This window comes from Actinophytocola sp. (genome assembly GCF_050699935.1).
GTDB lineage: Bacteria > Actinomycetota > Actinomycetes > Mycobacteriales > Pseudonocardiaceae > Actinophytocola.
In genome coordinates this window covers 1-56435 of record NZ_JBOHGB010000027.1, presented here as the reverse complement: position 1 = coordinate 56435, position 56435 = coordinate 1, and the positions used below count along the sequence as shown (strand labels likewise).

The following is a 56435-nucleotide window of genomic DNA, read 5'->3' as shown; positions in this document are numbered from 1 at the left end:
ACCTCGACCTCCGTGCTCGGTGCGAGCGCGATCACCCCGAACCGCTTGTCCGGCAGCGCTCCGGTGATCAGGTCGACCGTGAGCTGCCGGTAGCGCGGCTCGAAGATGTGCAGCGGAAGCGGAGTGCCCGGCAACAACACCGTCTGCAGCGGGAAGAGCGGCAACGTCTCGGGCACCGCACCAACCTACGACGCGCCGCCGCCGCGCGCTTGGTTCGGCGGCCGGAAGACCGCGAACGGGTCGGTCACGGCCATGCTCTGGTCGGTGAACCGGAACAGCGCCGCCGGCCGGCCGCCCGCCCGGCCGGGCGGCGCCGTCTCGCCGGTCGGCTCGAGCAGGCCGCGGCGTGCGAGCACCCGCTGAAGGTTGGTCGCGGACACCCGGTAGCCCAGTGCGGCGGAGTACAGCTCGCGCAGTGCCGACACCGTGAAGGTCGGCGGGGCGAGTGCGAAGCCGATGTTCGTGTACGACAGCTTGGCGCGCAGCCGGTCGCGTGCTCGACCGACGATCGACTCGTGGTCGAAAGCCGTGCCCGGCAACGCGTCCAGCGGATGCCACCGGGTGTCGGCCGGCAGGCCCGGGTCCACGTTGGACGGGACCAGCCCGAGGAACGCCGTCGCCACCACCCGCTCACCGGGCACTCGCCGCGGCGCGCTGAACACCGCGAGCTGCTCGACGTGCGACAACTTCCTCACGTCGACCTTCTCGGCCAGCTGGCGCTTGATCGACGACTCCACGTCCTCGGCCGCGCCGAGCCGCCCGCCGGGCAGCGACCAGCGGTGCGCGTGCGGCTCCAGAGCGCGTTGCCAGAGCAGGGCCTGGAGTGAGCCTGCTCGCACCTGGAGCACCGCGGCCAGGACTTCGTGGGCCACCGGCACGGGCGCGGTGGTAGCATCGACCATGTTTTCGATCCTAAGGCGAAAACCTCGGGATGGGAAATCGGCGAGGGTGAGGACCCGAGGGAGGACGACATGGCCGCCACCGAATACCCCCGTACGAGATCGGGCATCGGAGTCGCGGAACGCGAGCCGGCCGACGACCTGACGCCGTACGGCGGCGTCGAGCCGGACGCCGCGTGGCGCGACGAGGTGCGCCGCCTGGCGAGGGAACGCGACGCGGTACTGCTCGCGCACAACTACCAGCTGCCCGAGATCCAGGACATCGCCGACCACACCGGCGACTCCCTGGCACTGAGCCGGGTCGCGGCCGCCAGCGACGCGGCGACGATCGTGTTCTGCGGCGTGCACTTCATGGCCGAGACCGCGAAGATCCTCGGCCCGCACAAGACGGTGCTGATCCCCGACGCGCGAGCCGGCTGCTCGCTCGCCGACTCCATCGACGCCGCCCAGCTGCGCGCGTGGCAGGCCGAGCACCCCGGCGCGGTCGTCGTGTCCTATGTGAACACCACGGCCGAGGTGAAGGCCGAGACCGACATCTGCTGCACGTCGTCCAACGCGGTCGACGTGGTGCGCTCGATCCCCGCCGACCGTGAGGTGCTGTTCCTGCCCGACCAGTTCCTCGGCGCGCACGTCAAGCGCGAGACCGGTCGGGAGAACCTGCACGTGTGGGCCGGCGAGTGCCACGTGCACGCCGCCATCAACGGTCCGGAGCTAGCCGCGCGGGCCGCCGCGAGCCCGGACGCGGACCTGTTCGTGCACCCGGAGTGCGGCTGCGCGACGTCCGCCCTGTACCTGGCGGGGGAGGGCGTGGTGCCGTCGTCGCAGGTGAAGATCCTCTCCACGGGTGGCATGGTCGCCGAGGCCCGCGCGACCAAGGCCCGCTCGGTGCTCGTGGCGACCGAGGTCGGCATGCTGCACCAGCTGCGCCGGGCTGCCCCGGAGATCGACTTCCGCGCGGTGAACGACCGTGCCTCGTGCCGCTACATGAAGATGATCACGCCGGCCGCGCTGCTGCGCTCGCTGCGCGAGGGCCGGGACGAGGTGCACGTGGACCCGGTGGTCGCCGAGCGCGCCCGGGGCGCGGTGCGCCGCATGATCGAGATCGGCAAGCCCGGCGGTGGAGAGTGACCGCCACGAACCCCACCCCACCACGCCCCTCGCACGCACGGACACCGGAGCCCCACCCGCACGCACGGACACCGGAGCCTCGCGCGCGCGTGCGGACACCAGACCCCCACCCGTTCCCGGGGGCCACCCGCCATGCCAGCTTATCGGTTGGACGTGTCGGGGAGGGCACGCAAGATCCACATGTGGATGGCGGGGTCGGTTGTGGACAACCCGACGGGGCGTGCCGGTGGGAGGCGCGGGCTGATCTGGTCGTCGTCGGTACCGGGGTCGCGGGGCTGACCGCGGCGCTGCGAGCGCGCGAGCTCGGCATGAACGTGTTGGTGGTGACCAAGGACGCGGTCGACGGGGGCAACACCCGCTGGGCGCAGGGCGGCGTGGCGGTCGTGCTCGGGGACGTCCCGGGTGACTCGGTGGACCGGCATGTCGCCGACACGCTCGCGGCCGGCGGCGGGCTGTGCGATACCGACGCGACCGCCGCGATCATCGGCGACGGCCCGGCCGCGGTGGGCCGGCTGCGGGACCGGGGGGCGCGGTTCGACCCGGGCGCGGACGGTGGGCCGGCGCGCACCCGGGAGGGCGGGCACACCGCGTTCCGGGTCGTGCACGCGGGCGGCGACGCGACCGGGGTCGAGGTCGAGCGTGCGCTGCTCGCGGCGAGCCGGGACGGCAGGGTGCCGATGCTGGAGCACCACGTCGCGGTGGACACGCTGCGCACGCCGGCGGGCGACGTCGCGGGCCTGCTCGTGCTCGACGGCTCCGGTGTGCCGGGGGTGCTGACGGCGCCGGCCGTGCTACTCGCGACCGGCGGGCTGGGGCAGCTGTACCAGGCGACGACGAACCCCGCGGTGGCGACCGCGGACGGCGTGGCGATAGCTTTGCGCTCCGGGGCGCCGGTGGCGGACCTCGAGTTCGTACAGTTCCACCCGACGGTGCTCTACACCGGCGAGGGTGCGCGCGGGCGGTGCCCGCTGGTCACCGAGGCGGTGCGCGGCGAGGGCGCGGTCCTGGTGGACTCGACCGGCGAACGGGTGACGGCGGGCGTGCACCCGCTGGGCGACCTGGCCCCGCGCGACGTCGTGTCGGCGGCGATCACGCGGCGGCTCGCGTCGCTGGGCGAGGACCACGTGTTCCTGGACGCGACGCACCTGGACGCGCCGACGTTCCAGCGCCGCTTCCCGACCGTGCTGGCCGCGTGCCTCGCGGTCGGCGTCGACCCGTCCCGCACGCCGATCCCGGTCTCGCCCGCGGCGCACTTCTCGTGCGGCGGTGTGGTGACCACTGTGGACGGACGGACCGCGGTGCCCGGGCTGTACGCGGCCGGTGAGGTGGCCCGGACCGGCCTGCACGGCGCGAACCGGCTGGCATCCAACAGCCTGCTGGAGGGACTGGTGGTCGGTACGCGGGCGGCCGAGGCGGTGGCGGCCGACCTGGCGCTGGGCGTGCTTGCCGAGCCACGGCTGGCGGCGTGCCCGCCGGTGCCGGTCGTGCCGGTGGCCGACCGGGACACGCTGCAGCGGGTGATGAGCCGCTACGCCGGCATCGGCCGGGACGCCGAGGGGCTGGCGGTGGTCGGCTCGGTGCTCGACGTGTCCGCTGTGGACCGTCCACTGGCGACTCGCGAGCTCGTGGAGGACGCGGCGCTGACGCTGGCCGCCCGCGCGCTGATCGCCGCCGCGGCCTCGCGGACCGAGTCCCGCGGCTGCCACGTGCGCGACGACTTCCCCGGCGTGGACCCGGAATGGGCGCGCTCGCTCACGGTCCGGCTCACCCCGTCCGGGCAGCCGATGCTGGACCGGCCGGCCGTCCTGACCCGAGGGGCGGCATGACGGACCTGGACATGGACTTGGACATGGACGACGCGCGCCGCGTGGTGTCGGTGGCGCTGGCGGAGGACCTCCGCTACGGCCCGGACGCGACGACGACGGCCACCGTGCCGGCGTCGGCGGTCGCGGTGGCGGAGCTGACCCCGCGGGTGGCCGGCACGCTGGCCGGCGTCCCGGTCGCGCTCGAGGTGTTCTCCGCCGTGCTCGACTCGTACGAGGTGCTCGCGCGGCGCGAGGACGGCGAGCGGCTGGCGGCGGGGGAGCCCGCGCTGGTGCTGCGCGGACCGGTGCGGGGCCTGCTGAGCGCCGAGCGGACCGCGCTGAACCTGCTGTGCCACCTGTCCGGCGTGGCGACGGCGACGTCGGCGTGGGTGGACGCGATCGCCGGCACGGGCGCGGTGGTGCGCGACTCCCGCAAGACGCTGCCGGGCCTGCGGCTGTTGGAGAAGTACGCCGTGCGCTGCGGCGGTGGGGAGAACCACCGGCTGGGCCTGGGCGACGCGGTGCTCATCAAGGACAACCACGTGCACGCCGCGGGCTCGGTGACCGCCGCGCTGCGGGCGGCCCGCGCGCACGCGCCGGACCTGCCGTGCGAGGTCGAGGTCGACACGCTCGGGCAGCTGGACGAGGCGCTCGCGTTCGGCGCGGAGCTGGTCCTGCTGGACAACTTCACCCCCGACGCGTGCGCCGAGGCGGTCCGGCACGCGGCCGGCACCGGCACGAAGCTGGAGGTCTCCGGGGGGCTGAGACTGGCCGACGCCCGCGCGTACGCGGAGACGGGCGTGGACTTCCTCGCGGTGGGCGCCCTGACCCACTCCGCCCCCGCCCTGGACCTGGGCATGGACCTACGCTGACCCGCACGCGGGGTGGCGGATGCCTGGAAGGACGCCTTCCTGTCGCTGCGCGACATGAAGGACGCCTTCCTGGCATTACGGCTCGGAGATCGCGCGCAGGTCGGCCAGGCCGCGCAGCAGGTGCTCGCCCGCGGGGGTCGAGGCCGGGTCCAGCAGCCACTGCATGGACAGCCCGTCGCACACGGCCATCACCCAGCTCGCGACCGCCGTGCACCGCGGGTCCTCCGCGGGCGCGTCCAGCGCGGCGCCGACGAGCTCGGCCACGTGAGCGCGGGTGCGCCGGTACATCCCCGCCAGCTGCTCGCGCAGCACCGGGTCCCGGTCCGCCTGCGCCAGCGCCTCCATGAAGGACACGAGCAACGCGCGGCGGCCGGTCAGCGAGTCCAGCAGGGCCGCCCACGCGAGGTGCGCGCGCTCGATCGGCGACACGTCGGGGTCGGCCATCGCGGCGGTCGTCAGCTGGGTGGCCCACTCCTCGAACACCGACCCCAGCGCGGCGTTGAGCAGGCCGGCCTTCGAGCCGAAGTGGTAGCCGATCGAGGCCAGGTTCGTGCCCGAGGCAGCGACGAGGTCACGCGCGGTGATGTGCGCGTATCCCTTGTCCTCCAGCAACTGCCGCGCCGCGGCGAGCAACTGTTCGCGATGGCCCACGCGCTGACGGTACCTTGTGCCGCCATCTATACGCGCGTATAAACGAGGGCATGGCGACCCTCGAGGCCAAGGACGCGCGGACCCTGCCACCTGGCCCGCGGTCGCCGGCGCTGGTGCAGACGATCCTGTTCCTCGTCGCCAGACGGCAGACGCACCTGCGGCTGCGGCGCCGCTACGGCGAGACGTTCACGACACGGATCGCGGGCGACCGGCTGGTGGTCACGTTGACCCGGCCGGAGCACATCCGCGACGTGTTCGCCGGCTCGCCCACCGTCTTCCACGCCGGCGAGGGCAACGCGATCCTCCAGCCCGTGATGGGCAGGCACTCCCTGCTGATCACCGACGAGGACGAGCACCTGCGCGCCCGCAAGCTGCTCATGCCGGCGTTCAACGGCGCCGCCCTGCGCGGCTACCGCGACCTGATGGCCGAGCTCGCCGCCGACGACGCGCGGGGCTGGCCGGTCGGGCGGCCGTTCCCGGTGCACCCGCGGATGAACGCGGTGACCCTGGAGATCATCCTGCGCGTCGTGTTCGGCATGGGCGAGGGGCCGCGGCTGGCCGAGCTGCGCCCGCGGCTGCGCCGGATCTCCGACATCGGCCCGCTGACCGTGCTGGGCTGGACCTACCCGTGGCTGCGGACGTTCGGCCGGTGGCGGCAGAACTTCGAGAACCTCCGCGCCGTGAACCGCCTGCTGTACGCGGAGATCGCGGACCGCAAGCGGGCCGGTGACCTCGCCGACCGCGGCGACGTGCTGTCCCGGCTGCTGACCGCGGCCGGTGGCGAGCTGTCCGATGTGGAGCTCCGCGACCAGATGATCACCCTGCTGCTCGCCGGCCACGAGACGACGGCGACGGCGCTGGCCTGGTCGTTCCACGAGCTCGCGCGCCGCCCGGACATCCAGCGCCTCGCCCAGCGGGCCGCCGACGACGGCGACGAGGACTACCTGCAGGCGGTGGTGAAGGAGGCCATGCGCAAGCGCCCGGTGATCCAGAACGTGGCGCGCAGGCTGACCGAGCCGACCGAGGTGGCCGGCTACCTCCTGCCGGCCGGCACGATCGTCGGGCCCAGCATCTCGCTGGTCCACCAGGACGCCACCCTGCACGACGACCCGGGCGACTTCCGTCCCGACCGGTTCGTCGGCAAGCAGCCGGAGGCCGGCACGTGGATCCCGTTCGGTGGCGGCGTGCGGCGCTGCATCGGCGCGGGCTTCTCGCAGCAGGAGGCCGCCGTGGTGCTGCGCGAGGTGCTGTCCCGCTACGACCTTCGCCCGGAGCGCGCGAAGCCGGAGTTCCCCAAACCCCGCAACATCACCCTGACCCCGGCCCGCGGCGGCCGGGTCATCGCGACGCCCCGCTGAGTCACCCGGTCCGCGCGCCGGCTCTCCCGGCCACCGCCCGGCCACTCGGCGTGACCTTGCGGCGGGTCAGGAAGCCGAGGATCGCCGCGGTCAGCGCCAGCGTGAGGCCGGTCTGCTCGGTCGTCCAGGTGAGCACGCCGAACCCGACCAGCAGCGCCAGGGTCGCCTGGATCACACCCTGAAAGGCCACCGGCTCGGCCCGCACGTGCTTGACGAACGCGCGGAACGCCGCCCGCGAGTAGTTGCGAGTGCTGTCTGGCATGTGTCCCCCCGTCCTACGAACACCTCTGTAACAGGAGCGTCGCGCGCCGCGACGGATACATGCCGGGCGAAATCGCCACTCAGACCATTGTGGATAGTCGGGGTCAGAGGCGCCGGTTCGCCAGTACCGGGATGGCCTCCCGGGTCTTGTCCACCAGCGGCAGGTCCAGGTCCACCACGAGCACGTCCGGGCCCGCGCCGAGCTGCGCCACGATCTCGCCCGACGGCGACGCCACGGTGCTGTACCCGATGCCCGTCGGGGCCTTCGGGTGCACGTCGGCGTCGGCCACGGCCGGATCGGCCTGGCCACACGCCACCAGCCACGATGTCGAGTCCAGCGCCCGCGCCCGCACCAGGAGCTCCCACTGGTCGCGCTTGCCCGGCCCCGCACCCCACGACGCACCCATCAGCACGACCGTCGCGCCGCGGTCTGCCAGGCGGGTGAACAGCTCCGGGAACCGCACGTCGTAGCAGGTCGCGAGGCCCAGCGTGACGTCGTCGACGGTCACGATCGCCAGTTCCGACCCGGGCGCCACGGTCTTCGACTCGGCGAAGCCGAACGCGTCGAACAGGTGGATCTTGTCGTAGCCGAGGTGCTGGCCAGCGCCGGTCGCGAGCAACGTGTTGAACACCCGCCCGTCCGGCGAGGGCGTGAACATCCCGGCCACCACCAGCATGCCGTGCTCCTCGGCGATCGACGCGACGGCCGACGCCCACGGCCCGTCGACCGGCTCGGCGACCGGCGCCAGCGGCGTGCCGAAGCACGCCATCGTCGCCTCCGGGAACACCGCGACCGACGCGCCGTCCGCGGCCGCCCGGGCCACGGCGTCGCGGAGGCGCGACAGGTTGTCCGACGGCACGGCCGTCGACGTGATCTGGCAAAGCGCGATCCGCACGGGAGCCTCCTGGCCGGTAATCCCTAATCCACCTACGCGAGGATATGTCGCCCGGCTAGGGTCGAGCCTCGTGCCCACCAAGTGTCGCCACCGTCTCGCGCCGGCGCTCGCCGCGTTCGCGCTGCTGGCGACCGGCTGCACCGATGACCCGGTACCCCCGGCATCCGGCGACCCGGACGGCACCTCGCTCGTGCTCGCGGTCGCGGACGAGCCCGTCGAGCTCAACCCCCTCGACGGGTACGCCGAGCACGGCGCCGCGAAGATCTTCGAGGGCCTGGTCGAGCACGACGCCGACGCCACGCTGCGGCCCGCGCTCGCCGCCGAGCTGCCCGAGTCGTCGCCGGACGGTCGCACGTGGACGGTTCGGCTCCGGCCGGACGTCACGTTCACCGACGGCACGACCCTCGAGTCGCGGGACGTCGTCGCCACTTACCGCGCGATGCTCGACCCGGCCCGCCGTTCGCCCGCGCGGCAACGGTTCGCGATGCTCGAGTCGGTGTCCGCACAGGACCCGTCGACCGTCGAGTTCACGCTCACCGCGCCGTACGCGCCGTTCCCCGATCTGCTCGTGCTGGGAATCCTGCCCAGCGAGTCGGCGAGCGGCTCCGACGCCGAGCCGGTCGGCACCGGCCCGTACCGGCTCACCGAGTGGCGGCACGGCTCACGGATGGTGCTGGAGGCGAACAAGGACTACTGGGACGGCCCGCCCGCGATCACCAAGGTCACCGTCCAGTTCATCCCCGACGACGAGGTTCGGGCGGAACGGCTGCGCGACGGCAAGCTCGACGGCGCCGCACTGCCCCCGGCCCTCGCCGCGAAGTTCGACAACGTCGACGGCCTGCGCGTGGTCTCGCACAGCGCGGCCGACGTGCGCGCGGTCGTGCTGCCGACCGACCACCCGGTGACCGGTGACCCGGCCGTCCGGCTCGCGCTCAATCACGCGATGGACCGCGAGCGGATGGTCGCCGACGTGCTGGCCGGCCAGGGCTCGGTGGCGTACACGCCGATGCCGGGCGTGCTCGCGGAGTTCGTCGAACCGGAGGCCACGTACGACTACGACGTCACCCGCGCGCTCGACCAGCTCGAGTCCAGCGGCTGGACCACCGGGGCGGACGGCGTTCGCGCCAAGGGCCGGACGGCGGCCGAGTTCACCCTGCGCCACCTGTCCGGCGACACGGTCGCGTCGGGCCTGGCCGAGGCGTTCGCGACCAACGCGCGGTCGATCGGCATCCAGGTCGACGTCGAAGCTGTGAGCGCCTCGGGTCTCACCGGCCCGGTGATCGTCGGGTTCGGCAACCCGTTCGACCCCGACCTCGCGCTGTACCAGGTGCTGCGGTCGGGCCGGGCCCCCCTCGGCGGGTACGCGAACGAGACCGTGGACTCGGCGCTGGACACCGGCCGCTCGGCGACGGACCCGGCGGAGCGGGCGACGGCGTACCGGCGGCTGCAGCGCGCCTACGTGTCCGCGCCCGGACTGGTGGTGCTGGTGGCGCCGAACCACACGTACGTGATGCGGGAGAGCTGGGACGGCTATGAGCCGGTGGTCGACGGGCGCGGACCGAGCATGAGCTGGGGCGCGTGGTGGAACCTGGAGAAGTGGACACCGCGATGAGTCCAATTCAAAACACTCCTGATCGCCGGCCTCTTGCGCAGACGTGGACCGGTTTTGAATTGGGCTCAGCATGATCGATCTCCACGCCGTGCGGGCGGACACGCCCGCGTGCCACCGGGGTGTGTTCCTGGACAGCGCGGGCTCGTCGCTGCCGCCCGTGCAGGTGCTCGACGAGGTGATCGGCCACCTGCGTCGCGAGGCCGAGGTGGGCGGGTACCGGGCGTTCGACGAGCGGCTGGCGGACCTGGAGGCCGGGTACGGGCTGCTGGCGTCGCTGCTCGGGTGCGAGCCGGACGAGGTGGCGTTCACCGACAGCGCGACGCGGTCTTGGCTGGCGTTGTTCGACGCGGTTCCGCTGGCGGCCGGCGACCGCGTCCTGGTGACCGAGGTGGAGTACGCGGGCAACGCGATCCCGCTGCTGCGCCGGGCGGCCGAGGTCGGCGCGACGGTGTCGCCGGTCCCGTCCTCCCCGGGCGGAGAGGTGGACGTCGCCGCCCTGCGGTCGATGCTGGACGAGCGGGTCAAGCTGGTGTCGCTGGTGCACGTGCCGACGAACGGCGGCCTCGTGAACCCGGTCGCGCCGGTCGTCTCGGCCGCCCACGAGGTCGGCGCGCTCGTTCTGCTCGACGCGTGCCAGTCGGTCGGCCAGGTTCCCCTCGACGCGGCCGCGCTCGGGGTGGACCTGGTCTCGGGCACGGGCCGCAAGTGGCTTCGCGGTCCGCGGGGCACCGGGTTCCTGGTGGTGCGCCGCGACGTGCTGCCGCGGCTGCGTCCTCGGCAGGTCGACATGCGCTCGGGCACGTGGACGTCGCCGGAGGAGTACCGGCTGCGGTCTGATGCGCGGGTGTTCGAGCTGTGGGAGTCGAGCGTCGCCGACCGGCTGGGCCTGCTGGCGGCGGTCCGGTACGCGCTGTCGCTGGGCATGGACGCGATCGCGGCGGCGGTCCGGGAGCGGGCGTCGTACCTGCGGGCCGGCCTGTCGTCGGTCCCGGGCGTGACGGTCCACGACCTGGGCACCGAACGGTGCGGCATCGTCAGCTTCACGGTCGAGGGCCGGACTCCGGCCGAGGTCGAGGCCCACCTGGCATGGCACCAGGTCACGGTGACGGTCTCCGGCGCCACCTCCACCCAGTACGACATGACCCGCCGCGCACTGCCGGAGGTGGTCCGCGCGTCCCCGCACTACTTCGTCTCGCCGGCCCAGCTCGACGAGGCGGTCGCCGCGCTCCGCCCCGGCTGACCGGGCGCCGCGCCGAACAGGCGAACGGCGCCTCCACCCGCACGTGGAGGCGCCGTCCGAGTTCTGTTGAGTCAGCCGGCGTTGGTGAGCAGGATGTCCACCGCGGCGTCGTTGCGGGTCGTCTGCGGGCCGATCTCCTCGTCGGGCGGGTAGAAGCCGTCGATGCCGCCGCCGCTCGGGAACATCTCGAACGTGTAGCTCAGGATCTTGTGCGTGCCCCACGCCCAGTCGTCGATCGAGCCGTCGGTGATGTAGAGGTCGCTCGCCTGCTCGGGGGTGTAGCCGTTCGTCTCCGCCATCTGCTGGCCGATGTCGGCGAAGCGGTCGTACTCCTCCTGGGTCATCCCCTCGGTCACGTCGTCGGTGGTGTGCCCGAACGGCCACAGCACCAGCTCGGAGAACGTGTGGAAGTCGATGTGGGCCTTGAACTGCCGGCCGTCCATGAACGCCTGGACCGCCGCGACCTCGGGAGCCGACGCGGGCGACTCGCCGCGGTAGGTCTCGCCGGACGGGTTGTCGTCCGAGCCGCCGCAGCAGCCCCACTTGTAGGAGAAGTTCCGGTTGAGGTCGGTGCCGACCGAGCCGTCGGAGTTCGGCTGCCGGTTCTTGCGCCAGCCCTGGTATTCGCCGCCGGAGATGTCGAACTCCGCGCCGTCGGGGTTCTGGCTCGGGATCACGAAGATCTCCCGGCTGTCGACGAAGCCGGTGACGGTCTGGTCGGTGCCGTAGCCGTCGGTGAACCGCTGGACGATGTGCAGGCACATCTCGGTCGTCAGGTGCTCCCGGGCGTGCATGTTGCAGGTGAACAGCACCTCCGGCTCGTCCTCGTCGGTCGCGACGTTGTCGCTGATCTTGAGGAACGGGAGGTCGCGGCCCTCGAAGGAGCTGCCGACGCTGCCCTGCTGGGCGATCGCGGCGTGGTCGGTCGCCGCCGCGGCCACCTCGGCGACCATCTCGTCGTAGGTGTGGTAGCCCTCGTCGCCGGACGGGAAGTCGGCGACCGAGGAGTCCTTCGTGGACGGTCCACCGCTGCGCTTCTCCAGCATGGCCTCGACATCGCCGGTGAGCTCGAGCGTGTAGCCCTGGGCCCGCAGCTGCCGCGCCTGTGCCGGGCTGGCGATCAGCTCCATCGGACCGCCGCCGTGGCCCTCGCCGAGCACGTCGACACCCGAGTTGACGACCTGCGTGCGCGTCTGGACGGTGTCCGCGCCGGTCAGCGTGTACAGACCCCGGTCCGGGGCGGGTGGTGCGGCGGTGGGCTCCTGGGCGCCGGCCGACCAGGCCGTGACCACCATCAGGGCAGCGGCCGCGGCGGCCGCTGCCAGGCCGATCGCACGACGTTTGGTGAACATGTCCCCTCCGAGCAAGGTACGACAGTGATCGCCCGAGCGTGCTGCGCGTGTCCGATCGGCGACAACCCGTCATTGGTCGGGGAGTACCACCCGGTAGACGATGACCAGACGAACGTAGTGGGCCGTTCGGCCGCGCCACGGGACGGCATACCCTGGGCATGACCACCCGCGCGACCTGAGGGAAACCGATGCTGAGCCGTACCGACCTGCGTGGTCGAGTCCCGTCCCCGGCAGAGCTGCGTGCCGTGCTGCCGCGCGCCGAGACGGACGTGGACGCCGTGCTGCATCGGGTCCGGCCGATCGTGGCGGACGTGCGCGACCGCGGCGTCGACGCCGTGCTGGAGTACACGGAGCGTTTCGACCAGGTACGGCCGTCGTCCGTCCGCGTGCCGGAGCGCGACCTCAAGGAGGCGCTCGACAACCTCGACGCCGACGTCCGGGCCGCCCTCGAGGAATCCGTCAAGCGGGCCCGCGCGGTGCACGCCGACCAGCGGCGGCACGACGTCACCACCCAGGTCGTGCCCGGCGGCACGGTCACCGAGCGCTGGGTGCCGGTGCGGCGCGTCGGGCTGTACGCCCCGGGTGGCCTCGCGGTCTACCCGTCGAGCGTCGTGATGAACGTCGTCCCCGCGCAGATCGCCGGCGTCGAGTCGCTCGTGGTGTGCTCGCCGCCGCAGGCCGGGTTCGGCGGCCGGCCGCACCCGGCGATCCTGGCGGCGGCCGCGCTGCTCGGCGTCACCGAGGTGTGGGCGGTCGGCGGCGCGCAGGCGGTGGCACTGCTCGCGTACGGCGGCACCGACACCGACGGCGTCGGGCTGGAGCCGGTCGACATGGTCACCGGGCCCGGCAACGTCTACCTCACGGCGGCGAAGCGCCTGCTACGCGGGCTGGTCGGCATCGACTCGGAGGCCGGGCCGACCGAGATCGCGATCCTCGCCGACGGCACCGCCGACCCCGTGCACGTCGCCGCCGACCTGATCAGCCAGGCCGAGCACGACACGCTCGCCGCGAGCGTGCTCGTCACCGACTCCGTCCCGCTTGCCGACGCGGTCGACGCCGAGCTGGCGCGGCAGGTCGAGCGCACCAAGCACACCGAGCGCATCACGATCGCCTTGCGCGGCAAGCAGTCCGGCTGCGTCCTGGTGTCCACCATGGACGACGGGCTGTCGGTCGTGGACGCTTACGCGGCGGAGCACCTGGAGATCCAGACCGCCGACGCGGCCGCGGTGGCCGCCCGGGTGCGTGCCGCGGGCGCGATCTTCGTCGGGCCGCACAGCCCGGTGTCACTCGGCGACTACTGCGCGGGCTCCAACCACGTGCTGCCCACGGGTGGCTGCGCGCGGCACTCGTCCGGCCTGTCGGTACAGACGTTCCTGCGCGGCATCCACGTGGTCGACTACTCGCGAGCGGCGCTGGAGAGCGTGACGCCGCAGGTGGTCGCGCTCGCGAACGCCGAGGACCTGCCCGCGCACGGCCAGGCCGTCACCGCCCGGTTCGGGGGCGGCGAGTGACGCTCGGGGACGGCATCGGGTTGGGCGACCTGCCGCTGCGGGAGGACCTGCGCGGCCGCGGCCCGTACGGCGCGCCGCAGTTGGACGTGCGGGTTCGGCTCAACACCAACGAGAACCCGTACCCGCCGCCGCCCGCGCTGGTCGCCGACGTGGCCGCGGCGGTGTCCGAGGCGGCCGCGACCCTGCACCGCTACCCGGACCGGGACGCGGTGGCGCTGCGCGCCGACCTCGCGACGTACCTGTCCGCGTCGACCGGCGTGGCGCTGTCCGTCGCGAACCTGTGGGCCGCCAACGGGTCCAACGAGGTGCTGCAGCAGATCCTGCAGGCGTTCGGCGGCCCGGGTCGCATCGCGCTCGGCTTCGAGCCGTCGTACTCGATGCACCCGATCATCGCCGCCGGCACCCGCACCGACTGGGTGCCGACCCCGCGCCGGCCGGACTTCACGCTCGACACGGCCGCCGCCGCGTCGGTGCTCACCGCCCGCGCGCCCGACGTCGCGTTCGTGACCAGCCCGAACAACCCCACCGGCGGCTCGATCCCGCTCGACGAGCTGCGCGCGCTGGTGCGCGCCTCGCCGGGCCTGGTCGTCGTCGACGAGGCGTACGCGGAGTTCTCCTCGCGCCCGAGCGCCGTGGGGCTGATCGAGGAGTTCCCGGCGAAGCTGATCGTGTCCCGGACGATGAGCAAGGCGTTCGCCTTCGCGGGTGGTCGGCTGGGCTACCTCGCCGCGGCGCCCGCGGTGGTGGACGCCCTGCAGCTGGTCCGACTGCCGTACCACCTCTCGGTGCTCACGCAGGCTGCCGCGCGGGCCGCGCTGCGCCACGCCGACGACACGCTGCGCTCGGTGCACGCGCTCGCCACGGAGCGCGACCGGGTCATGGACTCGTTGCGGGACCTGGACTTCTCCGTCGTCCCGAGCGACGCCAACTTCGTCCTGTTCGGACGGTTCGGCGACGCGCACACGACCTGGGGGTCCTATTTGGAGCAGGACGTGCTGATCCGGGACGTGGGCGTCCCGGGCCACCTGCGGGTTACCATCGGCACACCGGCCGAGAACGACGCATTCCTGGCCGCCAGTAAGGAGATCGTCAGGTGAACCGCACCGCCCGGGTCGAACGGTCCACGAAGGAGTCGGCGGTCGTCGTCGAGATCGACCTCGACGGCGCCGGCAAGGTGGAGGTGTCCACCGGAGTGCCGTTCTACGACCACATGCTCACCTCGTTCGGCGTGCACGGCGCGCTCGACCTCACCGTCCGCGCGAGCGGTGACGTCGAGGTCGACGCGCACCACACGGTCGAGGACGTGGCGATCGTGCTCGGCGAGGCGGTCGGCAAGGCGCTGGGGGACAAGCAGGGCATCCGCCGCTTCGGCGACGCGTGGATCCCGATGGACGAGACCTTGGCGCACGCGGCGGTCGACGTGTCGGGCCGGCCGTACTGCGTCCACCTCGGCGAGCCGGAGTCGATGGCGGGCTTCACCGTCGGCGGCAACTACCCGACCGTGCTGAACCGGCACGTGTTCGAGTCGCTGGCGTTCCACGCGCGGATCGCGCTGCACCTGCGGGTGCTGCACGGGCGCGATCCGCACCACGTCACCGAGGCGCAGTACAAGGCCGTGGCGCGGGCGCTGCGCGCGGCGGCCGAGGCCGACCCGCGGCTGTCCGGCGTGCCGAGCACCAAGGGCGTGCTCTAGGCTTCGGCGCCATGTCCAGGGAAGTCATCGTGATCGGCCTGCTCGCCGTGGCCGGGTTCTTGATCGGTGGCGTCTACTCCACATGGAAGACCGCCCGGTTCCTTGCGATCGTGCTGGGTCTCGCGGCCCTGGTCGCGATCGGCGGTGCCGTCGTGTGGCTGGTGTCCTAGTGTCGTGAGTCGTTGATTCGGCTGCGGTAGGCGGCGAGGGTGCCGGGTATCTGGTGCTGGTGGAAGCGGGGTGGCGGATCAGCCATTCCTCGACCTTCGGGGGATGTCGAACGCGGCGAACAGGCTGGTGGTGCCATGGCGGATGTCATCCGCTCCGGCGTGGTCGGCATGATCGGCAGAGTCCGCGCGGTCCGATCAGATCCGCGGCACCGCGGACTGTGACATCCCGGTGATCACCCCGAGGCCGCCACTTGGACACCACAATCCGCGCTCACGCAGCCAACGCCTGCGACGGCCTCCACGCCAGCAGAACCCGGTGCTCCTCATCGGAAAGCACCACCGGATCAACCCTCGGGTTCGGCACACCAAACCCACCAACTACCGGCGAACTAACGACTCACGACACTGGTTGCGGAACACTAGTCCCAGCGGTAGAACTGCCGGCCGTCCCGCTTCGCGCCGAGCCGGTCGTAGAAGCGCAGGGCGTCCTCGTTCCACCGGTCGGCGGTCCACTCGACGCGGGAGCAGCCCCGCTCGGCGGCGAGCTCGCGCAGGCCGTGCAGCAGCCGCTCGCCGATGCCGGCGCCGCGATGTCCCGCGGTGACGAACAGGTCCTTCAGGAAGATCGAGGTACGCAGGTCCTTCGCCGGCCAGTGGTAGGTGTAGGTCGCGATCCCGACCGGGATACCGCCGACGCGGGCGACCAGCGCGTGCGCCGCGGGCGGCGTGCCGAACAGCACATCCGCGATCCGGGCGGCACGCGCCGGGAACGGCTCGAACTCGGTGACCCCGTAGAAGTGGTCGAGTTCTTCCAGCAGCGCCACCAGCGCCGACACGTCCGCCCGCACCGGCGGTCCGATCGTCAACATCCTGTGATCCTCGCCCGGCACGCCCCGACCGCGAAAGGGTGACGTGCGACCATGAAACGGTGACCGAACGCAAGCCGGCGGACATGCCGGTCGGGGACTGGGTGGAGCGGCAGATTCGGGCCGCCCAGGAGCGCGGCGCGTTCGACGACCTGCCCGGTGCGGGCAAGCCGCTGCCGCGGCGGTCCGGCGACGTCATGGAGTGGGTCGCGGAGAAGCTCCGTTCGGAGAACGCGGACACGACGGCGCTACTACCGCCGTCGCTGGCGCTGCGCAAGGAGATCGAGGACCTGCCGGAGAGGCTCGCGACGGTGCGCTCGGAGCAGAAGGTGCGCGAGATCGTGGCCGACCTCAACAAGCGGATCCGGGACGAGATCCTGATTCCGCGCGCGGGTCCGCCGCTGCTCGTGCGCCCGGTCGACGTCGAGGACGTGCTGGAGACCTGGCGCGCCTCGCGCCCGACCTAGTGCGCTGTCAAGGTTCGGCACGTTTCTCGACGGCCCGGTTGACCGCTGGCCGCGTCGTCGGACGGCCCGAACACAACCCGGTGTGAGGGCCATCCTCCGCCTTGCCAGCGGCGAACAGGACCCATCGGTAAACGCCTTGACGAAGCACTAGTTGACGCCGCCCTCGGAGGCGGCCCTCAGACGCGGCGCGCCCGGGCCCATCGCGGCCAGCATGTCGTCGTGGTTCATGAGGTGGCAGGACTTCAGCGAGAGGCAGCCGCAGCCGATGCAGGCGGTCAGCCGGTCGCGCAGCCGTTGCATCGCGTCGATGCGGGCGTCCAGCTCACCGCGCCACAGGTTCGACAGGCGCGCCCAGTCGGCCTTCGTGGGCGTGCGGCTCTCGGGGAGGGTGGCGAGCGCCTCATGGATCTCCTCGAGCGAGAGTCCCACCCGCTGCGCGGTCCGGATGAACGCCAGCCGCCGCAGCACCGCCCGGGCGTATTTCCGCTGGTTGCCGGCGGTCCGCTCGGAGGAGATGAGGCCTCGCTCCTCGTAGAACCGCAGCGCGGTGTGCGGCACACCGCTGCGCTTGGCCATCTCACCGATCGTCAGCATGTCCGGCAGTTTCGGCACGTCACCGACCATACCGGTGAATCCTTGACCTAGGTGGAGGTCGTCGTCCTAGACCTCTAGCGAACTCGAAGTCGCACCCTCGGGGCATGACTCGGATGACCCAGAACCTCGCCGGCCTGTTCGAGCGGATGACCGGCGACGAGAAGCACGAATGGGCCGCAGCGTCCACAGTGGATGTTCTGTGGGTCCTGTACGACCGCGTGCTGAACATCGGGCCCGACAACGTCGACGACCCCGACCGGGACCGGTTCCTGCTGTCCAAGGGCCACCGCCCGATGGCGTGCTACGCGGTGCTGGCAGCCAAGGGCTTCATCGACGCCGACAGCCTCGACGACTGGACCATGTTCGGCTCGCCGCTCGGGCAGCACCCCGACCGCGTGCTCGTGCCTGGCGTCGAGATCAGCGCGGGCTCGCTCGGCCACGGCGTCGGGCTCGGCGTGGGAACCGCGCTCGGGCTGCGCGCGCAACGCCGCACCGCGCGCACGGTCGTGCTGGTCGGCGACGGCGAGCTCGACGAGGGCAGCGACCACGAGGCGATCGCTCTGGCCGGCCGGCTTGGGCTCGACCGGCTCACCGCTGTGGTGATCGACAACGGCTCCGCCAGCCACGGCTGGCCGAGCGGTATCGCCCGCCGCTTCGAGATCGAGGGCTGGGCCGCCGAGACCGTCGCCGGCCGCGATCACGCCGCGCTGCGCCGCGCGTTCACCGCCGAGCATCCCCGCCGCCCGTCCGTCGTGGTGGTGACCACCGAGGAGCACTACGAATTGCACGAAACGCGCGGCTGCCGACCGCACCCAAGGGGAACGGGATGCTACCCAGCCACCGGTACGTGCCGAACTGGACGGCATCAACCCCGGTGACCACAAGGGGTCGTGCACGGCTACACGCCGTTCCTCGTCGAGCGGCCGTTCGAGCAGATCAAGCTCCACCTCGGGCACCAGGACGTCGGCGCCGTGCTCGTCAGCATCGGCGGGTCCTACGACGACCCGGTGTGGCGCCGTACGCACCAGGGCCCGGCCGACGTCGCGCTGCTCGACACGTTGCCCGGGTGGACCGTTCACGTGCCCGGCCACCCCGACGAGGTCGAGCCGCTCCTGCGTGACGCCCTCGCCGGTGCCGGCCGGGTCTACCTGCGACTGTCCATCCGGGAGCACGCGGCGGCCTATCCGGTCGTGGCGGCTTCTCCTTGGTGCGCAGGGCGGCGAGGCCGTCGTGCTCGCGGTCGGTCCCACGCTCGACCCCGTGCTCGAGGCGACGTCCGCATTGGACGTGACCGTGCTCTACGCGAACACGGTGCGCCCGTTCGACCACGCCGGCCTGCGCGCCGCGGTCGAGTCCGCCGCCGTGAACGTCGTGCTGGTCGAGCCGTACCTGGCCGGCAGGTCGGCGCACGATGTCGCGACCGCGCTGGCGGACGTGCCGCATCGACTCCGGTCTCCGGGCGTTCGTCGCGACATCGAGGTGCGCGCCTACGGCACCGCCGCCGAGCACGACGCCGTGCGCGGCCTGCACGTCGCCGGCATCGCCGAGTCGGTCCGGTCGGTGCTGACCTGAGCCGATGCCGGCCCACCTCCGTGCCGGGCTCGGCGCGGCGGGGATCGCGCATCTCGTAGCCTGGGGGAGTGGCACGAGTCGTCGTGCTGGACTACGGGTCCGGCAACCTGAGGTCGGCCGAGCGGGCGCTGCGGCGGGTCGGCGCGGACGTCGAGGTGACGTCCGACCGGCGGGCCGCCCTCGAGTGCGACGGGCTGGTGGTGCCCGGCGTCGGTGCGTTCGCGGCGTGCATGGCGGGACTGCGGGAGGTCCGCGGCGACCGGATCATCGACAGGCGGCTCGCCGGCGGGCGGCCGGTGCTCGGAGTGTGCGTGGGCATGCAGATCCTGTTCGAGCGGGGCATCGAGCACGGTGTGGAGACCGAGGGTTGCGGCCAGTGGCCGGGGACGGTGTCTCGTTTGGAGGCCGACGTCGTTCCGCACATGGGCTGGAACACCGTGCGTGCCCCGCAGCGGTCGGTCCTGTTCGACGGCCTGGACGCGGACACGAGGTTCTACTTCGTGCACTCCTACGCCGCCCTGAGGTGGGAGCTGACGCTGGAGCACCCGATGCCCGAACCGCTCGTCACGTGGGCCACGCACGGGTCGGACTTCGTGGCCGCCGCGGAGAACGGCCCGCTCTCGGCGACCCAGTTCCACCCGGAGAAGTCCGGCGACGCTGGTGCGCACCTGCTGACGAACTGGCTCAAGGCGCTCGGCTGACGATCGCCGGGACGGCGGTCGATACGCTGCGGGGGTGACGTTCACGCTGCTTCCTGCTGTCGATGTTCGGGATGGCAAGGCCGTTCGGTTGCTGCAAGGTCGGTCCGGGACCGAGACCGGCTACGGCGACCCCTGGGACGCCGCGCTCGCGTGGCAGAAGGACGGGGCCGAGTGGATTCATCTGGTGGACCTCGACGCCGCCTTCGGGACCGGGGACAACCGGGCCCAGCTGGCGGACATCGTGGGGCGGTTGGACCTCAACGTGGAGCTCTCCGGCGGAATTCGCGACGACGACTCGCTCGCCGCCGCGCTCGCCACCGGGTGTGCGCGGGTGAACCTCGGGACCGCCGCGCTCGAGAACCCGGAGTGGTGCGCCAAGGTCATCGGCGAGTTCGGTGACCGGATCGCCGTCGGCCTGGACGTGCGGATCGGGGACGACGGCGAGCACCGGCTCGCGGCGCGCGGGTGGACGCAGGACGGTGGCCTGCTGTGGGAGGTGCTCGACCGGCTCGAGCGCGACGGGTGCGCCCGCTACGTCGTGACCGACGTGACCAAGGACGGCACGCTCGACGGGCCGAACCTCACGCTGCTGCGGGACGTCTGCGCGAGCTCAAGGGTTCCGGTCGTCGCGTCAGGCGGCGTGTCGAGCCTCGCCGACGTGGCGGCCTTGGCCGGCCTCGTCGAGGTCGGTGTGGAGGGCACGATCATCGGCAAGGCGCTCTACACCCGGGCGTTCACGCTGCCCGAGGCGCTGGCCGTCACCCGTCGAGGCTGATCGCCAGGCATAAGGAGGCGGTGCGGCCGCGGAACAGGGCGCTGGAGCCGATGACGATCCGGCCGGTGAGGCCGTACTTGCGCTTGAGCAGGGTTCGCCCGCGCTCGGAACCGGCGGCGTCGAGGATCCGCGCGGTCCCTTTGACGCTGGGACCGCGCGGTCTACCTCGTAGGTCGCATTCGGCCAACTCCACGTCGGCGTTGTTGCGGATCCGTTTGACCTTGCCGGCGTCGGACCGCGTCCAGACGATCAGCTCGTCGTCGTCGCGGCCGACCCAGACCGGGGTAGGCACAGGAGTGCCGTCCCGGCGGAAGGTCGTGATGAGTACGTAGTTGCCCTTGGTCAGTCGTTGCAGGTCTGGGTTCATGTCCGCAACGCTACCGAGCCGTTGCTGTGAGTTCTTTCAGCCAGTCATGGCGTGCGGCGGCGGAGCGTAGCGGCGCCCAGGACCAGCGCCAGGATCGCGCATCCGGCCACGATGACCAGATTGCGGACCAGCGTACCGTCCACATCGGACGAATTGGTCACCTGCGCGAGCGCGTCGACCGCATAGGACAGCGGCATCACGTCCGAGAGCCACTCCAGCACCGGGGTCATGGACTCGCGCGGCGCGAACAGGCCACACAGCAGCACCTGCGGCATGACGATCGCCGGCATGAACTGCACCGCCTGGAACTCGGTGCGCGCGAACGCGCTCGCGAGCAGGCCCAGCGCCGTGCCGAGCAGCGCGTCGAGCACCGCGATCAGCAGCAGGAGCCATACGGAGCCGTCGATCTCCAGGCCGAGCCAGGTGAGCGAGATGCCCGCGGCCACGAGCACCTGTAGCACCGCCACCAGGCCGAACGCGATCGCGTAGCCGAAGAGCAGGTCCAGCTTGGCGATCGGCATGGTCATCAGGCGCTCGAGCGTCGCCGTCGTGCGCTCGCGCAGCGTCGTGATCGACGTGACGATGAACATGATCGCGAAGGGGAACACGGCGAGCAGCGCCGGTGCGGCCGCGCTGAAGGCCCGCTCGTCGTTGAACACATAGCGCAGCAGGATCAGCAGCAGTGAGGGGACGAGCACCATGAGCGCGACGGTGCGGTGGTCGTGCCGGAGCTGGGTGAGGATGCGCCGGGCCGTGGCCAGGGTGAGGGTCGCGTTCACGCGATCGCCTCCTGCTCGCGGACCAGGTGCAGGAACGCCTGCTCGAGGTCCGTGGTCTCGGTTTTCGAGCGTAGGGCGGCAGGCGTGTCGTCCGCCAGGATGTAACCGTCGCGCATCAACAGGAGCCGCTCGCACCGAGCGGCCTCGTCCATGACGTGGCTCGACACGAGGAGCGTGACGCCTCCGTCGGCCAGCGTGCGGAACAGGTCCCACAGCTCCTCGCGGAGCACCGGGTCGAGGCCGACGGTCGGCTCGTCGAGAACCAGTAGTTCGGGCCGGCCGAGCAGGGCGACCGCGAGGCTCGCACGGCTGAGCTGGCCGCCCGAGAGCTCACCGACGATGTGGTCGGCGTGGGTGCCGAGGCCGACCTCGTCGATCACTCGCTCGACGTCGCCGTCCGGCGCCCGCAAAATCGCGGCGAAGTAACGAAGGCTCTCGCTCACGGTGAGGTCGGCGTACACCGACGGGTTCTGTGTCGCATAACCGATCTTGTCGCGCAGCCCCGCACTTCCGGCCGGCTTGCCGAGCACGGTGACCGTGCCCCCGGCGACGATCTGCACCCCGACGACGGCGCGCATGAGGGTTGTCTTGCCACACCCGCTCGGCCCGAGCAGACCGGTGATCGAGCCGCCTTCGATGGCGAAGCTCACGTCGTGCAGTACCTCCCGGGTGCCGCGGCGCACCCGCAGCCCCTCGGCCACCACAGCATAATTAGGCATGCGTTTAATTCTGCGCCCGTTGAGAATCGGCGTCAAGTCGAAAGTTCTGGACCGGGTCGCCTTGGAGGGCGGGTGGTCAGGGGTCGAAGTAGTGCTGGATCACTGGCGCCACCAGTGCCACCACCTCGTCCTCGGTGGCGGAGGCCATCGGCTCCACACGGACGACGTAGCGGACGATGGCCAGCCCCATCATCTGCGCGGCCGCGCCCGTCACCCGCAACGGGGGCAGGTCGAGCGCCGCCGCGACCTTGGCCAGGACGGCGGTCTCGATGAACTGACGCAGCTGGTCGGCCACCTCTGGGCTCGTCGTCACCGAGCGCACGAGCGCGAAGAACGGCAGGCGCGTGACCGGCTCCTCCCACAGTCCCAGGAACAGCCGCAGGATCCGCTCGCCGATCCGCGAACGCGGCCCCTCCAGCAGGGTGTCGACGAGCCGCGACGGGTTGAACGGCAGGTTCAGCGCCGTGACGAATACCTGGTCCTTCGAGCCGAAGAAGTGGTGGACCAGCGCCGGGTTCACGCCGGCCTCGGCCGCGATGCCGCGGATCGTCGCGCCGGCGTAGCCCCGGGCCGCGAACTGGTTGCGGGCAGCGGCCAGGATGTCCGCCCTGGTCTGCGTCTGCCCCGGCCGCCGACCGGTTCGCGCCACCTCGGCTCCTCTCGTCCCTTGACGAAGCATCAGTATCCTCGACGGCATGTCAGTCGCTGTCCGGGTGATTCCCTGTCTGGACGTCGACGCCGGCCGGGTCGTGAAGGGTGTCAACTTCACCAACCTCGTCGACGCCGGCGATCCGGTCGAGCTCGCGGCCGCGTACGACGCCGAAGGGGCCGACGAGCTGACCTTCTTGGACGTCACGGCGTCCTCTTCGGACCGGGAGACCACGTTCGACGTCGTGCGGCGCACCGCCGAGCAGGTGTTCATCCCGCTCACCGTGGGCGGCGGCGTGCGCGCCGTGTCCGATGTGGACCGCCTGCTGCGCGCCGGGGCGGACAAGGTCGGCATCAACACCGCCGCGGTCCTGCGCCCGGAGCTGTTGTGGGAGTGCTCCCGGCGCTTCGGCGCCCAGTGTGTCGTCCTGTCCGTGGACGCGCGGCGGGCGGACACGCCGTCCGGTTTCGAGGTCACCACCCACGGCGGACGCAACGGCACCGGCGTCGACGCGGTCGAGTGGGCCGCCCGCGGCGAGGAACTGGGCGTCGGGGAGATCCTGCTGAACTCCATGGACGCCGACGGCACCAAGGCCGGCTTCGACCTCGAGCTGATCAAGCTCGTGCGCGCGGCCGTGGACGTCCCGCTGATCGCGAGTGGCGGGGCGGGCGCGGTCGAGCACTTCCCGCCCGCGGTCGAGGCCGGCGCGGACGCGGTGCTCGCGGCGAGCGTGTTCCACTTCGGTCAGCTGCGCATCGGCGAGGTCAAGGACTCCTTGCGGCGCGCCGGAGTCGAGGTGCGATGACCACTTTGGACCCGAAGATCGCCGCCCGGCTCAAGCGCGACGCCGACGGGCTGGTGTGCGCGGTCGCGCAGCGTCGCGGCACCGGCGAGGTGCTCATGGTCGCGTGGATGGACGACGAGGCCCTGCACCGCACGCTCACCACGCGCCGCGCCACGTACTTCTCCCGCAGCCGCAACACACTCTGGGAGAAGGGCGAGACGTCCGGTCACACGCAGCGCGTGCACGAGGTCCGGCTCGACTGCGACGGGGACACGGTCCTGCTCGTCGTCGACCAGGAGGGGCCGGCGTGCCACACCGGCGCCGCGACCTGCTTCGACGACGACGTCCTGCTCACGTGATGTCGCCGGTGATGTAGCGCTGGATTGTCGGCCCGACCGCGGCGACCATCATCTCGATGTCGGTCGACGCGAGCGGTTCGAACTGCGCGACGTAGCGGACCATGCCCATGCCGACCAGCTGCGAGCCGACAAGGGTCGCCCGCAACTCGTGTCTGTCGGGCCCGACCGAGTTCAGCACCCGCCCCACGATGTGCTTGACGAGGAAGTCGCGCAGCACGTGGGCGGCCTGCTCGTGGCTGGTGATGCTGCGGATCAACGCGGTGAACACGCCGCCGCCGGTGTTGTCCCAGATGGTGACGAAGTTGCGGACGATGCGCGCGCCGATGTCGTCGACGTCGCCGTCGAGCAGCCGGTCGACCAGTTCCTTCGGGTTGAACGGCAGCTTGAGGACGGCCTCGGCGAACAGGCCCTCCTTGCCGCCGAACCAGTGGTTGACCATGGCCGCGTCGACCCCGGCCCGGGTGGCGATCACGCGGACGGTCGCGCCGTCGTAGCCATGCTCGATGAACACCTCGCGGGCCGCCTCGACCAGGGCGGCACGAGTGTCCGTGCCGCCGGGCCGGCGACCGCGGCGACGGCTCGGCCCTTGCGTCACACCTTTGGTCACCTCATCATCATGCGGCATACCGCAGCTTTTTTCAACAAGTAGTGAATTTTGGGCTGGTGCCCGAGCGGGGGACTCGCGTGCGGGAGCGGGGGACTCGCGGGTCGGGGGTGGGAGGGCGTCGGGGGGCGGGACAATGGGGGCATGGTCAGTGTGATCGGCACGGTTGCGGCCGTGGCCGGGCTCGGTGTCGTTAGTCCCACGCGGGAGGAGTTCCGCCGGCTCGCGGCCGAGCGGCGGGTCATCCCCGTCGTGCGGCGCGTGCTCGCCGACGCCGAGACGCCCGTCGGGGTGTACCGCAAGCTCGCGCAGGGGCGGCCGAACACCTTCCTGCTCGAGTCCGCGGAGAACGGCCGCTCCTGGTCACGCTGGTCGTTCGTCGGGGTCAGCAGCACCGCCGTGCTCACCGAGCGCGACGGCGGCGCCCACTGGACGGGCACGCGGCCCGTCGGGCTGCCCGGCGAGGGTGATCCGCTGGAGGTGCTCCGCGAGACCGTCCAGATCCTGCACACCGACCCGCTGCCCGGCCTGCCCCCGCTCACCGGCGGGATGGTCGGCTTCATCGGCTACGACGCGGTCCGCCGGCTCGAGCGCCTGCCCGAGCTGACCACCGACGACCTCCGGCTGCCCGAGCTCGCCATGCTGTTCGCCACCGACCTCGCCGCGCTGGACCACCACGAGGGCACCATCACGCTCATCGCCAACGCCGTGAACTGGGACGACAGCGACGAGCGGGTCGACGCGGCCTACGACTCCGCGGTGGCGCGGCTCGATCGGATGGCCGCCGACCTGCACACCACGGCCGACGCCACGGTCGCGGTGTTCGACCGGCTCCCGCCCGAGTACCGCAGGCGGCGCAGCCCCGGGGACTACACCGCCGCCGTGCGTACCGCGAAGGACGCCATCCGCGCCGGCGAGGGCTTCCAGGTCGTGCTCTCCCAGCGCTTCGAGATGACCACCGACGCCGACCCGCTCGACGTCTACCGCGTCCTGCGCACCACCAACCCCAGCCCGTACATGTACCTGCTACGGCTGGAGGGCTTCGACATCGTCGGCTCCAGCCCGGAGTCGCTGGTGACCGTTCGCGACGGTGTCGCCACCACGCACCCGATCGCCGGCACCCGCTGGCGCGGTGCCGACCCCGACGAGGACGCCCTGCTCGAGAAGGACATGCTCAACGACGAGAAGGAGCGCGCCGAGCACGTCATGCTCGTCGACCTGGGCCGCAACGACCTCGGCCGGGTCTGCCGCCCTGGCAGTGTGCACGTCGTCGACTTCTTCCGGGTCGAGCGCTACAGCCACGTCATGCACATCGTCTCCACGGTCACCGGCCGGCTCGACGAGGGCCGGACCGCGTTCGACGCCGTCGCCGCCTGCTTCCCCGCGGGCACGCTCTCCGGTGCGCCCAAACCCCGCGCGATGGAGCTCATCGAGGAGCTCGAGCCGACCCGGCGCGGGCTCTACGGCGGCGTCGTCGGCTACCTCGACTTCGCCGGCGACGCCGACACCGCGATCGCCATCCGCACCGCGCTGATGCGTGACGGCACCGCCTACGTGCAGGCCGGCGCCGGAATCGTGGCCGACTCCGACCCGGACGCCGAGGACGTCGAGTGCGTCAACAAGGCCGGAGCCGTACTCGCCGCGATCGCGACCGCGCAGACCATGCGCCCGGCGTCCGGGTAACCCGATGGCCGGCCGGGCAAAGGCTCCACTGTGGATGGTCGCGTTCCTGCTGGTGGGCGCGGCGGCCGCGCTGTGGGGTTCCGCCAGGATCGCCTGGGGCACGGCCACGACGCCGCGCTTCGGCGAGGCACTCGCGCTGGTGGCGCTGGCCGGTTTCGCCGGCGCGGTGGCCGTCGGCGGCTGGGCCAAGCGGGTCGTGGGCGGACTCGTCGTGCTGGCGGGGCTGCTCGCCGGCTGGGTCGCGGTGGCCGAGGGTGGGAACGGGGCCGGCCGCTGGATCGCCCTGCTCGGCGCGGTTTTGCTCGTCGCGGCGGGCGCGCTGGTCATCCGTTTCACGGCGCGGTTGCCGACGCTCGGTGCCAGGTATCAGTCGGCTAACGCGCGCGGTGCTTCCGGGGATAGTGACAAGGACATGTGGGACGGTCTGTCCCACGGTGAAGATCCAACCGTGAGCAACGCGGAGGATGACCGCTGAGCATGGACCCGGTAACGGGTCGCCGCACGGCCCGGGGTTAGCATCCCTTTGGCGGGAAGGGGCAAGGCTGGTGACTGACAGCACCTGCGACACATCGGAAACGGCGAGACTGTCGCGCCCGAGCAGTGCCGGCGAGTGTGGCCTGTGAGCGTCCTCGAGTCGATCATCGAAGGGGTCCGCGAGGACCTCGCGCGGCGCGAGGCCGCGCTCCCGTTCGACGCGGTGAAGGAGCTCGCGGCGAAGGCCGCGCCGCCCAAGGACGTCATGGCCGCGCTGCGCGGCTCGGGCATCGGCGTGATCGCGGAGGTGAAGCGGCGCAGTCCGTCCAAGGGTGACCTGGCGCCGATCACCGACCCGGCCGCGCTGGCCAAGGACTACGCGGACGCGGGCGCGCGGGTCATCAGCGTGCTCACCGAAGGGCAGCGGTTCGGCGGTTCGCTCGACGACCTCGACGCGGTTCGGGCCGCCGTCGAGGTTCCGTTGCTGCGCAAGGACTTCACCGTCGGCCCCTACCAGGTGCACGAGGCGCGGGCGCACGGCGCGGACCTCGTGCTGCTGATCGTGGCCGCCCTCGAGCAGAACGCCCTGGTCGCGCTGCTGGACCGGGTCGAGTCGCTCGGCATGACCGCGCTCGTCGAGGTGCACACCGCCGAGGAGGCCGACCGCGCGCTCGAGGCGGGCGCCACCGTCGTCGGCATCAACGCGCGTGACCTGCACACCCTCGAGGTCGACCGGGACGTGTTCGGCCGGATCGCCCCCGGTCTGCCGATGGAGGTCATCAAGATCGCCGAGTCCGGCGTGCGTGGCCCCGGTGACCTGATGACCCATGCCGGCGCGGGCGCGGACGCCGTGCTCGTCGGCGAGAGCCTCGTCGCGAGCCCCGACCCGAAGGCCGCGCTGGTGCAGCTGGTCACCGCCGGCTCACATCCGGCCTGCCCGAGGCCGAGCCGGTGACCGAGCAGGACCCCCGCGAGACCGGCGCCGGGCACGAGCCCGGTGAGCACGATCCGGACGAGCGCGGCCATTTCGGCCCGTACGGCGGGCGCTTCCTACCCGAGGCGCTGATCTCCGCCATGGACGAGCTGACCGCCGAGTACGACAAGGCGCGGCTCGACCCCGAGTTCGTCGGCGAGCTGAACCGCCTGCTCAAGGACTATGCCGGCCGGCCGTCGCTGCTCACCGAGGCGCCGCGGTTCGCCGAGCACGCGGGTGGTGCGCGGATCTTTCTCAAGCGTGAGGACCTCAACCACACCGGGTCTCACAAGATCAACAACGTGCTGGGTCAGGCGTTGCTCACGAAGCGGATGGGCAAGAAGCGGGTCATCGCGGAGACCGGCGCCGGCCAGCACGGCGTGGCCACCGCGACCGCGTGCGCGCTGATGGGTCTCGAGTGCGTGGTCTACATGGGCGAGGTCGACACCCGGCGTCAGGCGCTGAACGTCGCCCGGATGCGGTTGCTCGGCGCGGAGGTGATCCCGGTGAAGACCGGTTCGCGCACGCTCAAGGACGCCATCAACGAGGCGCTGCGCGACTGGGTCACCAACGTCGAGACCACCCACTATCTGTTGGGCACGGCCGCCGGCGGGCACCCGTTCCCGGTGATGGTGCGCAACTTCCACAAGATCATCGGCATCGAGGCGCGGGCGCAGATCCTGGACAAGGCCGGCCGGCTGCCCGACGCCGTCGCCGCGTGCGTCGGCGGCGGGTCCAACGCGATCGGCATCTTCCACGGCTTCATCGACGACCCGGGCGTGCGGCTCGTCGGCTTCGAGCCGGGCGGCAAGGGCATCGAGACGGGCGAGCACGGTGCCACGTTGGGCGAGGGCACGCCGGGCATGCTGCACGGCGCGCTGTCCTACCTGCTGCAGGACGAGGACGGCCAGACGATCGAGGCGTACTCGATCTCGGCCGGGCTGGACTACCCCGGCGTGGGCCCCGAGCACTCGTGGCTCAAGGACACCGGCCGCGCGGAGTACCGCTCGGTGACCGACGCCGAGGCGATGAACGCCTTCCAACTGCTCTCGCGCACCGAGGGCATCATCCCGGCGATCGAGTCGGCGCACGCGCTGGCCGGCACGCTCAGGCTCGGGCACGAGCTGGGGCCGGACGGGTTGATCCTGGCGAACCTGTCCGGGCGCGGTGACAAGGACATGGACACCGCCGCGGACTACTTCGCCATTGTCGAAAAGTGACTGTGTGGAGACGTGATGGCACGGCTGGACCCGGTGTTCGCCCGCACGCGCGCGGAGGGGCGGGCGGCGCTCATCGGCTACCTGCCCGCCGGCTACCCGACGGTCGAGGACTCGGCCGCGCGCCTGTCGGCCATGGTCGATGCGGGCTGCGACATCGTCGAGATCGGCCTGCCCTACTCCGACCCGGTGATGGACGGCCCGACCATCCAGGCGGCCGCGGACCGCGCGCTCAAGGGCGGCTTCCGGCTGCGGGACCTGTTCCGCGTGGTGGAGTCCGTGGCGTCGGCCGGCGGGCAGGCCGTGGTGATGACGTACTGGAACCCGGTGCACGCCTACGGAGTCGACCGGTTCGCCCGCGACCTCGCCGCGGCCGGCGGGCTCGGCATGATCACGCCGGACCTGATTCCGGACGAGGGTGCGGACTGGCTGGCGGCGTCGGATGCGCACGACCTGGACCGGATCTTCCTCGTGGCCCCGTCCTCGACCCCGGAGCGGCTGGCGCTGACCGCAGCGGCGACCACGGGCTTCCTCTACGCGACGGCCGTCATGGGTGTGACCGGCGCGCGGGACAAGGTGGGAAGCGCGGCCGCCGGCCTCGTGGCCCGGGCCCGGGAGTGCGCGCGCGACCTGCCGATCGCGGTCGGGCTCGGCGTGCGGTCGGGGGACCAGGCGGCCGAGGTCGCGAGCTTCGCCGACGCGGTCGTGGTGGGCTCGGCATTCGTGTCGAAGGCCGGCGACGACAAGGGCGTCCGCGAACTGGCCGCCGAACTGGCCGAGGGCGTCCGCCGCCCGCTCGTGACCCGCTGACCGCCCGCTGACCGCCCGCTGCCCGGGCGAACGCCGCCGGAAATGTCAGTGGCCTTGGGTAGCGTGAGAGCCGGGGCCCCCTAGCCGATTGAACGGACCGTTCAATCGGCTTCGTTGTCCACAGGCCTCGGCGGCGCGCCGGAATCGTCGGTGCCTTCCGGTAGCGTGAAAATCAGGGGGCCCCCGCCCGATTGAATGGACCGTTCAATCGGCCCCGGGTGTGGATTCGGCGGGCCGCGCGGCCATGGCGGTGGCGATAGGGCGACCCTATGTGCCCGCCCGGTTCGTCGCCCGTTACGGTGACGCGCGTGAATGTGGCGTCCAGCGTCTTCCTGGCGAACATCCCGAGTCCGGACCGCGGTGTCTGGGAGCTCGGCCCCATCCCGATCCGCGCCTACGCGCTGTGCATCATCGCCGGCATCATCGTCGCGATCTGGTGGGGCGAGCGGCGCTGGGTCACCCGCGGCGGCACGCCCGGCACGGTCATCGACATCGCGGTGTTCGCGGTGCCGTTCGGCCTGATCGGTGGGCGGCTGTACCACGTCATCACCGACCACCACCGCTACTTCGGCGGGGATGCCAACCCGATCGACGCGCTCAAGATCTGGGACGGCGGGCTCGGCATCTGGGGCGCCATCGCGCTCGGCGGGGTCGGCGCGTGGATCGGCTGCCGGGCCAAGAAGGTGCCGCTGCCGGTGTTCGCCGACGCGATCGCGCCCGGCGTGGTCGCCGCGCAGGCCATCGGCCGCCTCGGTAACTACTTCAACCAGGAGCTCTACGGCGCGTCCACCGACCTGCCCTGGGGCCTGGAGATCTACCGGCGCATCAACGAGGCCGGCGCCGAGGACAACCTCAACGGCGTGGCGGTCAACCACATCCCGATCGATGTCGTGCACCCGACGTTCCTCTACGAGTTGCTGTGGAACCTCGGGGTCGTCGCGCTCGTCGTGTGGGCCGACCGGCGCTTCCGCCTGGGCCACGGCCGCGCGTTCGCGCTCTACGTCGCCGGCTACACGGCCGGCCGCACGTGGATCGAGCTGATGCGTACCGACCCGGCGACCCAGGTGCTCGGCACGCGCGTCAACGTCTGGGTCTCGATCCTCGTGTTCGTCGGCGGGCTCGCGTACCTCGTCCTCGCCAAATGGCGCGGGCCGCGCGAGGACCTCGCAGCCATCCAGGGCAACGTGTCACCGGACGCCGGTACCGGCGAGGCGGTGCCCGAGCCGGAGAAGCCCGACGAGGCCGAGGCGCCCGAGGACGCCGCGGCCGGGTCCGAGGACGAGAAGACGGCCGAGCCGCCCGCGAAGGCCGAGAGCGAGACGACTGAGGAAAAGGCCGACGAGAAGACGGCCGAGGAGACCGACGAGTCCGCCGAGGCGGCGTCCGGCCGGCCGGACGAGAAGCCGGACGAGTCGGCAGACACGCCGGGCGAGTCCGACGAGCCGGGCGAGAAGTCGGCCGACGACACCGAGAAGGAGCCCAGCTCCCAGAGCCGCCCGGAGTCCTAGGAACCGCCAGAGGTCTACGAAGCCGGGCCGGAGACCAGGTCTCGTCCGGTTGTCAGCGGCAGGTCCAGCGCGGTCAGCAGGCCGGGCTTCGCCGCGGCGACCGCGGGGATCGCGTTCACCAGCCGCATCGCGGTGGCCTTGAGCCCGGCCGTGTTGTGGTCGCCGTCGCCGGCCACGAGCCGTAGGTCCAGCGTGCAGCTCGGCTCGCCGGTGACCTCGACGCGGTAGCCGCCCTACCCGGCGGCCCGCGGCCAGTCCGGGCCGAGGTTCGGGCGTAGCCGCGTCACGTGCTCGAGCACGCACACCGGCCGGCCGCCGCGCATCCCGCGCACCTCTCGAACCGCGGCGCTGCCGCCGTGCCCGCGGCGACCATGCCGGCCGCGATCTCGCGCGGGTAGCCGGGTCGACGACTCCTCGACACCGTCCAGCTCGACACCCAGCCCGGCCGCGGAGCTGGCGCACCATGCTGCCCCACGCCAGCGACAGCACGCCCGGCATGAGCTGCATCGGGCTGTCGTCGACGGGCCGGCCGAACCCCATGATGTCGAACAGCACCTTGGCGTTGTCGTAGGTGGAGTAGTCGAGGATCTCCAGGCAGCGGACCTCGTCGATGCGCTGGCACACCGAGGTCAGCCAGCACGAGCGGCAGCCAGTCGTTGGCGAAACCGGGGTCGATCCCGTTCACCCACAGCGACGCGCCACCCTCGGTGGCCGCCCGGCGGATCGGTTCGATCACCCCCTCGGGCACCACGCCCGTGGGGTACCGCAGGAACACCGGCGAGCTGGACACCACGTTCACGCCGGCACGCAGGATCCGCGCCAGGTCGTCGAGCGCCTCGGTGATCCGGTCGTCGGCCATCGCCGTGTACACCACGCAGTCCGGGTGCAGCGCGAGCAGGGCGTCGGCGTCGTTCGTGGCGGCCACCCCGAGGGGCCCGACGCCCGCCAGCTCACCCGCGTCCCGGCCCACCTTGTCCGGAGTGGACACCCAGACGCCGGCCAGCGTGAGTGTCGGGCCGCGCCGCGATCCCGGCTATCGCGTGCCACCCCATGTTCCCGGTGCTCCACTGCACGACGCGATACGGCACCGTCCACCTCCAGCACTTTGCCGGTGAGGTCGCCGCCGGCCGGGGAGGCCAGGAGCAGGTTGGTCGCGGCGACCTCCTGCGCGGTGCCGATTCGGCGCAGGGGAGTGGCCCGTTCCATCCGGGACCGCAGCTCGTTGGTCTGCACGATGTCGAGGGGCCGGCGTCGCCACCGAGCCGACGGCGACCGCGTTGACCCGGATCCGCGGCGCGAGGTCGCAGGCGGTCAGCTCGGTGAGTTGAGCGAGGGCCGCCTTCGCCGTGCCGTAGGCGAGGAAGCCCCGCCCGCTGACCCGGCCCATGATCGACGACACGTTGACGACCGCGCCGCCACCGCCGGTCGGCATGATCGGCACGGCGGCCCTGGTGAGCGCGTGCGCGGTGGACACGTTGAAGCGGAACGCCTCTTCGAGGACGTCGGGCTCCGTGTCGAGCAGCGGTCGTGGGTAGGCGCCGCCGAGGTTGTTGACCACGACGTCCAGCCGCCCGAACCCGTCCCGCGCCGTCCCGGCCAGCGTGCCGACAGCGTCCACATCGGACAGATCGGTGGCGACCGGAAGCGCCCGCCGGCCGGCCGTGGTGACTACCTCGGCGACCTCGTCGAGATCGGCCTTGGTACGCGCGGAGACACCACGGCGGCGCCGGCCTCGGCGAGCGCGACGGCGGTGGCCGCCCCGATCCCCCGGCCGGCCCCGGTCACCACGGCGACGTGGTCGGTGAGCAGGAACCGGTCCAGGATCACACGCAGAGATGTAACACGTTTTACTCTGGGAAGGGTGGCCTCCGGCCCCCGATTTCCAGCGTACCGGCGGGCACCGACGGCGCCGTATGCGCGACCGAAGCCTGTGGACAACTCGACCGATTGAACGGTCCATTCAATCGGAGGGGTCCCCCTGATTTTCAGACTACCCGCGAGCACTGACATTTCCGCGGATGCGCGCGGGTCCGGCTTGGCGTGCGGCTAGCGAGCCTTGCGGGTGGGTGTGACGACCAGGTTCCCGTTGTCCGTCGTGAGAACCTCGACCGCGGCGGCGTAGTGCCGCTCGATGATCGGCCGGGTGAGAACCTGTTCCGGTGGACCGGAGGCGACCACCTCGCCACCGTCGAGAAGCAACAGGCGGTCGGCGTACTGGGCGGACAGCGTCAGGTCGTGCAGCGTGCTCACCACGGTCGCGCCCTCCTCGGCGCGCAGCCGGTCGACGAGGTCGAGCAGCGCCTGTGCGTGCCCGATGTCCAGGCCAGTGGTCGGCTCGTCGAGCAGCAGCAGGCCGGCCTGCTGGGCGAGCACCCGGGCGAGCACGGTCCGCTGGCGCTCGCCCCCGGACAACGTGTGCAGCGCCCGCCCGGCGAGCGTCTCGAGGTCGAGCCGGTCGAGCACCTGCTCGACGATCTCCAGGTCCGACCGGCGCTCGCGGGCCAGTGGCGCCAGATGCGGGGTGCGGCCGAGCAGGACGTAGTCGGTGACGGTGAGCCGGTCGGGCAGCTGCGGGGTCTGCGGCGCGTACGCGATCGCGCGGGCCCGCGCGCGGCTGCCGAGCGTGGCGGTCGGCGTGCCGCCGAGGAGGATCTCGCCGTCGTGGTCGACGACGCCGACGATCGCCTTGAGCAGCGAGGACTTGCCCGCGCCGTTGGGCCCGATGATCGCGAGCCAGCTGCCGGCGGGCACCTCGACGTCGACGTCCGCGGTGACGATCTTCGTGCCGTATCGCGCGGTCACCCCGCGCAGGGTCAGCGTGGTCACCGGATCTGCCCCCGGTTCATCCGCAGCACCAGCAGGAAGAACGGTGCGCCGGTGAACGCGGTGATCACCCCGATCGGCAGCTCGGCCGGCGCGAACGCGGTGCGCGCGATGTGGTCGGCGATGATCAGGAACACCGCGCCGCCGACGAGCGACAGCGGCACGACGACGCGGTAGCTCGCGCCGGCCAGCAGCCGGACGATGTGCGGCACGACGATCCCGACGAACCCGATGAGCCCGCTGACCGCCACCGCCGCCGCGGTGGCGAGCGACGCGGCGAGCAGCACCACGATCCGGACACGCCCGGGGTTGATGCCGAGCGAGGTGGCCTCGTCGTCGCCGACCGCGAGCACGTCGAGCAGCCGTCCGCACAGGCACAGCACGACGCCGGCGAGCCCGATGTAGGGCAGCGTCACCAGCACCTCGCGCCAGCCGGTCGTGTTCAGCCCACCGAGCATCCAGCTGTAGACCTGCTTGATCGTGTCCGTGTTGAGCTGCTGGACGAAGGTCTGGATCGCGGTGAGGAACGAGGCGACCGCGACGCCCGCGAGCAGCAGCACCGCCGTACCGCCGCCGGCCGAGCGGCCGAGCAGCCAGGTCAGCGTCACGCCACCGATCGCGCCGGCGAACGCGGCCAGCGGGAGCGGCCCGATGATCCAACCGGCGACCGACGGCGCGGCGACGACCACGATCGTCGCGGCCATCCCCGCGCCGGCTGCCGCGCCGAGCAGGTACGGGTCGGCGAGCGGGTTGCGGAACACGCCCTGGAACGCGGCGCCCGCCATCGCGAGCGCCGCACCGACGAGCCCGGCGAGGACCACACGGGGCAGCCGGATCTCCCAGACGATCGCCGCCTCGGTGGCCGACAGCGGCGACCGGCCGCCGGTGAGCTGCGCCCAGATCTCGGCCACGACGCGGGTCCCGCCGAGGTCGGCCGCGCCGAGCAGGGTCGACACCGAGATCACGACGGCGAGCGCGAGCACCGACACGGCCAGCACCGCCGGGCGCAGCCGCGTCGGTGTGACGCTCGGCCGTGCGGTCTCGCGGCTCACCGTCGTGAGCATCAGCCCTCGCTCGCCTTGCTCACCGCGTCGGCGATGGATCGGGCGAGGTCCACCACGCGCGGCCCCCACCGCGAGGCGAGGTCGTCGTCGAGCGGGACGACGTCGCCGTTCTGGACCGCCTTCAGGGCGCGCCAGCCGGGCCGTGCGGCGACGGTCTCGGCGTTCTGGCCGCAGCACTTCGTGTCGGCGAGGAAGATCAGGTCGGGATCGGACTTGAGGATGTACTCGTTGGACAGCTGCGGGTAGCCGCCGCGGTCCTTGTCGGCCGGGTCGGCGATGTTGGTCAGCCCGAACAGGTCGTAGACCTGGCCGATGAACGTCTTCGACGTCGCGCTGTAGAGCGTCGTGTCGAGCTCGTGGTAGTAGGTCAGGTTCTGCTTCGGGGTGTCCGCGGCGAGCTTCTCGAGGTCGGCCCGCGTGCGGTCGGCGAGGTCCTTCGCCTCGTCGGCGTGCCCGGTGGCCTCGCCGATGAGCTCGATGCCGGCGTAGAGATCGTCGAGACTCGCGGCCGCGGGGACGATCAGGACCTGCCGCTGGAGTTGGTTGAGGGAGGCGACGAGGTCGTCGGCGTCCTCGGAGATCACGACGAGGTCGGGGTCGTATCCGGCGATGGCCTCGACGTTCGGGGTGAGCCCGGAGAGGTCGGTCTTGGGCGCGTCCTGCGGATGGTTGGACTGCTCGTCCACGGCGACGACCTGGTCACCGGCGCCGACCGCGAACAGGGTCTCGGTGTTGCTGGCGGACAGCGACACGATGCGCTCGGGCCGCTGCTCGATCGTCAGTGGCTCACCGGTCGGCGGGGTGACGGTGACGGGGAACTGCTGCTCCTGCGCCTTCGGCTCGTTCCGCGGGGTGTCCTCCGCGCGCTCGGCGCATCCGGCCGTCACGAGGGCGGCGGTGAGGGTCACGGCCGCGAGACGTCGCGCGCGCCTGCGGGTTGGGTTCGACATGGACCACCTTCGGTCGTCGGCCCGGGCAGCGGGCGACGTGGCGGTCGCGACGCCGCATCCCTGCACCGGGGGCGGTTGGCGTCGACGCGGGGAGTGGTAGGCGACCTGGCTCGGGCACGCTTGCGCGGGCCTCCACAGTTGCGGGACAGCGCCGGGTTCGCACCGGACTTCGCTTCCACCTGCCGCGGTCGGGTGACCGCGGACTGTTCGCGCCACTGGCCCATCGAGCTGGCCAGCGAAATGACGCTACCACCCGTACGGCCCCGAACCCGCGAGACAGTCGTCACCGCGAATGTCGGACTCGCGGGTCGGGAGTGTTGGACTCGCGGGGTTAGGCGGAGGCGCGTTCGATCAGTTCGGTGGGCAGGACCACCGGGTCGCCCACGGGGTCGCCGCCGATCTGGGTCAGGAGGAGTTCGGTCATCGTGCGGGCCTGGTCGACGACGGGCTGGTGGATCGTCGTCAGCGGGGGTTCGGTGTGCTTGGCCATCTCGATGTCGTCGTAGCCCACGACCGACACGTCCTCCGGGACGCGTCGGCCCGCGGCCCGCAGACAGCGCAGCGCGCCCATCGCCATGAGGTCGTTCGCCGCGAAGACGCCGTCGAGGTCCGGGTGCCGGTCCAGCAGCTCGGTCATCGCCCGCTCGCCGGACTCGCGGGTGAACTCCCCGTACGCGACCCGGTCGGCCTTGCGGCCCGCCGCCGCGAGCGCCCGCCGGTAGCCGTTCAGCCGGTCGTTGCCGGCGGTCATGTCCTGCGGCCCGGCGATCGTCGCGATGCGGCGGCGGCCCGCCGACAGCAGCCGCTCGGCAGCCAGCTGCGCGCCGCCCACGTTGTCCACGTCGACGTAGGACAGGCCGGGGAACTGGCGCTGTGGGCGGCCGCCCACCACCGTCGGGATGCCGGCGTCCAGCAGCAGCCGGGGGAGTGGGTCGTCGTCGTGCATCGAGGCCAGCAGCACCCCGTCGACGTGTCCACTTCGGACGTAGTCGGCGAGCCGGGAGTGCTCGGCGTCGTTCCGCGCGTTCACCAGGACCAGCTGCACGCCGGTGTCGATCAGTGCCTGCGACGTCGCGATGATGATGTTGCCCAGGTAGGGGTCGGACAGCACCGTCGCGTCCGGCTCGCGCATCACGAGCGCGACCGAGTCCGTGCGGCGCATCGCGAGCGAGCGCGCCGCCCGGTTCGGCACGTAGCCCAGCCGGCCGATCGCCGACTCGACCGCGTCCTTGACCTCCGGCGACACCCGCGGCGAGCCGTTGATCACGCGGGACACGGTCGCCCGGGAGACCCCCGCCGCCGAGGCCACCGTGTCGAGGGTCGGCTTCTGCCGCCGGACCGATACCCCATCACCCAATGTCGATGCCGTTCTCCTCGATCACCCGCCGGTACCAGTGCGCGCTGTCCTTCCAGGTCCGCGCCTGGGTCGGATAGTCCACGTGGACGATGCCGAACCGCTTCGCGTAACCGTAGGCCCACTCGAAGTTGTCCAGCAGCGACCACACGAAGTATCCACGAAGGTCGACGCCCGACTCGATGGCCTCGTGCACGACCGCCAGGTGGTCGCGTAGGTACGAGATGCGCTCGTGGTCGCGCACGCCGCCGTCGGCGCCCAGCTCGTCCTCGAACGCGGCGCCGTTCTCGGTGATCATCAGGGGGACCGGCGCGTACTCCTCGTGCACCCGGTGTACCACCGTACGAAGGCCCTGCGCGTCGATCGCCCAGCCCATGGCCGTGGCCGGGCCGGGCTGGGCGACGAACCGGACGTCGGCACAGCCCGGCCAGGGCGACGGCGCCGGATCGGCCGGTCCGCTGTCCACGAGGGTCGGCGTGTAGTAGTTGATGCCCAGCAGGTCGATCGGCGTGGCGATCACCGCGAGGTCGCCGTCGGCCACGAACGACCAGTCGGTCAGCCGCTCGGTGTCGCGCAGCACGTCGGCGGGGTAGTGGCCGCGGAACAACGGGTCGAGGAACAGCCGGTTGCCCAGCCCGTCGATCCGCCGCACGGCGTTGGTCGCCGCCGGCGAGGTCGCGCCCGGCATCACCGCGCACAGGTTCAGCGTGATCGACACCTGCGCCTGGGCCGGCAGCGCGGCCCGCAGCGCCTCGGTGCCCGCCCCGTGCGCCAGCAGCAGGTGGTGTGCCGCCCGCAGCGACAGCGCCGGGTCGGTCCGGCCCGGCGCGTGCACGCCCGCGGCGTACCCGAGGAAGGCGGAACACCACGGCTCGTTCAGCGTGGTCCACGCCGGGACCCGGTCACCGAGCCGGGCAGCCACCAGCTCGGCGTACTCCGCGAACCGGGCCGCGGTGTCCCGCTCACCCCATCCCCCCACGTCCTCCAGCTCCTGCGGCAGATCCCAGTGGTAGAGGGTGAGCACGGGCGTGATCCCGTGCGCCACCAGCTCGTCCACCAGGCGCTCGTAGTGGTCGAGCCCCGCCTGGTTCGCCGGTCCCTTTCCGCCGGGCTGGATCCGCGGCCACGACACCGAGAACCGGTAGGCGAGCAGGCCCAGCTCGGCCATCATCGCCACGTCGGTCCGGAACCGGCGGTAGTGGTCGGCCGCCACGTCGCCGGTGTCGCCGTTCGCCACCCGGCCCGGCGTGTGCGCGAACGTGTCCCAGATGGACGGTCCGCGGCCGTCGGTGTCCGGTGCGCCCTCGATCTGGTAGGCCGCCGTCGCCGCGCCCCACACGAACCCGTCGGGGAACTCGAGCCTGGTCCCTGCTTGGTGGTTCACTCCGCGAGCTCCGTTCACGCCTTCACCGCCCCCTGCATGATGCCTCCGATGATCTGCCGCCCCAGCAACAGGAAGACGATCAGCATCGGGAAGGTGGCGATTACCGTGCCCGCGAGCACGAGCGAGTAGTCCACCTCGATGCCGCTCGCCGTGTTGGCGATCGCCACCTGCACCGTCGGGTTCTGCGTGTTCAGCAGGATGAGCGGCCAGAACAGGTCGTTCCAGTACGTGATGAACGTGAGCAGCGCCAGCACCGCCGCGCCGGGCCGGGCGACCGGCAGCACCACGCTCCAGTAGATCCGCAGCGTCGACGCGCCGTCCACGCGGCCGGCCTCCAGCAGCTCCGTCGGCATCGCCGAGGTCAGGTACTGCCGCATGAAGAACACGCCGAACGCGCTCACCAGCGCCGGCACGATCACGCCGCGCAGGTCGTTCGCCCAGCCGAACCACTGGGTGACCATGATGTACAGCGGGATGATCGCCAGCTGCGTCGGCACGAGCATCGTCGCCACGACGGAGGTGAACAGCCCGCCGCGCCCGCGGAAGGTCAGCTTGGCGAACGCGAAACCGGCCAGTGTGGACGTGAACACCACCGACACGGTGATCGTCCCGGCCACGATCACCGAGTTCGTCAGCGCCAGGCCGAAGTTGCCCTGCTCGAACGCCGCCGACAGGTTGTCCCACAGCGAGCCGCCCGGCACCAGTGGCGGCGGGTACCGGCCGATCGCCGACTGGTCCCGCGAGGACACCACGACCGACCAGTACAGCGGGAAGATCGAGAGCACGATGATCGCGAGCAGCAGCGCGTAGGCGGCCCAGCCCGCTGAGCTCGGCCCGGATCTCGGTGCGCGTCTCATCGATGACCTCCTAGTCCGCCGACCGGATGCGCCGCACGAGCAGGAAGTTGACCAGCGCGATGACGACCGTGACCAGGAACAGCGTCCACGCGATCGCGGCCGCGTAGCCGTAGCGGCCGTTGGTCCAGAACTGCTGGTACAGGTAGAGCACGACGGTCTGGAACTGCCGCTCCGAGCCGCCGTTGTTGTTGCGCGTGGTGTCGAACAGGAACGGCTCGGCGAACAGCTGCAGCGCGCCGATCGTGGACACGATGACCGTGAAGATGATCGTCGGCCGCAGGCTCGGGATCGTGACGTAGCGGAACTGCTGCCACTTGCTCGCGCCGTCGATCGAGGCCGACTCGTACAGCTCGTACGGGACCGTCTGCATCGCGGCCAGGTAGATCAGCGCGTTGTAGCCGGTCCAGTGCCAGGTCACCATCGCCGACACCGCGAGCCACGACGACCACGTCTCCGCGCGCCAGTCGACCGGGCTGTCCACGAACGGCTGCAGGACCCAGTTCAGCAGCCCGAAGTCACGCGCGAACACCTGGTTGAAGATGAGCGCGACCGCGGCGACCGACGTGATGTAGGGGATCAGCACGCCCATCCGCAGGAACAGCCGGCCGCGCAGCCGGTAGTTCAGCAGGTGCGCGATCCCCAGTGCCAGCAGCAGCTGCGGCACCGTCGACACCAGCCCGATGCCGAACGTGTTGATCAGCGCGTTGTGGAAGTTCGCGTCCCCGAACAACGCCGTGTAGTTGTCGAGCCCGACCGACACGTCCTCGCTGCCCGGCCGCCGCGGGCTCCACGACGTCGTCGAGATGACCGCCGTGTAGATCAGCGGGAACAGGCCGAACACCGCGAACAGCCCGAAGAACGGCAGCACGTACAGGTACGGCGAGCCCTTGACGTCCAGCCGGTACAGCCGCGAGCGCCAGGCCTGCCGCCGGGGCGAGGGTGGCACCGCGGGGCGCCCCCGGTCCTGTTCCGGGGACGCTCCGCGGTGGTCCACCGCGGAGGTCATCCATCACCAGCCGCGGCCTTGATGTCGCCCATGGCCTTGTCCCACGCCTCGTCGGCGTCGGTGCCCTGCTCGACGCTGTTCAGCGCGCCGGCGAAGGTGGTGCCGATGACGCCGCTCTGCGGCCCGTAGACCTGTACCGGGGCGTCCTGGAGCGAGGCCGGGAAGATCTTCCCGGCCGGCGCGCCGGAGAAGAACTCCGAGCTGAACTCCGCCACCTCGGGCTGGGTCCAGGTGCTCTTCTGGCTCGGGAAGTTGCCGATCGTCTTGAACAGCTTGATGTTCTGCTCCGGCGCGGTCAGCCACTTCGCGAGCTCCACGGCCGCGTCGGTGTTCTCGCCCTGTGCGGGGACCGTGACGTACGAGCCGCCCCAGTTGCCCGAACCGCCGGGGATCGTGGCGATGTCCCACTTGCCCTTGGTCTGCGCGGCGTTGGCCTGGATGTAGCCCATCATCCACGCGGGGCAGGTGATCGTCGCGAACTGGCCCTGCTGGAAGCCGGTGTTCCACTCGGGCGAGAACTCCGGCAGCGCGGCGGACTGGCCGTCCTCGATCGCGGAGACCGTGAGGTCCCACGCGTCGCGCACCGCGTCGTTCTCCTCGACGATCAGCTCGCCGTCGGCGTCGTAGAACGTCTCCTCCTGGTTGCCGAGGATGCCGGTGAACACGTGACCGCCCGCGTCGAACCACTTGACCTTCGGCACCTCCGCGAGGAACCGGTTGCCGACGTCGACGTAGTCCTCCCACGTCGACCACAGCGCGGACACCTCGTTCCGGTCCGTCGGCAGGCCGGCCTCGGCGAACAGGTCGGTGCGGTAGCACATCGCGAGCCCGCCGATGTCGGTCGGCAGCCCGATCAGCGTCCCACCGTCCGGAGTGGACGCTCGTTGGACGGTCGACTCGGTCCACTGCGCGGTGTCGACGCCGTGGTCGGTGAGGTTCACGAACTTGTCCGGCTGCCCGATGTAGCCGGACACCTGGCCCACCTCGATCACCTCGAGGTCGGCTGCGCCCGACCCGGCGGTGAGCCGGGCCTGCAGGTTCTGGTGGTGGGTACCGAAGTCGCTGCGGTTCTCGACGATCTTGACGTTGTCGTGCGCCTTCTCGTACTCGTCGTAGAGCTCCCGGTTGTCGGGCAAGGAGAAGTTGTCGCCGTAGACGTTGATGGTGAGCGTGATCTCGCCGTTCTCCGCGGCGCCGTCCCCGCCGCTTCCGCACGCGGCGAGGACGAGGGCGCCCACCGCCGCCAGCGATGCGGCGATCGCGCCCGTGGGTCGTCTGGACGTTCGCATGGGGGCCTCCTGCCGGCCACGTCGCCGTGGGTTCGAGCCGTCTCGTGAGAGCGCTCTCACGGGTGCCCGAAGGATCTCGTTCGGATTCGGTGCTGTCAAGACCTCGTGACCACCCCGTTGCCGGGAGGAGCCGGTCCCCGCGCACCAGGGACGGGGTGCGAGGGGAACCGGCTCCGACGATCCGAGCTCCGCGTGGCCTGTCGCCGGTCGATCGGATCGCCGCTCGGGAGTCCGGCGCGGGTCAGTGGCCGGCGGTCGGGTCGCCACCGCCGCCGCGGCTCCACACCGCCACATAGTCGACGACCATCGGCCGGCCCGGCGTGGTCTCCGGCACCGGGGTCGCGCGGCCCGCGACACCGTCCGGGAACGCGCCGCCCATCGCGACGTTGAGCAGGATGAAGTAGCCGCCGTGGCCGGTCATCTGGTTCCACGTGTCGGCCGGCAGCTGGCTCTGGCTGACGCTGTGGAACTGCTCGCCGTCGACGTACCAGCGCAGGTCGTTGGGCGAGACGCTCTGGTCCCACTCGAACCGGTAGGTGTGGAAGCCGGACTGGCACGGCGAGCCGGGGCAGGCCCGGCTGGCGCCGATGCCGTTGTTCTCGTTGCACGGCCCGCCGGGCGCGACTCCACAGTGGAGCACGCCCCACACGGAGTCGATCCCGTTGACGTTCTCCATGACGTCGAACTCGCCGATGCCCGGCCAGTTCCAGTAGTTGCCGCGGAACGGCGAGCCGAGCGCCCAGAACGCCGGCCAGTACCCGAGTGCCTCGGTACCGGTGACGTTGGGCATCTGGATGCGGCCCTCGATGCGCAGCACGCCGCCGGCCGGTGCCTTGAAGTCGGCACGCTGGGTCTCGATGCGCGCCGAGGTCCAGTTGCCGGCGTCGTCGCGCAGCGGCGTGATGTGCAGGTTGCCGGAGCCGTCGACGCTCACGTTCGCCGGGTCGTCGGTGTGCGCGGCGATCTCACCGGTGCCCCAGTTGGCGGGTCCGCCGGGGTAGCTGTGGCCGATGTCGAAGATCCAGTTCGACGACGAGGGCAGCGAGCCGGCGGGTCCTTCGAAGTCGTCCGCCCACACCTGGGTCCACCCCGGCTCGGGTGGCGGGACGGACGCTTCTGCTTGCTGTGTCAGGGGAATCGCGAACACGACCGCCGCGGCGGCCGCGCCGAACGCCAGGCGCAGGCGGCGCTTGCCGGGGGGCGGCGTCGATGGAGGAGCGGGCATGGCGGTGACCTCCTTGTCACGCTCGGGCAGGGTTCCGAGTACCTGTCAGACAGGCCGCAGATATTGCCGCATGCCATGGAAGCGCTCTCACGACGGATTGTCAACAGGTGACGGATTGTCAACAGGTTCCGATGTGCCGGCGCACTTCCATTCCGGAGCGTCTCAGTTACCCTGAAGTAGGCCAGTGCAGGCGCTCGGGCGCCCTCACCAGGGCGTAGGCGCCTTATCGCGCGGATCACGTCAATCGTTACGCCGATCCCGACCAATCCGCGCTCGAGTCGTGGCTCATGGGTTTCGGGACTGTTAAGCTCACGCAACACGCGGGCCATCGCCGTCCCGCGCCCAGCACAAACTGAGCGCGAGGACGACGAGGGAGGTCGACGCGTGATTTTTTCTGCCATCCCCGCTGCGCAGGGTCTTTACGACCCCACTGCCGAGCGTGACGCGTGTGGTGTGGCCATGGTCGCCGACATTCGAGGTCGGCGATCCCACGAGATCATCACCGACGCCTTGGTGGCACTGGCCAACCTCGAGCACCGCGGGGCGGCCGGCGCGGAGCCCACGAGCGGTGACGGCGCCGGCATCCTGGTGCAGCTGCCCGATGCGCTGCTCCGCGACGTCGTCGACATCGACCTGCCCGAGCCGGACGCGACCGGCGCGCACCGCTACGCCACCGGCATCGCGTTCCTGCCCACCGACCCCGATCAGCGAGCCAGAGCCGTCTCGCTGATCGGACGCATCGCCGGCGAGGAGGGCCTGGAGGTGTTGGGCTGGCGCGAGGTGCCGGTCGCACCCGACTCCGCCGGAGTCGGCCCCACCGCGCGCTCGGTGATGCCGCACTTCGCGATGCCGTTCCTCGCCGCGATTCCGGACGGGGACGGCGACCGGGCGGCCGGCATCGCGCTGGATCGGCTGACCTTCTGCCTGCGCAAGCGTGCCGAGCACGAGAGTGTGGCGGCTGGCTGCGGCGTGTACTTCCCGTCGCTGTCCGCGCGGACCCTGGTGTACAAGGGAATGCTGACCACCGCGCAGCTGCCGGCGTTCTTCACCGACCTCACCGACGAGCGGCTGTCGAGCGCGATCGCGTTGGTGCACAGCCGGTTCTCCACCAACACGTTCCCATCCTGGCCGCTCGCGCACCCGTTCCGGTTCGTCGCGCACAACGGTGAGATCAACACGATCCGCGGCAACCGCAACCGCATGCGCGCCCGCGAGGCGTTGCTGGCGACCGACCTCGTCCCGGGCGACCTGACCCGGCTCTACCCGGTCTGCGACCCCGAGGCGTCGGACTCGGCGTCCTTCGACGAGGTGCTGGAGCTGCTGCACCTCGGTGGCCGGACGCTGCCGCACGCGGTGTTGATGATGATCCCGGAGGCCTGGGAGAACAACGCCACGATGGAGAAGAAGCGGCGGGCCTTCTACAAGTTCCACGCGAGCCTGATGGAGCCGTGGGACGGCCCGGCGAGCGTGACGTTCTCCGACGGCACCCTCGTCGGCGCGGTGCTCGACCGCAACGGCCTGCGCCCGGCGCGCTGGTGGCGCACGACCGACGACCGCGTGGTGCTCGCGAGCGAGACGGGCGTGCTGGACGTGCCGCCGGAGAAGGTCATCGCAAAGGGCCGGCTGCAGCCGGGCCGGATGTTCCTCGTGGACACCGGGGCCGGCAAGATCGTCGACGATGACGAGATCAAGACCGCGCTGGCCGGGGAGCTGCCCTACGAGGACTGGCTGCACGCCGGGCTGCTCAAGATCGCCCAACTGCCCGACCGCGAGCACGTCGTGCAGACCAACGAGTCCGTGCTGCGCCGTCAGCTCTCCTTCGGCTACACCGAGGAGGAGCTCAAGATCCTGCTCGCGCCGATGGCGATGACCGGCGCCGAGCCGATCGGCTCGATGGGCACCGACACCCCGCCGGCCGCGCTGTCGAAGCGGCCGCGGCTGCTCTACGACTACTTCAAGCAGAACTTCGCGCAGGTGACCAACCCGCCGCTGGACGCGATCCGCGAGGAGATCGTCACCTCGGTGCAGCGGATCATGGGCCCGGAGCAGAACCTACTCCGGCCGACCCCGGCGTCCTGCCGGCACATCCAGCTGCCGCTGCCGGTCGTCGACAACGACGAGCTCGCCAAGCTCATCCACGTCAACGACGACGGCGACATGCCGGGCTACGCCTGCACGGTCATCCCCGGTCTGTACGAAGTGGACGGTGGTGGCGCCGCGCTGGAGGAGGCCATCGCGCGGGTGCGCCGCGAGGCGTCCGAGGCGATCGCCGCCGGGGCGCGCATCCTCGTGCTGTCCGACCGGGACTCCGACCACCGGATGGCGCCGATCCCGTCGCTGCTGCTCGTCTCCGCCGTGCACCACCATCTGGTGCGTACGAAGGAGCGGCTGCGCGTCGCGCTGGTCGTGGAGACCGGTGACGCGCGCGAGGTGCACCACGTGGCGCTGCTGCTCGGCTACGGCGCCGCGGCGGTCAACCCGTACCTCGCGTTCGAGACGATCGAGAACCTGATCCGCCGCGGCACGCTGACCGGGATCGAGCCCCGCCAGGCGATCCGCAACTACGTCAACGCGCTCGTCAAGGGCGTCCTCAAGATCATGTCCAAGATGGGCATCTCGACAGTCGGCGCGTACACCGCGGCGCAGGTGTTCGAGGCGTTCGGGCTCTCCCGCGACGTGCTCGACGAGTACTTCACCGGCACCAGCTCCAAGCTCGGCGGCGTCGGCCTGGACGTGCTCGCCCGCGAGGTCGCCGGCCGGCACTACGCCGCCCATCCGGAGAACCCGACCGACCGGGTGCACCGCAGGCTCGAGTCCGGCGGCGAGTACGCCTACCGGCGCGAGGGCGAGCTGCACCTTTTCACACCCGAGACCGTGTTCCTGTTGCAGCACGCCACGAAGACCCGCCGCGAGGAGGTCTACCGCGAGTACGTGGCCGAGGTGGAACGGCTCAACCGCGAGGGCGGCGCGCTGCGTGGGCTGTTCGGGCTGCGCACGGCGGAGTCCATCGGCCGCACCCCGGTCCCCATCGACGAGGTCGAGCCGGTCGAGTCGATCCTGCGGCGGTTCAACACGGGCGCGATGTCCTACGGCTCGATCAGCGCCGAGGCGCACGAGACCCTTGCCATCGCGATGAACCGGATCGGCGGGCGGTCCAACACCGGTGAGGGTGGCGAGGACACCGACCGGCTCTACGACCCGCAGCGCCGCTCGGCGATCAAGCAGATCGCCAGCGGGCGGTTCGGCGTCACCAGCGAGTACCTGGTGAACGCGACCGACCTGCAGATCAAGATGGCGCAGGGCGCCAAGCCGGGGGAGGGCGGCCAGCTGCCGCCGAACAAGGTGTGGCCGTGGATCGCGCGCACCCGGCACTCGACCGCCGGCGTGGGCCTGATCTCCCCGCCACCGCACCACGACATCTACTCCATCGAGGACCTGGCCCAGCTCATCCACGACCTGAAGAACGCCAACGAGCACGCCCGCGTGCACGTGAAGCTCGTCAGCGAGCTCGGCGTCGGCACGGTCGCGGCGGGCGTGTCCAAGGCACATGCTGACGTGGTGCTGATCTCCGGGCACGACGGCGGAACGGGTGCCTCGCCGTTGAACTCGCTCAAGCACGCCGGCACGCCGTGGGAGGTCGGTCTCGCCGAGACGCAGCAGACGTTGCTGCTCAACGGATTGCGCGACCGGATCACCGTGCAGGTGGACGGCGCGATGAAGACCGGGCGGGACGTGGTCATCGCGGCGCTGCTCGGGGCCGAGGAGTACGGGTTCGCCACCGCCCCGCTCATCGTGGCCGGCTGCGTCATGATGCGGGTGTGCCACCTGGACACCTGCCCGGTCGGCGTGGCGACGCAGAACCCGGTGCTGCGCGAGCGGTACACCGGGCAGGCCGAGCACGTGGTCAACTTCTTCCATTTCGTCGCGCACGAGGTCCGGGAGTGGTTGGCACGCCTGGGTTTCCACACGCTCGACGAGGCGATCGGGCACGCCGAGCTGCTCGACGTCGACGACGCGGTCGAGCACTGGAAGGCCCGGGGGATGGACCTGTCACCGGTGTTCGCGGTGCCGCAGACCAGCTACGGCGGCGCCCGCCGGCGGGTACGTGCCCAGGACCACGGGCTGGACCAGGCGCTGGACCGCACGCTCATCCAGCTCGCCGAGGCGGCGCTGGAGGACGCCCACCCGCTGCGGCTGGAGCTGCCGGTACGCAACGTGAACCGGACCGTCGGCACGCTGCTCGGCTCCGAGGTCACCCGGCGCTACGGCGGTGACGGGCTCCCGGACGACACCATCCACATCGAACTGTCCGGTTCGGCCGGTCAGTCGCTCGGCGCGTTCGTGCCCGCCGGCATCACGCTGGACCTGATCGGCGACGCCAACGACTACGTCGGCAAGGGCCTGTCCGGCGGGCGGATCATCGTGCGGCCGCACCCGGACTCGGCGTTCGCCGCCGAGCAGCAGGTGATCGCCGGCAACGTGATCGGCTACGGCGCCACCGGCGGGGAGCTCTTCCTGCGCGGCAGGGTCGGCGAGCGGTTCTGCGTACGCAACTCCGGCGCGGTCGCGGTGGCCGAGGGCGTCGGCGACCACGCGTTCGAGTACATGACCGGCGGCCGGGCGGTGGTGCTCGGGCCGACCGGACGCAACCTCGCGGCCGGCATGTCCGGCGGCATCGCGTACGTGCTCGACCTGGACGAGAAACTGGTCAACACCGCGATGGTCAACCTGCAGCGACCGTCCGGCGACGACCTGCGGTGGCTGCGGGAGATGGTGGCGCGCCACCACGACTACACCGGATCGGCGGTGGCGGCGTCGCTGCTCGGCGACTGGACCCGGCGCGCGGTGACCTTCACCAAGGTGATGCCGCGCGACTACGAGCGGGTGCTCGAGGCGATGCGGCTGGCCGCCGCCGAGGGACGGGACATCGACGAGGCGGTCATGGAGGCCACGACGGGGGTGGGGCGTGGCTGACCCCAGCGGCTTTCTCAAGCACGACAGGAAGAACGCGCCGAAGCGGCCCACGGCCGACCGGCTGTCGGACTGGCACGAGGTCTACGCCGACCTCGAGCCGGCCGAACGCGACAAGCAGGTACGCCACCAGGCGAGCAGGTGCATGGACTGCGGGATCCCGTTCTGCCACTCGGATTCGGCCGGCTGTCCACTCGGGAACCTGATCCCGGAGTGGAACGACCTCGTCCGCGCCGGCGACTGGTCCGGGGCGAGCGAGCGGCTGCATGCCACGAACAACTTTCCGGAGTTCACCGGGAAGCTGTGCCCGGCGCCGTGCGAGACGGCGTGCGTGCTGTCGATCTCACCGTCGTCCGGCGGGCCGGTGGCGATCAAGCGCGTCGAGGAGGCGATCGCCGACGTCTCGTGGGAGCGGGACCTGGTCCGCCCGCAGCAGGCGGCGGTGGCGTCCGGCCGGCGGGTCGCGGTCGTCGGGTCGGGCCCGGCCGGGCTCGCGGCGGCGCAGCAGCTGACGCGCGCGGGCCACGAGGTGACCGTGTACGAGCGAGACGACCGGCTCGGCGGCCTGCTGCGGTACGGGATCCCCGAGTTCAAGATGGAGAAGAAGGTTCTCGACCGCAGGCTCGCGCAGCTCCGCGAGGAGGGCACCCGGTTCGTCACCGGCTGCGAGGTCGGCGGGTCGCGGCCGGGCGACCTGTCCGTGGATACGCTGCGCGCGTCGTTCGACGCGGTGGTGCTGGCGGTCGGCGCGCTGCGGGGCCGTGACCCGCAGGAGGTTCCGGGCCGCTCGCTCGGCGGCGTGCACCTGGCGATGGAGCACCTGGTGCCGGCGAACAAGGAGTGCGAGGGCGACGGTCCCACCTCGATCTCCGCTGCGGGCAAGCATGTCGTGATCATCGGCGGCGGCGACACGGGCGCGGACTGCTACGGCACGGCGACGCGGCAGGGCGCGCTGTCGGTCACGCAGCTCGACCAGTACCCGCGCCCACCGGGCGAGCGCGACGACGACATCTCGCCGTGGCCGGTGTGGCCGTGGGTGCTGCGGACCTACCCCGCGCACGAGGAGGCGGGGGAGCGCCGGTTCGCGGTCGCGGTCGAGGAGTTCGTGGGTTCGCCGTCCGGTGACGTTCGAGCGGTGCGGCTGCGGGAGGTCGTGGTGCGCAGGGACCCGGAGACGGGCGTCCGCGAGGTCACCACGGTCGGCGACGAGGTCGAGGAGCTGCCCGCGGACCTGGTGCTGCTGGCCATCGGCTTCGAGGGCGTGGAGCACCTGCCGTTGCTCGACGGCCTGGGCCTGTCGCTGACGCCACGCGGCACCGTGTCCTGCGGCCCGGACTGGCGGACCTCGAGCGAGGGTGTCTTCGTCTGCGGGGACGCGCACCGCGGCGCTTCCCTTGTCGTGTGGGCGATAGCGGAGGGCCGCTCGGTGGCGAACGCGGTCGACGCGTACCTGACTGGCCACTCGGACCTGCCCGCGCCGGTGCACCCGACCGCTCTACCGCTCGCGGTCGTCTGACCGGTCACCCGCGGGCCGCGTCGATGACCCACGCGGCCGCGGTGACCAGCCGCTGGCACAGCGCGGGGTCCACGGCCCCCTTCATGACGATGGCCTGCCCGTGCCCGAACCCGACGACCACCTCACAGGAAGCCGTGACCGGGGTGCCTTCGCGATCGCGGCTAAAGGTCGGCGAGTTGGTTCACGAGGTCGGCGGCCGACTCGAGGTCTGTCGACAGTGGACGGTCGGCGAGGTCGCGGTCCAGGACGGCGTCGGCGAGGTCGAAGGCCTCGCGGATCGGCAGGTCCATCAGGTCGGCCGGGCGCATTCGCAACGCCCGCACGGCCGCCACGAGCTCGCAGGCGAGCACCTGCCGGTACGCCTCGGCCGCCGAACCCGCCGACCGTGCCGCCTGCGTCGCGAAGGACGCGTGGTCCTCGACCCCGCGCGACACCACGGCCGTTCCGATGGTCACCGGCAGCGCCGCCTGCCGCAGCGCCGCGAGCGCGTCGTGCGCGACGTACTCCAGGATCATCACCCCGGAGCTGCCCGGCGGGCCGGACGCGAGGAACGCCGGCAGATCGGTGAAGGACGGCTCGACCAGGTCGCCCAGCCGGGACGCGGACAGCTCGGCCACGTGGTGCACCGTCGCCCGCGTCTGGTCGAGGGCGACCGCCACGTACGCGGTGTGGAAGTGGGCGTTGTGAAAGACGTCGCCGGCCGACAGCGACACCATCGGGTTCTCCGTCGCCGCGTTGATCTCGATGGTGAGGATCTCGGTCAGGTACGCGAGCGCGTCCAGGGCCGGTCCCTGCACCTGGGGGAACGCGCGTAGGCCGTACGGGTCCTGGATCCGCCGTCCCGCCCGCGGCGTGCCACGCATTCCCAGCAGCCGCCGCATTTCCGCCGCGCAGCGTACCTGGCCGGGATGCGGCCGCACCTCGTGCACCGCCGACGCGTACGCCTCCGGTGAGCCACCGAGGACCACAAAGGACAGTGCGGCCACGACATGGCTGGCGCGCAGCAGCCGGTCGAGCTCGCGGGCGGCCAGCACGGCGTCGGCGAGCGTGGCCGCGTTGCTGCTCATGAACGCGAGCGCGTCCGAGGTGTCGAACGGAACCGCCGGCAGGGATCCCGACGCCCACGCACGCTCACCGGACAGCGTCAGCGCCGTCTCCGCCAGCGCGGTCAGGTCACCGGTGCCGATCGCGCCCGTGCGGTGCACCAGCGGGACGGCGCCGGCCGTGAGCGCGGCGGCCAGCGCGTCGAGCAGCCGCGGGTGTGCGCCCGAGCCGCCCGCGGCCAGCTGGTTGAGCCGGATCAGCAGCATGGCCCGCACCTGCCGGTCCGGCGTCGGCTCGCCGGTCCCGCCCGCATGGCTGCGCAGCAGCCGCCGCCCGTGCTCCGGGCCGGCGTCCTCGTCGACGGTCAGGTCGCGGTTGGCGCCGACACCCGTCGTGCGCCCGTAGATCTCCCGCCGTGCGGCCAGCTCCGTCATGAGCGCCCACGCGGCCTCGGCCCGCCGCGCGGCCTCGGGCGAGACCCGCACGGTCACGTCGTGGTCGGCGATCAGCGCGACGTCCGCGCAGCGCAGCGACCTCCCGTCCACCACCAGCTGACGATCAGCCATCCGCGCTCCCGTTTCCGCTGCCTACCGTACTTCCGTGGGTAACTTTCCACGCGCTGCGTCGTTAACATGTCGCCACCTGTCCCCTGCGCGGACGGCCCTGACCGGGTCGTCCGGAAGGTAGGTATGTACATGAAAGGAATCCTGCGGTCCGCCGTCGCCGTGGCGGCGAGTGGGCTCGCGGTGGCGCTGTTCATCAGCCCGTCGGAGGCCGCGGCCCCCGAGCCGTCGGTGGCAGTGCACCAGATGGGCGCGACCACCGCGAAGTGGACCCCCGAGGCCATGCGCGACGCGATCCCGCTCGACCGGCTGCTGCCGAAGGTGGACGCGTCGAAGGTGACCCACGACGTCGAGCGCGGCGTGTCCAAGGTCGTGGAGCCGACCGGCCCGCTGCTGAACGAGCTGCTGCCCATGGCCTTCCCCGAGGGCGGCGGTGACTGGACCGGTGGCGGCGCGGTCGAGAAGACCGCGGGCCGAGTGTTCTTCACCCACCAGGGTCAGGATGCCTCGTGCAGCGGCAACGCGGTGACCAGCGGCAACAAGAGCGTCGTGCTGACCGCGGGCCACTGCGTGAAGCTGGAAGGCACCTGGCACACCGACTGGGTGTTCGTGCCCGCCTACAACAACGGCGACGCGCCGTTCGGCACGTGGACGGCGAAGTCCACGCTGACCACGCCCCAGTGGGAGGCCAGCGAGGACATCAACTTCGACGTCGGCGCCGCGGTGGTCGACCCGCTGAACGGGCAGAACCTCACCGATGTCGTCGGCGGTCAGGGCGTCGCGTTCAACCAGCCGCGGGGCCAGGACATGTACGCGTTCGGGTGGCCGGCGGCCGACCCGTACGACGGCACGCACATGATCTACTGCAGCGGCACCACGTTCGACGCGCTGATCAGCGACGGCATCGGCATGACGTGTGACATGACCGGCGGCTCGAGCGGCGGTCCCTGGTTCCAGGAGTTCGACGAGGGCACCGGCGCCGGGATCCAGAACTCGGTGAACAGCTACAAGATCAACTTCATTCCGACCTGGATGTTCGGGCCGTACTTCGGCTCCGACGCCCAGGGTGTGTACGACGCCGCGCAGGCCGGCTGAGTCCTGCGATCTCCGGTGGGTGGTGCCTCGCGGGGCGCCACCCACCGGCACATAGGCTGCCGGACGTGAGCAGGTTCCAGGGGTTCGGCGAGCACGCGGTCGACTTCTACGACGGGCTCGTCGCCGACAACTCCAAGTCGTACTGGACCGACAACAGGGCGGTCTACCAGTCCGACGTGCGCGAGCCGATGGAGGCGTTGCTCGCGGAGCTGTCGGACGAGTTCGCCACCGACTTCGGCCGGGCCACCGTCTTCCGGCCGTACCGCGACGTGCGGTTCGCCAAGGACAAGTCGCCCTACAAGACGCACTGTGGCGGTGTGATCGAGCCGGGCCGCGGCGCGGGCGCGTACTACGTCGAGCTGAGCCCGGACGGGATCCGCACCGGCGGCGGCTGCTTCCACCTGCACCCCGATCAGCTGGCGCGGTTCCGCACGGCGGTGGACGAGGAGATCCACGGCGCGGCGCTGGGCAAGATCCTCACGAAGCTCGAGAAGGCCGGCTGGGAGCTCAAGGGCGACCGGCTGGCCACCCGGCCGCGGGGTGTGCCGGCCGACCATCCGCGTCTGGACCTGCTGCGCTACCGCTCGGTGTACGCGGTGCGGACCTGGCCGCCGGACGACGTGCTGCACGAGCACGCCCTGCTCGACCGGGTGCGCAAGGCGTGGCGGGCACTGCGCCCGTTCAACGAGTGGGCCCGCGACCACGTCGGAATCAGCGAGCAAACACACCGTTAACGTTCTGGATCGATCATTGCGTTACTGCTCGGTACTTCGGGATCGTTCCAGCCATCAGGACTAGGCTGCGTGCCGTGAGTCGACGAGCGAAGATTGTATGCACTCTGGGGCCCGCGACTGCCACCCCGGAGAAGGTGCGCGACCTGGTCGCCGCCGGCATGGACGTCGCGAGGATGAACTTCAGCCACGGCAGCCAGAGCGACCACAAGCAGGTCTACGACTACGTGCGGGCCGCCTCTGACGAGTCCGGGCGCTCGGTCGGCATCCTGGCCGACCTGCAGGGACCGAAGATCCGCCTCGGCACGTTCGCCGGCGGGCCGGTCGAGTGGCGGGTCGGCGACACCGTGCGGATCAGCGTGGAGGATGTCGAGGGCACCCACGACCGCGTCTCCACCACGTACAAGGGGCTGGCCAAGGACGCGAAGGCGGGGGATCGGCTGCTGGTGGACGACGGCAACGTCGGCCTGACCGTGCGCGCGGTCGACGGGCCCGACGTGGTCTGCGAGGTCACCGAGGGCGGCACGGTCAGCAACAACAAGGGCATCTCGCTGCCCGGCATGGACGTGTCGGTGCCGGCGATGTCGGACAAGGACATCGAGGACCTGGAGTTCGCACTCCACCTCGGCGTGGACATCGTCGCGCTGTCGTTCGTGCGGTCGCCCGCGGATATCGACCTCGTGCACCAGGTGATGGACCGGGTCGGCAAGGGCCGGGTACCGGTGATCGCGAAGCTGGAGAAGCCCGAGGCGGTCTCGAACCTCGAGGCGATCGTGCTGGCCTTCGACGGCGTCATGGTGGCCCGCGGCGACCTGGGTGTGGAGCTGCCGCTCGAGCAGGTGCCGCTGGTGCAGAAGCGGACCATCCAGATCGCGCGGGAGAACGCGAAGCCGGTGATCGTGGCGACCCAGATGCTGGAGTCCATGATCAACAACTCCCGGCCGACCCGTGCCGAGACGTCCGACGTGGCCAACGCGGTGCTCGACGGCGCCGACGCCGTGATGCTGTCCGGCGAGACGAGCGTCGGCCGGTACCCCATCGAGACCGTGCGGACGATGAGCCGGATCGTCGAGGCAGTGGAGAGCGAGTCGACGGTCGTGCCGCCGTTGACCCACGTGCCGCGGACCAAGCGGGGCGTGCTGTCCTACGCGGCCCGCGACATCGGCGAGCGGCTCAACGCCAAGGCACTGGTCGCGTTCACGCAATCTGGCGACACGGTTCGGCGGTTGGCCCGACTGCACACCCACCTGCCGCTGCTGGCGTTCACGCCGGAGCCCGCGGTGCGCAGCCAGCTGGCACTGACCTGGGGCGTCGAGACGTTCATGGTGCCCAAGGTGGACTCGACCGACCTCATGGTCCGCCAGGTGGACCTGTCGATGCTGTCGATCGGGCGGTACCAGCCGGGTGATCTGGTGGTCGTGGTCGCCGGCTCCCCGCCGGGGACGGTCGGCTCGACCAACCTCATCCGCGTCCACCGCCTAGGAGAAGAAGACCACGCTTGAGGTTCCGCCTCCCAAACCGCACCTAAGGGGAACGGGACGCAACTCAGCCACAAGTACGTGCCGAACTGGACGGCACCCAGCTCAAGGCGACCACAAGAGTTAATTTCGGGGAGGCGGAACTGCTGGTGATTGTCATGACGGCGGCGGGGTAGGAGGATTCCTCACCTCTGCCCTGCGTCAACCTGGAGTCGCCGTGGAACCTCGTCGCTTACGAATGCTCACCCTGCTTGCCGGCTTGGTGCTGCTCATCGGCACGGTCGGGGCCGTGTCGCCGGTGTCACCGGTGGCCGCGCAAGATCGAGGCGAGCTGGGCGCCGACCTCGACGCGATCCTCGCCGACCCCGGGCTCGCGGGTGCGGACGTCGGGCTGGTGGTACGGACGCTGGACGGGGATACCGTCTACCAGCGCGGCAGCGATCGCCGCCAGCAGCCCGCGTCCAACGCCAAGCTCGCCTCCAGTGCCGCCGCGCTCGAGATCCTCGGACCCGACCACCGTTTCACCACGACCGTCGCGAGCCCGGCCCCGCTGCACGGCCCCGTCCTCGACGGCGACCTGTACCTCAAGGGCACCGGCGACCCGACCATGCTCGCCGCCGACTACGACGTGCTCGCCAAGCAGGTCGCCGAGGCGGGCATCACGAGCGTGCGCGGAAAGCTCGTCGCCGACGACACGTGGTTCGACGACACGCGCCTGGGTCTCGGCTGGGCTTGGGACGACGAGCCCTACTACTACAACGCGCAGATCTCGGCCCTGACCGCCGCACCCGACACCGACTACGACGCCGGCTCGATCATCATCCGGGTCGAGCCGGGAGCGGACGGCACGGCGAGGGTCACCACCGAACCGCAGACCGACTACGTCACGGTCCGCAACACCGCGACCACCGGCGCGCCCGGCTCCGACGACACGATCTCGGTCGACCGCCAGCACGGCTCGAACGTCTTCACCGTGACTGGCTCGATCCCGGCCGACGGCAGCGCCGACACGGAGTTCATGGCCGTGTGGGAGCCGACCGGCTACGCCGCCGCGCTCTTCCGCGACGCCTTGAGCGCGCACGGTGTCCGCGTCGTCGGCCCGACGATCCGCGGCGCGACCCCGGCCGACGCGACGGCGTACGCGAAGCGCGAGTCGATGCCACTGCGTGAGCTGATGGTGCCGTTCCTCAAGCTCAGCAACAACATGCACGCCGAGATCCTGACCAAGACCATGGGCCGGGCGACCGCGGGCGAGGGCAGCTGGGATGCCGGCGAGGCCGCGATCGCGGCCGTGCTGCCGACTCTCGGCGTGGACGGCCCTCTGTCGCTTGTGGACGGTTCGGGTCTGTCCAGGATGGACCAGATCGCGCCGGACCAGCTGGCCGCACTGCTCGGTGGCGCCGCCGGGCGGCCCTGGTTCGCCGAGTGGTACGAGGCGTTGCCGATCGCGGGTAAGGCCGACCGGCTGGTCGGCGGCACGCTGCGCAACCGGATGCGGGGCACACCCGCCGAGGGCCGGGTCCACGCCAAGACCGGCTCGCTGACCGGAGTGAGCGGCCTGTCGGGCTACGTCGACACCGCGGGCGGCGAGCGTCTGGTCTTCTCGATGGTCACGAACAACACGATCGACGTCGACGCGAAGGCGATCGAGGACGCGGTCGCCATCCGGCTCGCCGCCGAGGGCGGGACGGCCGACGTCGCGCGGGCGCCGCGCGCGCCGGCCGTCGACCCGGGAC

Annotated in this window: 54 protein-coding genes and 2 pseudogenes (1 of these 56 running past the window's edge); 30 read left to right on the top strand and 26 right to left on the bottom strand. The window is 71.6% G+C overall.

Annotation, left to right across the window (positions count from 1 at the left end; translation table 11 throughout):
- Together ACRDTB_RS12310 and ACRDTB_RS12305 are read right to left on the bottom strand one after the other, a co-directional pair.
- Nucleotides 1–176: the beginning of an LON peptidase substrate-binding domain-containing protein gene (locus ACRDTB_RS12310; protein ID WP_431430248.1), read on the bottom strand. The gene continues 517 nt to the left of window position 1, outside the view; the window shows 176 of its 693 coding nt (coding positions 1–176); it begins with the start codon at nt 174–176; the stop codon falls past the left edge of the window.
- 9 nt (nt 177–185) lie between these two features.
- Nucleotides 186–902: an NUDIX hydrolase gene (locus ACRDTB_RS12305; protein ID WP_431430247.1), complete on the bottom strand. Its 717-nt coding sequence runs from the start codon at nt 900–902 to the stop codon at nt 186–188.
- A 69-nt stretch (nt 903–971) separates the two neighbouring features.
- On the opposite strand from ACRDTB_RS12305, the gene nadA reads away from it, so the two are divergent.
- The 3 genes from nadA (at nt 972) to nadC (ending at nt 4704) form a co-directional block, all read left to right on the top strand.
- A complete protein-coding gene (nadA, locus tag ACRDTB_RS12300) occupies nt 972–2027 on the top strand; it encodes a quinolinate synthase NadA (protein ID WP_431430246.1) in 1056 nt (351 codons plus the stop codon).
- A gap of 182 nt (nt 2028–2209) precedes the next feature.
- The gene (locus ACRDTB_RS12295; RefSeq protein ID WP_431430245.1) at nt 2210–3853 is read left to right on the top strand and encodes an L-aspartate oxidase; all 1644 of its coding nucleotides are present in this window, start codon (nt 2210–2212) and stop codon (nt 3851–3853) included.
- An 11-nt stretch (nt 3854–3864) separates the two neighbouring features.
- Nucleotides 3865–4704, top strand: coding sequence for a carboxylating nicotinate-nucleotide diphosphorylase (gene nadC, locus ACRDTB_RS12290; protein WP_431430254.1), 840 nt, complete (start codon nt 3865–3867; stop codon nt 4702–4704).
- A gap of 75 nt (nt 4705–4779) precedes the next feature.
- Here nadC and ACRDTB_RS12285 read toward each other — a convergent pair whose 3' ends face one another.
- The gene (locus tag ACRDTB_RS12285) at nt 4780–5355 is read right to left on the bottom strand and encodes a TetR/AcrR family transcriptional regulator (RefSeq protein WP_431430244.1); all 576 of its coding nucleotides are present in this window, start codon (nt 5353–5355) and stop codon (nt 4780–4782) included.
- 50 nt (nt 5356–5405) lie between these two features.
- On the opposite strand from ACRDTB_RS12285, the gene ACRDTB_RS12280 reads away from it, so the two are divergent.
- The gene (locus ACRDTB_RS12280; RefSeq protein WP_431430243.1) at nt 5406–6713 is read left to right on the top strand and encodes a cytochrome P450; all 1308 of its coding nucleotides are present in this window, start codon (nt 5406–5408) and stop codon (nt 6711–6713) included.
- A gap of 1 nt (nt 6714) precedes the next feature.
- On the opposite strand, the gene ACRDTB_RS12275 is transcribed toward ACRDTB_RS12280, so the two are convergent.
- Both ACRDTB_RS12275 and ACRDTB_RS12270 read right to left on the bottom strand, forming a co-directional pair.
- Nucleotides 6715–6975: a hypothetical protein gene (locus ACRDTB_RS12275; protein ID WP_431430242.1), complete on the bottom strand. Its 261-nt coding sequence runs from the start codon at nt 6973–6975 to the stop codon at nt 6715–6717.
- Nucleotides 6976–7078: 103 nt separating this feature from the next.
- On the bottom strand, nt 7079–7870 hold the full coding sequence (locus tag ACRDTB_RS12270; RefSeq protein WP_431430241.1) for a carbon-nitrogen hydrolase family protein: 792 nt from the start codon (nt 7868–7870) through the stop codon (nt 7079–7081).
- A 70-nt stretch (nt 7871–7940) separates the two neighbouring features.
- Between ACRDTB_RS12270 and ACRDTB_RS12265 the strand changes: the two genes are divergently transcribed.
- On the top strand, nt 7941–9482 hold the full coding sequence (locus tag ACRDTB_RS12265) for an ABC transporter substrate-binding protein (RefSeq protein WP_431430239.1): 1542 nt from the start codon (nt 7941–7943) through the stop codon (nt 9480–9482).
- Between the two features lie 70 nt (nt 9483–9552).
- Nucleotides 9553–10722 carry an aminotransferase class V-fold PLP-dependent enzyme gene (locus ACRDTB_RS12260; RefSeq protein ID WP_431430238.1) on the top strand — a complete coding sequence of 390 codons (1170 nt, stop codon included), beginning with the start codon at nt 9553–9555 and terminating at the stop codon, nt 10720–10722.
- Nucleotides 10723–10793: 71 nt separating this feature from the next.
- Here the strand turns inward: ACRDTB_RS12260 and ACRDTB_RS12255 are convergent, their stop codons facing one another.
- Entirely contained in the window at nt 10794–12074 is a 1281-nt protein-coding gene (locus ACRDTB_RS12255; protein ID WP_431430237.1) for a M14 family metallopeptidase, read from the bottom strand.
- A gap of 188 nt (nt 12075–12262) precedes the next feature.
- On the opposite strand from ACRDTB_RS12255, the gene hisD reads away from it, so the two are divergent.
- Genes hisD through ACRDTB_RS12235 form a run of 4 tightly spaced genes read left to right on the top strand, consistent with a single transcriptional unit; the run spans nt 12263 to nt 15448 of the window.
- Nucleotides 12263–13585 carry a histidinol dehydrogenase gene (hisD, locus tag ACRDTB_RS12250; RefSeq protein WP_431430236.1) on the top strand — a complete coding sequence of 441 codons (1323 nt, stop codon included), beginning with the start codon at nt 12263–12265 and terminating at the stop codon, nt 13583–13585.
- Nucleotides 13582–14682: a histidinol-phosphate transaminase gene (locus ACRDTB_RS12245; RefSeq protein ID WP_431430235.1), complete on the top strand. Its 1101-nt coding sequence runs from the start codon at nt 13582–13584 to the stop codon at nt 14680–14682. Before hisD ends, ACRDTB_RS12245 begins: the two co-directional genes overlap by 4 nt.
- Nucleotides 14679–15278 carry an imidazoleglycerol-phosphate dehydratase HisB gene (gene hisB, locus ACRDTB_RS12240; RefSeq protein ID WP_431430234.1) on the top strand — a complete coding sequence of 200 codons (600 nt, stop codon included), beginning with the start codon at nt 14679–14681 and terminating at the stop codon, nt 15276–15278. The genes ACRDTB_RS12245 and hisB overlap by 4 nt, the downstream gene beginning before the upstream one ends.
- Before the next feature lie 11 nt (nt 15279–15289).
- Complete coding sequence (locus ACRDTB_RS12235) at nt 15290–15448, top strand: hypothetical protein (RefSeq protein WP_431430232.1); 159 nt, start codon at nt 15290–15292, stop codon at nt 15446–15448.
- Between the two features lie 419 nt (nt 15449–15867).
- Here the strand turns inward: ACRDTB_RS12235 and ACRDTB_RS12230 are convergent, their stop codons facing one another.
- Nucleotides 15868–16317, bottom strand: coding sequence for an N-acetyltransferase family protein (locus tag ACRDTB_RS12230; RefSeq protein WP_431430231.1), 450 nt, complete (start codon nt 16315–16317; stop codon nt 15868–15870).
- Nucleotides 16318–16376: 59 nt separating this feature from the next.
- On the opposite strand from ACRDTB_RS12230, the gene ACRDTB_RS12225 reads away from it, so the two are divergent.
- The gene (locus ACRDTB_RS12225; RefSeq protein ID WP_431430230.1) at nt 16377–16781 is read left to right on the top strand and encodes a DUF1992 domain-containing protein; all 405 of its coding nucleotides are present in this window, start codon (nt 16377–16379) and stop codon (nt 16779–16781) included.
- A gap of 147 nt (nt 16782–16928) precedes the next feature.
- Here ACRDTB_RS12225 and soxR read toward each other — a convergent pair whose 3' ends face one another.
- Nucleotides 16929–17393, bottom strand: coding sequence for a redox-sensitive transcriptional activator SoxR (soxR, locus tag ACRDTB_RS12220; RefSeq protein ID WP_431430229.1), 465 nt, complete (start codon nt 17391–17393; stop codon nt 16929–16931).
- 86 nt (nt 17394–17479) lie between these two features.
- Between soxR and ACRDTB_RS12215 the strand changes: the two genes are divergently transcribed.
- The 5 genes and pseudogenes from ACRDTB_RS12215 to priA all read left to right on the top strand — a co-directional run bounded on the left by ACRDTB_RS12215 (nt 17480) and on the right by priA (nt 20423).
- Nucleotides 17480–18253 carry a transketolase gene (locus tag ACRDTB_RS12215; protein WP_431430228.1) on the top strand — a complete coding sequence of 258 codons (774 nt, stop codon included), beginning with the start codon at nt 17480–17482 and terminating at the stop codon, nt 18251–18253.
- Between the two features lie 12 nt (nt 18254–18265).
- Nucleotides 18266–18475 (top strand): annotated as a pseudogene (locus ACRDTB_RS12210) (transketolase); the annotation flags it as partial.
- Between the two features lie 130 nt (nt 18476–18605).
- Nucleotides 18606–18947: a hypothetical protein gene (locus ACRDTB_RS12205; protein WP_431430257.1), complete on the top strand. Its 342-nt coding sequence runs from the start codon at nt 18606–18608 to the stop codon at nt 18945–18947.
- Between the two features lie 68 nt (nt 18948–19015).
- On the top strand, nt 19016–19648 hold the full coding sequence (hisH, locus tag ACRDTB_RS12200) for an imidazole glycerol phosphate synthase subunit HisH (protein ID WP_431430227.1): 633 nt from the start codon (nt 19016–19018) through the stop codon (nt 19646–19648).
- 34 nt (nt 19649–19682) lie between these two features.
- Nucleotides 19683–20423, top strand: a complete 741-nt coding sequence (gene priA / locus ACRDTB_RS12195) for a bifunctional 1-(5-phosphoribosyl)-5-((5-phosphoribosylamino)methylideneamino)imidazole-4-carboxamide isomerase/phosphoribosylanthranilate isomerase PriA (RefSeq protein WP_431430226.1) — start codon at nt 19683–19685, stop codon at nt 20421–20423.
- Here priA and ACRDTB_RS12190 read toward each other — a convergent pair.
- The 4 genes from ACRDTB_RS12190 to ACRDTB_RS12175 form a co-directional block, all read right to left on the bottom strand.
- Nucleotides 20407–20790 carry a PPOX class F420-dependent oxidoreductase gene (locus ACRDTB_RS12190; RefSeq protein WP_431430225.1) on the bottom strand — a complete coding sequence of 128 codons (384 nt, stop codon included), beginning with the start codon at nt 20788–20790 and terminating at the stop codon, nt 20407–20409. The genes priA and ACRDTB_RS12190 overlap by 17 nt on opposite strands.
- Nucleotides 20791–20834: 44 nt before the next feature.
- Entirely contained in the window at nt 20835–21569 is a 735-nt protein-coding gene (locus ACRDTB_RS12185) for an ABC transporter permease (RefSeq protein ID WP_431430224.1), read from the bottom strand.
- Nucleotides 21566–22288: an ABC transporter ATP-binding protein gene (locus ACRDTB_RS12180; protein ID WP_431430223.1), complete on the bottom strand. Its 723-nt coding sequence runs from the start codon at nt 22286–22288 to the stop codon at nt 21566–21568. Before ACRDTB_RS12180 ends, ACRDTB_RS12185 begins: the two co-directional genes overlap by 4 nt.
- Before the next feature lie 76 nt (nt 22289–22364).
- A complete protein-coding gene (locus tag ACRDTB_RS12175) occupies nt 22365–22937 on the bottom strand; it encodes a TetR family transcriptional regulator (protein WP_431430222.1) in 573 nt (190 codons plus the stop codon).
- A 46-nt stretch (nt 22938–22983) separates the two neighbouring features.
- Here ACRDTB_RS12175 and hisF point away from each other — a divergent pair, with 46 nt between their 5' ends.
- Nucleotides 22984–23742, top strand: coding sequence for an imidazole glycerol phosphate synthase subunit HisF (hisF, locus tag ACRDTB_RS12170; RefSeq protein ID WP_431430221.1), 759 nt, complete (start codon nt 22984–22986; stop codon nt 23740–23742).
- The gene (gene hisI / locus ACRDTB_RS12165) at nt 23739–24080 is read left to right on the top strand and encodes a phosphoribosyl-AMP cyclohydrolase (RefSeq protein WP_431430220.1); all 342 of its coding nucleotides are present in this window, start codon (nt 23739–23741) and stop codon (nt 24078–24080) included. The genes hisF and hisI overlap by 4 nt, the downstream gene beginning before the upstream one ends.
- Here hisI and ACRDTB_RS12160 read toward each other — a convergent pair.
- The gene (locus tag ACRDTB_RS12160) at nt 24073–24687 is read right to left on the bottom strand and encodes a TetR family transcriptional regulator (RefSeq protein ID WP_431430219.1); all 615 of its coding nucleotides are present in this window, start codon (nt 24685–24687) and stop codon (nt 24073–24075) included. The two genes, hisI and ACRDTB_RS12160, sit on opposite strands and share 8 nt — an antisense overlap.
- A gap of 141 nt (nt 24688–24828) precedes the next feature.
- Between ACRDTB_RS12160 and ACRDTB_RS12155 the strand changes: the two genes are divergently transcribed.
- The 6 genes from ACRDTB_RS12155 to lgt all read left to right on the top strand — a co-directional run bounded on the left by ACRDTB_RS12155 (nt 24829) and on the right by lgt (nt 31349).
- Nucleotides 24829–26367 (top strand): anthranilate synthase component I, encoded by a 1539-nt coding sequence (locus ACRDTB_RS12155; protein WP_431430218.1) that lies wholly within the window; start codon nt 24829–24831, stop codon nt 26365–26367.
- Between the two features lie 4 nt (nt 26368–26371).
- Entirely contained in the window at nt 26372–26842 is a 471-nt protein-coding gene (locus ACRDTB_RS12150; protein ID WP_431430217.1) for a Trp biosynthesis-associated membrane protein, read from the top strand.
- Nucleotides 26843–26986: 144 nt separating this feature from the next.
- Complete coding sequence (gene trpC / locus ACRDTB_RS12145; protein WP_431430216.1) at nt 26987–27796, top strand: indole-3-glycerol phosphate synthase TrpC; 810 nt, start codon at nt 26987–26989, stop codon at nt 27794–27796.
- A complete protein-coding gene (gene trpB, locus ACRDTB_RS12140; protein ID WP_431430215.1) occupies nt 27793–29034 on the top strand; it encodes a tryptophan synthase subunit beta in 1242 nt (413 codons plus the stop codon). Before trpC ends, trpB begins: the two co-directional genes overlap by 4 nt.
- A 15-nt stretch (nt 29035–29049) precedes the next feature.
- Nucleotides 29050–29841 carry a tryptophan synthase subunit alpha gene (gene trpA / locus ACRDTB_RS12135; RefSeq protein WP_431430214.1) on the top strand — a complete coding sequence of 264 codons (792 nt, stop codon included), beginning with the start codon at nt 29050–29052 and terminating at the stop codon, nt 29839–29841.
- A 269-nt stretch (nt 29842–30110) separates the two neighbouring features.
- The gene (gene lgt / locus ACRDTB_RS12130) at nt 30111–31349 is read left to right on the top strand and encodes a prolipoprotein diacylglyceryl transferase (protein ID WP_431430213.1); all 1239 of its coding nucleotides are present in this window, start codon (nt 30111–30113) and stop codon (nt 31347–31349) included.
- Between the two features lie 14 nt (nt 31350–31363).
- Here the strand turns inward: lgt and ACRDTB_RS12125 are convergent, their stop codons facing one another.
- The 12 genes and pseudogenes from ACRDTB_RS12125 to ACRDTB_RS12070 all read right to left on the bottom strand — a co-directional run bounded on the left by ACRDTB_RS12125 (nt 31364) and on the right by ACRDTB_RS12070 (nt 43301).
- Entirely contained in the window at nt 31364–31525 is a 162-nt protein-coding gene (locus ACRDTB_RS12125; protein ID WP_431430212.1) for a hypothetical protein, read from the bottom strand.
- A 107-nt stretch (nt 31526–31632) separates the two neighbouring features.
- Nucleotides 31633–32337, bottom strand: a complete 705-nt coding sequence (locus ACRDTB_RS12120; protein WP_431430256.1) for a hypothetical protein — start codon at nt 32335–32337, stop codon at nt 31633–31635.
- A 74-nt stretch (nt 32338–32411) separates the two neighbouring features.
- Nucleotides 32412–33176: pseudogene (locus tag ACRDTB_RS12115) on the bottom strand (SDR family oxidoreductase); the annotation flags it as partial.
- A gap of 219 nt (nt 33177–33395) precedes the next feature.
- A complete protein-coding gene (locus ACRDTB_RS12110) occupies nt 33396–34175 on the bottom strand; it encodes an ABC transporter ATP-binding protein (RefSeq protein WP_431430211.1) in 780 nt (259 codons plus the stop codon).
- A complete protein-coding gene (locus ACRDTB_RS12105; RefSeq protein ID WP_431430210.1) occupies nt 34172–35236 on the bottom strand; it encodes a FecCD family ABC transporter permease in 1065 nt (354 codons plus the stop codon). Before ACRDTB_RS12105 ends, ACRDTB_RS12110 begins: the two co-directional genes overlap by 4 nt.
- Nucleotides 35236–36186 carry an ABC transporter substrate-binding protein gene (locus ACRDTB_RS12100; RefSeq protein WP_431430209.1) on the bottom strand — a complete coding sequence of 317 codons (951 nt, stop codon included), beginning with the start codon at nt 36184–36186 and terminating at the stop codon, nt 35236–35238. The genes ACRDTB_RS12105 and ACRDTB_RS12100 overlap by 1 nt, the downstream gene beginning before the upstream one ends.
- A gap of 331 nt (nt 36187–36517) precedes the next feature.
- Nucleotides 36518–37495 (bottom strand): LacI family DNA-binding transcriptional regulator, encoded by a 978-nt coding sequence (locus ACRDTB_RS12095; RefSeq protein WP_431430208.1) that lies wholly within the window; start codon nt 37493–37495, stop codon nt 36518–36520.
- A 40-nt stretch (nt 37496–37535) separates the two neighbouring features.
- Entirely contained in the window at nt 37536–38924 is a 1389-nt protein-coding gene (locus ACRDTB_RS12090; RefSeq protein WP_431430207.1) for a GH1 family beta-glucosidase, read from the bottom strand.
- A gap of 14 nt (nt 38925–38938) precedes the next feature.
- Nucleotides 38939–39781: a carbohydrate ABC transporter permease gene (locus ACRDTB_RS12085; protein ID WP_431430206.1), complete on the bottom strand. Its 843-nt coding sequence runs from the start codon at nt 39779–39781 to the stop codon at nt 38939–38941.
- A 10-nt stretch (nt 39782–39791) separates the two neighbouring features.
- Nucleotides 39792–40787 carry a carbohydrate ABC transporter permease gene (locus ACRDTB_RS12080; RefSeq protein ID WP_431430205.1) on the bottom strand — a complete coding sequence of 332 codons (996 nt, stop codon included), beginning with the start codon at nt 40785–40787 and terminating at the stop codon, nt 39792–39794.
- Entirely contained in the window at nt 40784–42076 is a 1293-nt protein-coding gene (locus ACRDTB_RS12075) for an ABC transporter substrate-binding protein (RefSeq protein WP_431430204.1), read from the bottom strand. Before ACRDTB_RS12075 ends, ACRDTB_RS12080 begins: the two co-directional genes overlap by 4 nt.
- A gap of 241 nt (nt 42077–42317) precedes the next feature.
- Entirely contained in the window at nt 42318–43301 is a 984-nt protein-coding gene (locus ACRDTB_RS12070; RefSeq protein WP_431430203.1) for a glycoside hydrolase family 16 protein, read from the bottom strand.
- 384 nt (nt 43302–43685) lie between these two features.
- Here ACRDTB_RS12070 and gltB point away from each other — a divergent pair, with 384 nt between their 5' ends.
- Nucleotides 43686–48275 (top strand): glutamate synthase large subunit, encoded by a 4590-nt coding sequence (gene gltB, locus ACRDTB_RS12065; protein ID WP_431430202.1) that lies wholly within the window; start codon nt 43686–43688, stop codon nt 48273–48275.
- Nucleotides 48268–49788 carry a glutamate synthase subunit beta gene (locus ACRDTB_RS12060; RefSeq protein WP_431430201.1) on the top strand — a complete coding sequence of 507 codons (1521 nt, stop codon included), beginning with the start codon at nt 48268–48270 and terminating at the stop codon, nt 49786–49788. The genes gltB and ACRDTB_RS12060 overlap by 8 nt, the downstream gene beginning before the upstream one ends.
- A 161-nt stretch (nt 49789–49949) precedes the next feature.
- On the opposite strand, the gene ACRDTB_RS12055 is transcribed toward ACRDTB_RS12060, so the two are convergent.
- The gene (locus ACRDTB_RS12055; RefSeq protein ID WP_431430200.1) at nt 49950–51398 is read right to left on the bottom strand and encodes an aromatic amino acid ammonia-lyase; all 1449 of its coding nucleotides are present in this window, start codon (nt 51396–51398) and stop codon (nt 49950–49952) included.
- A gap of 123 nt (nt 51399–51521) precedes the next feature.
- On the opposite strand from ACRDTB_RS12055, the gene ACRDTB_RS12050 reads away from it, so the two are divergent.
- The 4 genes from ACRDTB_RS12050 to dacB all read left to right on the top strand — a co-directional run.
- On the top strand, nt 51522–52490 hold the full coding sequence (locus tag ACRDTB_RS12050) for a trypsin-like serine peptidase (RefSeq protein ID WP_431430199.1): 969 nt from the start codon (nt 51522–51524) through the stop codon (nt 52488–52490).
- A gap of 65 nt (nt 52491–52555) precedes the next feature.
- On the top strand, nt 52556–53224 hold the full coding sequence (locus ACRDTB_RS12045) for a DUF2461 domain-containing protein (RefSeq protein WP_431430197.1): 669 nt from the start codon (nt 52556–52558) through the stop codon (nt 53222–53224).
- 74 nt (nt 53225–53298) lie between these two features.
- The gene (gene pyk, locus ACRDTB_RS12040) at nt 53299–54723 is read left to right on the top strand and encodes a pyruvate kinase (RefSeq protein WP_431430195.1); all 1425 of its coding nucleotides are present in this window, start codon (nt 53299–53301) and stop codon (nt 54721–54723) included.
- A 214-nt stretch (nt 54724–54937) separates the two neighbouring features.
- Nucleotides 54938–56435: D-alanyl-D-alanine carboxypeptidase/D-alanyl-D-alanine endopeptidase (gene dacB, locus ACRDTB_RS12035; RefSeq protein WP_431430194.1), on the top strand; the 1498-nt coding region annotated here is incomplete at its 3' end.

Bases quoted from the DNA above. Each gene is read 5' to 3' on its own strand.
- ACRDTB_RS12305 (WP_431430247.1), bottom strand. From the start codon at position 902: ATGGTCGATGCTACCACCGCGCCCGTGCCGGTGGCCCACGAAGTCCTG.
- nadA (WP_431430246.1), top strand. From the start codon at position 972: ATGGCCGCCACCGAATACCCCCGTACGAGATCGGGCATCGGAGTCGCG.
- nadC (WP_431430254.1), top strand. From the start codon at position 3,865: ATGGACTTGGACATGGACGACGCGCGCCGCGTGGTGTCGGTGGCGCTG.
- ACRDTB_RS12280 (WP_431430243.1), top strand. From the start codon at position 5,406: ATGGCGACCCTCGAGGCCAAGGACGCGCGGACCCTGCCACCTGGCCCG.
- ACRDTB_RS12275 (WP_431430242.1), bottom strand. From the start codon at position 6,975: ATGCCAGACAGCACTCGCAACTACTCGCGGGCGGCGTTCCGCGCGTTC.
- ACRDTB_RS12260 (WP_431430238.1), top strand. From the start codon at position 9,553: ATGATCGATCTCCACGCCGTGCGGGCGGACACGCCCGCGTGCCACCGG.
- ACRDTB_RS12255 (WP_431430237.1), bottom strand. From the start codon at position 12,074: ATGTTCACCAAACGTCGTGCGATCGGCCTGGCAGCGGCCGCCGCGGCC.
- hisD (WP_431430236.1), top strand. From the start codon at position 12,263: ATGCTGAGCCGTACCGACCTGCGTGGTCGAGTCCCGTCCCCGGCAGAG.
- ACRDTB_RS12235 (WP_431430232.1), top strand. From the start codon at position 15,290: ATGTCCAGGGAAGTCATCGTGATCGGCCTGCTCGCCGTGGCCGGGTTC.
- ACRDTB_RS12230 (WP_431430231.1), bottom strand. From the start codon at position 16,317: ATGTTGACGATCGGACCGCCGGTGCGGGCGGACGTGTCGGCGCTGGTG.
- ACRDTB_RS12215 (WP_431430228.1), top strand. From the start codon at position 17,480: ATGACTCGGATGACCCAGAACCTCGCCGGCCTGTTCGAGCGGATGACC.
- ACRDTB_RS12190 (WP_431430225.1), bottom strand. From the start codon at position 20,790: ATGAACCCAGACCTGCAACGACTGACCAAGGGCAACTACGTACTCATC.
- ACRDTB_RS12180 (WP_431430223.1), bottom strand. From the start codon at position 22,288: ATGCCTAATTATGCTGTGGTGGCCGAGGGGCTGCGGGTGCGCCGCGGC.
- hisF (WP_431430221.1), top strand. From the start codon at position 22,984: ATGTCAGTCGCTGTCCGGGTGATTCCCTGTCTGGACGTCGACGCCGGC.
- hisI (WP_431430220.1), top strand. From the start codon at position 23,739: ATGACCACTTTGGACCCGAAGATCGCCGCCCGGCTCAAGCGCGACGCC.
- ACRDTB_RS12155 (WP_431430218.1), top strand. From the start codon at position 24,829: ATGGTCAGTGTGATCGGCACGGTTGCGGCCGTGGCCGGGCTCGGTGTC.
- ACRDTB_RS12150 (WP_431430217.1), top strand. From the start codon at position 26,372: ATGGCCGGCCGGGCAAAGGCTCCACTGTGGATGGTCGCGTTCCTGCTG.
- trpA (WP_431430214.1), top strand. From the start codon at position 29,050: ATGGCACGGCTGGACCCGGTGTTCGCCCGCACGCGCGCGGAGGGGCGG.
- lgt (WP_431430213.1), top strand. From the start codon at position 30,111: ATGTGCCCGCCCGGTTCGTCGCCCGTTACGGTGACGCGCGTGAATGTG.
- ACRDTB_RS12105 (WP_431430210.1), bottom strand. From the start codon at position 35,236: ATGCTCACGACGGTGAGCCGCGAGACCGCACGGCCGAGCGTCACACCG.
- ACRDTB_RS12100 (WP_431430209.1), bottom strand. From the start codon at position 36,186: ATGTCGAACCCAACCCGCAGGCGCGCGCGACGTCTCGCGGCCGTGACC.
- ACRDTB_RS12085 (WP_431430206.1), bottom strand. From the start codon at position 39,781: ATGAGACGCGCACCGAGATCCGGGCCGAGCTCAGCGGGCTGGGCCGCC.
- ACRDTB_RS12080 (WP_431430205.1), bottom strand. From the start codon at position 40,787: ATGACCTCCGCGGTGGACCACCGCGGAGCGTCCCCGGAACAGGACCGG.
- ACRDTB_RS12075 (WP_431430204.1), bottom strand. From the start codon at position 42,076: ATGCGAACGTCCAGACGACCCACGGGCGCGATCGCCGCATCGCTGGCG.
- ACRDTB_RS12070 (WP_431430203.1), bottom strand. From the start codon at position 43,301: ATGCCCGCTCCTCCATCGACGCCGCCCCCCGGCAAGCGCCGCCTGCGC.
- ACRDTB_RS12055 (WP_431430200.1), bottom strand. From the start codon at position 51,398: ATGGCTGATCGTCAGCTGGTGGTGGACGGGAGGTCGCTGCGCTGCGCG.
- ACRDTB_RS12050 (WP_431430199.1), top strand. From the start codon at position 51,522: ATGTACATGAAAGGAATCCTGCGGTCCGCCGTCGCCGTGGCGGCGAGT.